The organism is Sphingomonas yantingensis (assembly GCF_014199325.1).
Lineage (GTDB): Bacteria > Pseudomonadota > Alphaproteobacteria > Sphingomonadales > Sphingomonadaceae > Sphingomonas > Sphingomonas yantingensis.
This window is the reverse complement of the sequence record NZ_JACIJJ010000008.1, coordinates 1-57671: the sequence shown is the minus strand read 5'-3', so window position 1 is coordinate 57671 and position 57671 is coordinate 1. Positions and strand designations below refer to the sequence as shown.

Here is a 57671-nt window from a genome sequence, read left to right as displayed (position 1 = left end):
CGCACTCGATGCCTATGCGCAGTTGCTCAACGCCGCCGGCGGGGTCGTCACCGGCGGGCGTTTCGGCGCCGCCGCGTCGCAATTCACCTTCAACGTCGTCGTCGCCAATGCCGGCACGATCAACGGCGATGTCAACGTGCGCGGCGGCGCGAGCGATCCGTTCAACGGCAATCGCTATTTCGCGCTGGCGGGCGGGGTGCTCAACGGCAATCTGACGCTCGGCCGCAACGACACGCTGATCGCCGAGCTGGCGAATGGCGGGCAGGGGGCGTTCGCGGGGATCACCGGCACCGTCACCGCCACCGATTCGCTGCTGCACTACCGCGTGCGCAGCGACGCCAGCGCATCGGTGACCGCGCCCGCGGGCTTCGCGAGCACGGGCTTCGACCTTTACAACGGCGCGGCGCTTGCCCTTTCGGGCATGTCGTGGCGCACGGTGCAGCTGGCCGGGAACGGCCGCGTCGACCTCGACGCTACGATCGCCACGATCGGCGCGCCGGCGCTCCAGCTGACCAACCTGCTCGTCGCCCCGGGTGAGACGGAGACCATCGACGCAGCGCTCGACGTCGTCAGCCGGGGCACGCTGTCGATCGATCAGGCCGACAACCAGCCTTACGGCTATGCCGCCGTCAATCTAGGCGCGGGCAAGTTCACCAATGCGGGCACAATCATCGCGCGCGATCGATCGACCAACATCTACAGCCCGATCAGCGCTATCGCCGGGTCGGCCGACATCGTCAACGACGGCACGATCGAGCTTCAGTCGGCGGTCGGCGTCTCCGGCGCCCGCTCGCTCGTCAACTCCGGCACGATCCGCCAGACTGGCGGCACCACCGCGTCGATCGGCGTGCGAAACGTCGGCAGCCTTGCCAACACCGGCACAATCGAGGTCGCGGGCGCGGCGGTGCAGATCGACTATTCGAGCACCGCGATCGACAATGCGGGCCTGATCGCGAGCACCGGCGGCGCCGCGATCGACCTGTCGCAATATGGATCGAGCTACGGCACGTCGATCCTCAACCGGGCGGGCGGCACGATCCGCGGCGGCGCGGGCGAGGCGATCCGGCTGAGCGGCGGGACCATCGACAATCGCGGCACGATCACCGGATCGGTGAACCTCGGCTACAGCCCATATGGCGGCAGCAGCTTCACGCCGAGCGTCTATTTCGCAAATGGCGGGACGATTTCGGGCGACCTGCGCTTCGGCGCCGGCAGCGACCTGTTGATCGTCCTGAACGACGTGACCGGCATCAGCGGTGCGATCGACGGCGGGGCAGGGGACGACACGCTGGTCCGTGCGCGCGACACCAGCGGGACGATCGCTCTCGGCACGCTGGCGATCACCGGCTTCGAGCGCGAGGGGGTGCGCGCGCTGGGCGCCGATACCGTCGTCACGGTCGCGGCGACCGCCCCGGTCGCGGGCGACCTTGCCCTGTCGGGGGACGGGAGCATCGTCAGCACCGCAACGGTCGAGGGGGCCGTCACGCTCGGCAATAGCGGCTTCTACGTCTTCAACGATCCGGGCGCGGCGCTGTCGCTTGCGGGCTTCACCAACCGCGGCGACTTGCGCGGCGGGGTGAGCGGATCGGTCGGCCGGTTCGTCAACGAAGGGACGATCGCGAAGGCGTCGAATGGCTTCTATTACGGGAATGCGGCGGTCGAACTTTCGCGTCGCGGCGATCTCGACTTCCGCAACCTTGGCACGATTACCGGCAGCACCGACAATGCGGTACTGCTCAACGCCTCGGGCTCGATCGCTGCGACCAACAGCGGCACGATCACGGGCGGCCTGTTCGCGTTCTCGCGGCCTGATACCAGTTATCCGGCGCCGGTCGCCGACCCGGTGACGGCGCGCACGATCTCGATCGTCAATAGCGGCACGGTCGTCGCGGTCGATCCGGCGGTACCCGGCGCGGACGTCCTGATCGACGCGCAGATCGCCGGGATCGACGGTGCCGGCGATGCGATCACCTTTGCCAACAGCGGCACCGTCGCGGGCGGCGTCACGCTCGCCGTCTATCGCGACTTCGGCTTCCCGGTCCCCGCCCCAACGGATACCGCCGCGGGCAGAACGCTCTCGGCGATCAATTCGGGGACGATCACCGGCAATTCGATCGGCCTTGCGGCCTATGTCGCCGGCTCGGCGAACGGCGGCGATACGATCGGCCTGACCAACAGCGGCACGATCACGGCCACCGGCATCGGCGGCACCGGCGTTTCGCTGGTGATCGACCGCGCCGGCCAGACCGCGGGCGCGATCGCGCTCACCAATAGCGGGACGATCCGCGCCAATGCCGGCGGCACGGTTGACCAGTTTGTCGACTATTGGACGGGCCTGACCTTCACGACCACGATCGCCGCGAACGCAGTGGTTGTCAGCGCGCCCACCGGCGCCGCGTCTACGATCACCAACGCCGCGACCGGCACGATCGAGGCGACCGGCGCCCTCTCCACCGCGATCGTCAGCGTTGGCGCGCTCGACCTTGCCAATGCGGGCACGATCCGCGGCGGGCAGGGGACGGTGCTTGAGCCCGGCGACCGGACGATCGGCTATAACGGCACCGACTATCTGGCGGGCGCGGTGCAGGCGCTGGGAGGCGAGGACGACCGTATCGTCAACAGCGGTACGATCATCGGCTCGATCGACCTGGGCGGCGGCGACGACGTGATCGAGAATAGCGGCCGGATCGAGGGCAACGTCTTCCTCGGCGCGGGCGACGACGTGTTCCGCCAGCTGGCCAGCGCGGCGCTGATCGGTACCGTCGACGCCGGGGCGGGCACCGACAGCCTCGTCATCGACGCGACCGGCGGCGGCGCGGTCAACGGCGACCAGTTCGTCAATTTCGACCGCTTCACCCAGGTCGGCAGCGGCAGCGTCGCCTATTCGGGCAATTTCCGGTTCGAGACGGTAGGCGTCAGCGGCGGCACCGTCACGATCGGCGGGGGCCAGACGCTGTCGAGCGCGGGCGGCACCGTCATCACCGGCAGCGAGGCGGACGAGACGGTCGTCAACGACGGCACCGTCGCCGGCAGCATCGACCTGTCGGGCGGCGCGGACCGCGTGGTCAATCGCGGGCGGATCGACGGGTCGGTTCTGCTCGGTACCGGCAACGACGTGTTCATCGACGCGGCGGGCAGCAGCGTCGGCGGGATCGTCGACGGCGGCGCGGGCGACGATAGCTATGCCGTGGTGCTGGCGGGCAATCGCAGCGGTATCGGCGCGCGAACGGGGTTCGAGCGGCTCGACGTGACGGGCGACGGGCGGCTTGCCCTGACCCTCGACCAGCGCTTCGAGGCGGTGACACTGGCGGGCACCGGGCTCGAACTCGTGCTGGCGGGCAACACGATCGGCACGGTCACCGGCTCGGCGCTGGCCGAAAGCGTGAGCGCCGACGGCGACCTCGCCTTCGTCAGCCTCGGCGCGGGCGCCGACACGCTGGCGATGGGCACGAGCATCGCGGCGGGTCGCTATGACGGCGGCAGCGGCACCGACGCGCTGCGCTTCACGGCGACCGGCCCCGTCACGCTGACGGGCTCGGCGACGGGCTTCGAGCAGGTGTCGCTGACGGGCAGCGCGCTGACCGTGGCGGGGACGCTCGGCAGCGAGGGCGCGGCGCTCGGCTTCGGTGCGGGCGACCAGCAACTGGCGGTCGCGACGGGCGGCACGCTGGCGGGCATCGTCGACCTGGGCGACGGCGCGGACCGCTTCCGCCTGGCCGCCGGCGGCACGCTGGTCGGCAGCGTGTCGGGCGGGGCAGGGGACGATCGCGCGACGATCGAGCTGGCGGGCGACCGCACGCTCGGTCCCGTGCTCTCGGGGTTCGAGACGCTGGCGACCGAGGGGCGCGGCCAGCTCACGCTGACCGGCACGCAGGGCTATTCGCTCGTTCTTGCCGACACCGATCTGGCGGTGGGGCAGGGGAGCACGCTGACGGCCGAGCGGGTCCGCTTCGGCACCGGCGACAATCGCCTCGCCGTCTATGGCGGCTTTGCCGGGTCGGTCGATGGCGGCAGCGGCAGCGACGCGATCCTCGTCGCGGGCGGCAGCGCCGCCTTCGTCGACATCGCCAGTGTCGAGCGGTTCGCGATGACTGGCGGCGACGCCACGATCGCGCGCATGGCGGCGCTCGGGACCGTGGACCTGACCGGCGGGCGTCTCACGGGGCTTGCCGGGTCGACGATCACCGCGGCGCAGCTCAACGTCGGCAGCGGCGCGATCCTCGCCTCGGGCGGCACGATCAACGGCAATGTCGCGGTCGCAGGCACGCTCAGCCCCGGCGCGGGCGTCGGCACGATGACCGTCAATGGCAACGTCGCGCTCCAGTCGGGGTCGCGCAGCGTCTTCGAGCTCGGCGCCGACGCCGCCGACCGGCTGCTCGTGAGCGGCGCGGTCACGATCGCGCAGGGGTCGACGCTTCAGGTAGTGCCCGTCGCGACGCTTCGCCCCGGCGCCACCTACGACCTGATCGTCGCGAGCGGCGGGATCACCGGCAGCTTCGGCACCGTCATCAAGCCCGACAGCCTGTTCGGTTTCGTCATCCAGCGCGCCGACCGGATCCAGCTGCTCGGCCAGTTCCTCGGCGATGCGGCCTTCACGCCGCAGGTGTCGGCGAGCATCGCCTATGCCAACACCGCGCTCGTCGCGCAGCCGGCGACGAGCCGTCTGTTCGCGGCGGTGCCCGCGCTTCTCGATGCACAGGGCAATTCGAACCCGGCCGCGTTCGCGCGGCTGACGCCCGAGCCCTATGCGACGGCGAGCCAGATCGGCGTCGACAATGCGCTGACGCTGACCGGCGCGGCCCGCGGACCCGCGTTCGCGACCGACGGGACCGACGTCCATGCCTATACCTTCGCGCAGGTCGTGGGGGGCTGGCATCGCCTCGGCGCCGACCGGGGTGAGGGCGTGTCGGCGGCGCGCGGCCGCGACTATGGCTTCCTCGGCGGGATCGGCGTCGGCAATGCCAGCTGGAACGTCGGTGCGTTCGGCGGCTATCTCAACAACCGACAGGCGATCGAGACGCTGGATGCGGTCACGCGGGCCGAGGGCTTCGTCGCCGGCATCCAGGCGCGGTACGCGGCCGAGGGCGGCTTCGGCATCAACGCGACGATCCTCTACAACGGCAGCAAGGCACGGACTGAGCGCGCGCTGCCCGGTGGGGTCGCGGCGCAGGATCGCTATGACCTGAACAGCTGGGTGAGCGACGTGTCGGTCAGCTATGCGGCGGCGGTGGCCGGCGACTGGGCGCTGCGCCCGCATGCCGGCATCACCTATGTCCGCACCGACCGCGACGGCCTAACCGAAGCGGGCGGCAGTCCCTTCGCGCTGACCGTCGCGCGCGACCGCCATGTCGCGGGCTTCGCCGATGCGGGGCTGTATCTGGGCCGCAGCACCGCCTCGACCGCGGCATTCCGGCCGTTCGTGTCGCTCGGCGCCCGCACCCAGATCGAGGGGCGGCGGGCCGATGCGCTGGCCGGCTATTCGGGGGCAGGGCTGGGCCTGATCGCGCTGGGGGCACAGCGGGCGCCGGTCGTGGGCACGGTCGCCGCCGGTGTCGACTATCGCCTGACCGAAACGCTCGGCGTCTTCGCGACCGCCGCGTCGCAAACGGGCCGCGACGATCACCAGGAAAGCGTGATGGCGGGGGTGAGGCTGCGATTCTGAAACGGGCGCGGGGGCTCCGCACGTCGATCTGCCGGCAGTGAACCGACGCCGGAAGATCTTCCCGCGCAATAGCACCAACACAATCCCTGATTGAACCTACCCTGGGGTACGGTCGTCGAACGAGAGGCAGAAAAGTGGCAAGGATTGAGGGCACCGCTGGGAACGACGTCTTGACCGGGACCGACGGGGAGGACGTCATCTACGGTTTCGCGGGCGACGATACGATCGACGGCGTTCTCGGTGCCGACCAGCTGTATGGCGGTGCGGGGAACGACCTTTTCAGGTTCAGTGCGGTTCAATTTAGCTCGCCCGCCCCAACGGCGGTCGGCCTGATCGACGGCGGTGACGACTTCGACACGATCGATCTTCGAAGCGTCTCGCCGGTCGTTCTGGGGACGATCCAGAATGGCCCGGGGCGCTATGTTGCCGGGATCTATGTCGGCAGCCAGAAATACGAGATCGCGAATGTCGAGCGCGTCTTGCTCGGATCCGGCAACGACTGGGTCAGCTTGCCGTCTAGCATCGTCGGCCTGGAGGTGCGCACCGGCGGGGGAAATGACGACGTGTTTGTCAGCGTCGGCATTGACCTTTTCCTCGATGACGGCGACGACACTGCCTTCCTCTCGGGTTTCACCAACGGATCCTACACGTCAGGTTCGATCGACGGGGGCACAGGCACCGATCTGCTCAAGACGAACATCGGGTTCGTCGTCGAGATGGGCAAAGGCTTCGCGACGAGTTTCGGTGCCCGGTTCACGATCAGCGGCTTCGAGAACCTTGAGATGAACACATACAGCATTCGGGCGGAGGGCCATGGCGACGACCGTGCAAACGTGATGACGGCCGCCGCCTCCACCCGAAACGATGACGTGGGTGTGTTGTTCGACGGAGCGGGCGGCGACGATACGATCACCGGGTCCCGCTTTGCCGACGAGCTATATGGCGGGAGCGGCGACGACCGGATCGATGGCGGTGACGGCGATGATCGGCTGTTTGGCGGTGCTGGTAACGACGTCCTGCAGGGCGGGGCGGGCAACGATGCCATTGATGGCGGTGCCGGCTTCGACCGGGCGGCGTATACCGGGCTCTACCGGACCTATGCCCCGTCGGTCGCCAATGGCACCCTCACGGTACGCGGTGGCGGTTCGGAGGGCACGGATACGCTGACCGGCGTCGAATCCGTGACGTTCAGGGACGGTGTGTTCCAGATCGATCCGGACGCGGCATTCGCGCAGGTGCTGCGCGTCTATGACACGGTGCTGGGGCGTGCCCCTGACCCGGTGGGCCTCGACTATTATGTCGACCGGATGGAAGACGCAAAAGTCCTTCTGGCGGCGGTGGCCAACGAGATTGCGGGATCGAAGGAGTTCCAGGAGGCGACCGGCGGGCTCTCGAACGCGGCGTTCGTCGATTATGTCTATGAGCATGCGCTGCGGCGGGCGCCCGATGCCGGGGGCAAGGCCTATTATACGGAGGCGCTGAACAACGGCATGACGCGGGGTGCGTTCGTCGTCGACCTGTCGGAGTCGGCCGAACACCGCGGCCTGACCGCCAGCCTGGTCGCCAAGGGCTTCTTTAATACCGACGACACCTTCCAGTCGGTCGCGCTTCTGTACGACGGCTTCACCAACCGGCTGCCCGACGCCGGCGGGCTCACCTATTATGCCGAGCGGGTGAAGGCGGGCGTGATGACGCTGGCCCAGGTGACGGCCGAGTTTGCCGGTTCGTCGGAGTTCGCGGCCGCAATCGCCGGCAAGAACAACGGCCAGATCGTCGATTACATCTATCAGAACAGCCTCGATCGCGCCCCGGACGCGGGGGGTAGGGCGTTCTACACCGATCAGCTGGACAAGGGCGCCAGCGCCGCGGCGGTCCTTCAAGACGTCGCGCTTTCCGTCGAACATTATAATCTGTTCTCGGCGCACATCCTGCAGGGCATTGACGTCATCGTGTGACGAGGGACGATCGCGCATGGTTGGGTGCCGCAGCCCGTCGGGGACCCGCACCGGGTCGACCAAATGGTGTCTGGCACTGTCGATCCGGCGGCGATTTCCGGTCGCTTCGGGCTGAGGGGCGGGCGTCGGACAAAGGCTGGCAATTGTCGTCGCACCACCCTAAGGGCGTGCCACCATCTTCCGACGGCGCCGAAACGCCCAGACGACGAAAGAGGATTACGTGACCAAGACTGCCATCGTTACCGGGATCAGCGGTCAGGACGGCGCGTATCTCGCAGAGAATCTGCTGGATCGCGGCTACACCGTCTATGGAACCTATCGTCGGACCAGCTCGGTCAATTTCTGGCGTATCGACGAATTGGGGATCGGCGGGCACCCCCAGCTCAAGCTGGTCGAGTACGACCTCACCGACATGGGGTCGGCCATCCGCCTCATCGAAACCTCCGAAGCGACCGAGATCTACAATCTGGCGGCGCAGAGCTTTGTGGGCGTGTCGTTCGATCAGCCGATCACGACGGGTGCGATCACCGGCCTCGGCGCCGCCTATCTTCTCGAGGCGATCCGCACGGTCAACCGCAACATCCGCTTCTATCAGGCATCGACGTCGGAGATGTTCGGCAAGGTCCAGGCGATCCCCCAGGTCGAGGATACGCCCTTCTATCCCCGCAGCCCCTACGGCGTGGCCAAGCTCTACGCGCACTGGCTGACCGTCAACTACCGCGAGAGCTTCAATATCTTCGGGACGAGCGGCATCCTGTTCAACCACGAGAGCCCGCTGCGCGGCCGCGAGTTCGTGACGCGCAAGATCACCGACACCGTGGCGAAGATCGCGCTCGGAAAGGCCGACGTGCTCGAACTCGGCAACCTCGATGCCAAGCGCGACTGGGGCTATGCGAAGGATTATGTCGAGGGGATGCGCCTGATGCTCCAGCATCACACGCCCGACACCTTCGTGCTCGCCACGAACCGGACCGAGACCGTCCGCCGCTTCGTCGAGCTCGCCTTCGCCGAGGCGGGGATCGAGATCGAGTGGTCGGGCAAGGACGAGAACGAAAGCGGCCGCGATGCCAAGACGGGCAAGACGCTGGTCCGCGTCAACCCGGCCTTCTATCGCCCGGCCGAGGTCGAGCTGTTGATCGGCGATCCGGCCAAGGCGAAGGCCGATCTGGGCTGGGAGCCCAAGGTCCAGCTCGAGGAGCTGGCCGCGCTGATGGTCGCGGCCGACATGCGGCGCAATCAGGCAGGCTGGTCGTTCTGATGCGCGTTGCCCTGACTGGGGCGCGCGGGTTCACGGGGCGTTTCGTCCGCGAGGCGCTGACCGCCGCGGGTGCAACCTGTGTCGCCCTGTCGGCCGACCTAACCGACCGGCAGGCGATCGATGCAGAGGTCGGGGCGACGCCGTTCGACCGTCTGATCCACCTGGCGGCAAAGGCGTTCGTCCACGCCGACGACTGGCGGCCGTTCTACGACGTCAACCAGATCGGGACGTTCAACGTCCTTGAGGCGACGGCGCGGCACCGTCCGGGCGCGCGCTGCATCGTGTCGAGCAGCGCGCAGGTCTATGGCCCCGCGTCCGAAGGGCTGATCGACGAGGATGCGCCAACCCGGCCCGCCAATCACTATGCGGTCAGCAAGCTGGCGATGGAGCATGGCGCCCGCTGCTGGGGCGACCGGCTGTCGATCGTCGCGACGCGCCCGTTCAACTATACCGGCGTCGGTCAGGACGGCGCGTATCTGATCCCCAAGATCGTCGACCATTTTCGGCGCAAGGCCGACACGATTGAACTCGGCAATCTATTCGTGCGCCGCGATTTCGGCGACGTACGCGACGTTGCGTCGGCCTATGCGGGCCTCGCGCTGTCGGCCGATACGCCGCCGCCGGTGCTCAACATCGCGACGGGTGCCGTTCATTCGATCGACGATATCCTTGATCGACTGACCGAAATCGCCGGCCATCGTCCCGCGGTCGAGGTCAATCCGGCCTTTGTCCGCGCCAACGACGTGGCGGTGCTGGGGGGTGACAATCGGTTGCTGCGGGCGGCGTTGCCGGACTGGACGCCCCGCCCGATCGCCGACACCCTCGCCTGGATGTACGCGGCAAAACCATAGAGGCGGCCCGCTTGATGACTGGAACTTCCCCCGGCCGGGACGTGATGGTGCTGCGACGGTCGAACACGCTCGTCTCGGCCGCGCTGCTCGGCGCGCTGTTCTTCCTGCCCGGCACGATCGGATTTCTTTTCGAGGCGGTGTCGTTCACGCCCGGGACCGTCGCCGCATCCATCGCCGCGTTCGTGCTGGCGGGGGTGGGCCTGATCCCGGCGTCGTCGCGCAACGTCCAGTGGTCGATCGGCACGATCGTCCTCGTGGCGGTGATCGTCCTGCTGCACATGCTCTTGGCCAACGCGATCGACAATGATCCGTCGTTCGACGTCCAGCGGGCGTTTCTGTCGCTCGCGCTGATCTCGATCGTGATCCTGGCGGTGCCCGCGGTCGCCGACACGATCGGCGTCGAATCGCGGCTTCGCACGATCGTGTTTTCGCTTTGCATCCTTTTCTTCGTCAGCATCATCTTCTCGCTGCTGCAGATTCAGCCGCCGACCCCGAGCCTGGGCGAGAAACCGATCTTTCCCTATACTGAGCCGTCGTTCCTCGGTTTCTCGGTCGCTGCGGTCCTGATCTTCACCGTAATGCGGATGGGCGTGGTCGCCAGGCTTGCGACCATCATGGTATTCCTCGGGCTCGGCTTCGCGCTTGCCAACCTCACCGTCATCGCGGCTGTCCTGCTCGCCGCGATGGTCGCATTGCCGCTGTCCTGGCTGGGCGGGGGGCTCGCGGTCTTCGTCGTCGCTGCGGCCAGCCTCGACCTCAGCTATTATACCGAGCGGCTCGACTTCGACTGGGCGAACAGCAACAACATCTCGGCTCTGGTCTACGTCCAGGGATGGCAGATGCTGCAAGAATCGCTCGAGCGGACCTATGGCTGGGGCGTCGGTTTCCAGCAGCTGGGCGTCGTTTATACCAATGTCCCGGCCTCGTTCCGCATCAATGCGCTGCTGGGCCGCGATGCCAATCTTCAGGACGGGGGCTTCATCCTGTCGAAGATCGGCAGCGAGTTCGGGATGATCGGCCTTGCGCTCGCCACCGCCCTCGTGATCGCCGCGATGCGCAGCTTCGCCCGGCTCCGCCTGATGTCGCGGCAGGCGGGGCGCGACATGCCGGACGGCGAGCTGTTCGCCCGCGCCTGTGTGATCGGCTATCTGATCGAGCTCTTGGTGCGGGGCACGAATTACCTGACCGGGACCCTGGTGCTGATGCTCGCCGGGCTTCTCTATCTGTATCGACTGCACGCGGCCAGGTCGGGCGGGGAGCGGCCGGCATGAGCACGATCGCGATCAATGCGATGATCGTCGAGGCGGGGCGGCTGTCGGGGATCGGTCACTATGCCCGGCAACTGGCGCTGTGGTTCGGGCGGCTCGGCCGCCAGGGGGGAAGCGACCACCGGGTCATCGTCCTGTGCCGAAGCGGCGCCGCGCACCATTTCGCGGACCTCGACCATGTGGAGGTGATCGAGGTGCCGATGCGCGGCGGCCGGATCGAGCGGGTTCTCCTCGAACAGTTCCGCCTGCCCCAGATCCTGCGTGCCGAGCGTGTCGATGCCGTGCTCAATCCGGCGTTTACCGGGCCTGTGCGCGGTGCCGCGACCGTGGTGACGACGGTACACGATCTATATTTCAAGGTGATCCCGGACCTGATGCCGCGTGCCCAGCGCCTGTTCCTGTCGGCGGCGGTTCCCTATTGCTGCCGTCGCAGCACCCGCATCGTCACCACGTCCGCCTCGACCATGCGCGACCTCGAGCACCATTATCCGGCCCTGGCCGGAAACGTTGTGGTCGTGCCGATGGCAAATCGCCTGCCGTCGCCCGCGGTCCTGCCGCCGGCGCCGGCGCCCGACGGCCGCGCCCCATTCGTCCTGATCGTGGCGGCGCTGACGGGCAACAAGAACCCCGGCCCGTTGGTCGAGGCGGTCGCGCTGGCCCGCCGGCGCTGGCCCGATCTTCGGCTCGTGCATGTCGGCAAGGACCCCGAGAAGCTGCTGGCCGACGCGATCCAGCGCTGCGATGCCGGCGAATGGACCAAGAGCCATAGCGGGGTCAGCGACGCCGATCTCGCCCGGTTCTATGAGACAAGCCTGTGCGTCGCCATCCCCTCGCTCGCCGAGGGTTTCGGACTGCCCCTGCTGGAAGCGCAGGCGGCGGGCGCGCCCGTCATCGCGTCGGACCGTAGCGCGCTGCCCGAAGTGGGTGGCCCGGACGGCGCGCTGTATTTCGATGCGACCGATCCCGTGAGCATCGCGGCGACGATTGAGGCACTGCTCGCCTCGCCCGAGCGGCGGCAGGCGCTGCGGGTGGCGGGGTTCGCTAACCAGCAACGCTTTTCTTGGGAACGCACCGCGCGGGCCATGTTCGGTCTGCTTCTGCACCCTTAGGATCGGGGGAAATGGCTTGAACTTTGCCGGTTTGCAGGCCAGTGGCCGCGCGACACTCCATCCGGACGAATCATCTTGGGGGAATTCATGAAGGCGGTAATTCTGGCCGGCGGCCTCGGCACGCGTCTGAGCGAAGAAACGGCCACTCGCCCCAAGCCGATGGTAGAGATTGGCGGGCGTCCGATCCTTTGGCATATCATGAAGCTCTATTCCGCGCATGGCGTGAACGACTTCCTGATTTGTTGTGGCTACAAGGGCTACGTCATCAAGGAGTATTTCGCGAACTACTTCCTCCACATGTCGGACGTGACGTTCGACATGGAGCGGAACACCATGGATGTGCATCAGCGCAAGGCCGAGCCGTGGCGCGTGACGCTGGTCGATACCGGCGAACTGACGATGACGGGTGGCCGCCTCGGCCATCTTCGCTCTTATCTGCAGAACGAGGAAGCGTTCTGCATGACCTATGGCGACGGGGTTTCCGACGTCGATATCGGCGGGCTGATCGACTTTCACCGTGGCCATGGCGGCGACGCGACCGTCACCGCGGTTCAGCCGTCTGGGCGCTACGGCGCGCTGGTGCTGGGCGCCGAGGATCAGGTCGACGGCTTCGTCGAGAAGCCGCGCGGGGATGGCGGGTGGATTAATGGCGGCTTCTTCGTCCTGTCGCCCAAGTGCCTCGACCTGATCGAGAACGATCAGACCGTCTGGGAGCAGCGCCCGCTGGAGACGCTGGCGTCGAGCGGGCAGTTGCACGCCTTCCGCCATGGCGGCTTCTGGCAGCCGATGGACACGCTGCGCGACAAGATCCATCTCGAACAGCTCTGGTCGGCGGGTGAGGCGCCCTGGAAGGTCTGGTCGTGAACCCCGCGCATTGGCAGGGGCGGCGCGTCGTCGTCACGGGGCACACCGGCTTCAAGGGTAGCTGGCTCGTCACCATGCTCCGGTCCTTCGGTGCGGAGGTCACCGGCTTCGCGTTGGCGCCGCCGACCTCGCCGTCGATGTTCGACGTGCTGGGCATCGAGCGGGATATCGAGCATGTCGTCGGCGACATTCGCGACGCCGCGCACCTCAACGCGGCGATGGCCGCGGCCGCGCCGGACACGGTGTTCCACATGGCGGCGCAGCCGCTGGTCCGGCAATCCTATGTCGACCCCGTCGAGACCTATGCCACCAACGTGATGGGCACGGTCAATGTGCTCGAGGCCGTCCGCGCGACTGCATCGGTCAAGCAGGTCGTGAGCGTCACGACCGACAAATGCTACGAGAACCGCGAATGGCCGTGGCCGTATCGCGAATATGAGGCGCTGGGCGGGTTCGATCCCTATTCGAGCAGCAAGGCCTGCGCCGAGCATGTGACGTCGGCCTATCGCAACTCGTTCCTGCGCGCCCGCGGCGTTCAGGTCGCGTCGGCGCGCGCGGGCAACGTGATCGGCGGCGGCGACTGGGCGAACGACCGCCTCGTCCCGGACTTCTTCCGCGCGGCGGACAAGGGCGAGCCGGTCCATTGCCGTTTCCCGGGGGCCTTACGGCCGTGGCAGCATGTGCTCGAGCCCGTCAGCGGCTATGTCACGCTTGCCGAGGCGCTTGCGACCCGCGGCGAGGATGCGGCCGAAGCATGGAACTTCGGACCGTCCGAAGACGACGCAATGACCGTGAGCTGGATCCTCGACCGGCTGACCGGCTATTACGGTGGCCCGGGCTGGGCCCGGGACGGCAACGAGCACCCGCACGAGGCCGGGCTCCTCAAACTCGACAGCAGCAAGGCGCGCCAGCGCCTGGGCTGGCGGCCGCGCTGGCGGCTCGACCGCGCGCTCGAGCAGACGGTGGCCTGGCACCGCGCATGGCGCGACGGGGCCGACATGCGCCGCACGACGCTTGACCAGATCGACCAGTTCATCGCGGCGCGCGTCTGATCCCGCCATGGCCGACCTCGTTCTGATGCAGACGCCGCTCGCCGGCCTTCTCGAAGTCGAACGGCTGCGCAAGGGGGACCATCGCGGGTTCTTCAGCCGGTTCTTCGATGCCACCGCCTTTGCCGGGGCCGGTTGGCCTGGCGGCGTCGCACAGATGAACCACACGCTCACCCAAGCGCCCGGCACCATTCGCGGCATGCACTTCCAGCATCGCCCGTATGGCGAGTGGAAATATGTGAGCTGCCTGACGGGCGAGGTGTATGACGTGGCCGTCGACCTTCGCCGGGCATCGGCCACCTATGGCCAATGCTTCGGCACCGTCCTTTCGGCACGAAAGGGCAACAGCCTGCTCATTCCCGACGGCTTCGCCCACGGGTTCCAGACGCTCGAGCCCGATTGCGAGCTCATCTATCTTCATTCCGTCGCCTATGCGCCAGACGCGGAGGGCGGGCTCGACGCGCTCGACCCCGACCTGGCCATCGACTGGCCCCTGCCGGTCGCGGCGCGGTCGCCGCGTGACGCCGCCCTTCCTCGCTTGAATCAGCAGACAGGTTATTGAGATGCAGTGCCGCCATTGTCATTCAACGGTCGATATCCCGTTCGTCGACCTCGGGACCTCCCCGCCGTCCAACTCCTATGTAACGCAGGAGAATCTCGACCGGCCCGAGCGCTACTATCCGCTGCGCGTGGCGGTCTGCTCGAACTGTTGGCTGGTCCAGACCGAGGACTTTGCCGACCGTGAAGAGTTCTTTTCGGAGGATTACGCCTATTTCAGCTCGTTCTCGACGAGCTGGCTCGAGCATTCGAAGCGCTATGTCGAGCAGATGCAGGCGCGCTTCGGCCTGGGCGCGGATTCGCTGGTGGTCGAGATCGCCGCCAATGACGGCTATCTGCTGCAATATGTGAAGGCCGCGGGCATCGGCGCGCTCGGCGTCGAGCCCACTCACAGCACCGCCGAGGCGGCGCGCGAGAAGGGGATCGAGGTCGTCGAGGAGTTCTTCGGCGTCGCGCTGGCCGAGCAGCTCGTCGCCGAGGGGCGCAGCGCCGACCTGACCGCGGCGAACAACGTCCTCGCCCACGTGCCTGACATCAACGATTTCGTCGCCGGTTTCGCCCGCCTGCTGAAGCCCGCCGGCGTCGCGACGTTCGAATTCCCGCACCTGCTCGAGCTGGTGGAGAAGGGTCAGTTCGACACCGTCTATCACGAGCATTATTCCTACCTCTCGCTGACCGCGGTGCAGCGCATCTTCGCGGCCAACGGCCTCGACGTGTTCGATGTCGAGACGCTGCCAACGCATGGTGGCAGCCTGCGCGTCTATGCGCAGCGCAGCGACACCAAGGCGCATGCGGCATGCCCCGGCGTCGCCGAGGTCCTGGATCGCGAGACGAAGGCGGGGGTCGCCACCGCGGATTTCTATGCCGGGTTCCAGACGCGCGTCGACCAGCTCAAGGACGCGCTGGTCTCCTTCCTGATCGAGGCCAAGCGCGACGGCAAGCGGGTGGCGGCTTACGGCGCGGCGGCCAAGGGCAACACCTTCCTCAACTTCGCGGGCGTGCGGCGCGACCTCGTTTCCTTCGTCGTCGACCGCAATCCGGCCAAGGCGGGCAAGTTCATGCCCGGCAGCCGGATCCCGATCGTCGGCGAGGACGCGCTGCAAAGCGAGCGGCCCGACCTCATCCTCATCCTGCCCTGGAACCTCAGGGACGAGGTGGTCGCGCAGCTCGACTATGCCCGCGAATGGGGCGCGCAGTTCGTGACCGCGATTCCGGAGCTGCGCGTGCTATGACCCGCATTCAATACACAAAGCCGTCGATTACGGACCTCGAGGTCGAGTTCGCCACCGACGCCGCCCGCAACGGGTGGGGTAGCGCCTGTTATGCCTATATCGAGCGGTTCGAGCGTGAGTTCGCGGCGTTTCTCGGCGTGCCTCACGCGATCGCGACGTCGAGCTGCACGGGCGCGCTCCATCTTGGTCTGGCCGCTGCCGGGATCGGTGCCGGCGACGAGGTCATCGTCGCGGACACCAATTGGATCGCTTCCGTCGCCCCGATCACCTATCTCAATGCAACGCCCGTCTTCGTCGACGTGCTGCCGGACACTTGGTGCATCGATCCGGCGGCGGTGGAAGCCGCGATCACCCCGCGTACGAAGGCGATCATCGCCGTTCACCTCTATGGCAACCTCGCCGATCTGAACGCGCTCAAGGTGATCGCCGATCGGCACGATCTTCTGCTGATCGAGGATGCCGCCGAGGCGTTCGGTTCGATCTATCATGGCCAAAGAGCCGGATCGGTCGCCGATTTCGGCATCTTTTCATTTCATGGCACGAAAACGCTGACGACCGGGGAGGGCGGCCTGTTTGTCACGTCGCGTCCCGATCTCTATCAGAAGGTCCTCACGCTCAACGCGCATGGTCGCGACTCCAGCCAGACCAAGCAGTTCTGGTCCGACGTCATCGGTTACAAGTACAAGATGTCGAACCTTCAGGCGGCGATCGGTTGTGCCCAATTGCAGCGTGCGGACGAACTGATTGCCGGCAAGCGCCGGGTCTTCGAGACGTACAGCCGCCTGCTGGCCGACCTGCCGATCCGGATGAACCCGGAGCCCGAAGGTTGCGTGAACGGCTATTGGATGCCCACCGTCGTTGTCGACGAGGGGGTGGCGTTCGATCGCGACGCGCTGCTGGATGCTTTCAAGGCGAACCAGATTGATGGCCGCGTCTTCTTCTGGCCGGTAAGCATGTTGCCGATGTTCGAGGACAAGCCCGAGAATAAGGTCAGCTATTCGCTCTATCCGCGCGCGGTCAATTTGCCGACCTATCATGATCTGACCGAGGAGGAGATGCAGCGTGTCGCTGCCTTGATCCGGTCGGCTATCGGCTAACGGTGCGCGATTACATCCTTTGGGGGGCGACTGGCCAGGCAAAGGTGCTGGCCGAATTGTATCGCCGGCGCCCGCTGAAACTTGTCGGGGTGATCGATCGAGCAGTGGCGACCGCGCCTTTTGCGGGTATCGCGCTGTGGCGGGACGAGAACGGCCTTGATGAGTGGCTGCGCGACACCGGCTGCTCCCCGCCGGCGGGGCTGGTGGCGATCGGCGGTGGCCATGGCGCCGAACGGCGCCGTTTGCAGCAGGTGCTGGCAGATCGCGGATGCGATATCCTGACCGCCGTTCATGACACCGCATATGTCGCCGACGATGCGACCGTCGGTGCCGGAAGCCAGATCCTTGCCGGCAGTGTCGTGGGCGCCTGTGCGCAGATCGGAGAGGCAGTGATCGTGAATACGGGTACGACCGTCGACCACGACTGCCGCATCGGGTCCGGCGTCCACCTTGCGCCCGGCGTGACGTTGGCGGGAGAGGTCGTCGTGGAAACGGATAGCTTCGTCGGCGCGGGCGCGACCATCCTGCCGCGGGTCCGGATCGGCCGCGGTGCCGTCGTCGGCGCAGGTGCGGTCGTGACACGCGATGTGAACCCGGGGGCGGTGGTCGTCGGCGTCCCGGCGAGGCCGAAGACAGTGATCGTGCCGGCATGACGCTCGCCGCGAGCCTCCACGCGTATGTGGAGCGGCAGATCGCCCAGATCGTTCCGGGGTTCTCGAACCCCATCGTACTGCCCCGACTGGCGGTGGAGCAGGCGTTGGAGCGTATTCAGCGCAACGTATCACGTCAGATCGGTGGGGAGCGCGGCTTTGATCCGTTGGTTTCGGGTCAGTACGCGACGTTCCTTTACTATCTCTCCTACGCGTTGCGCGACGATCGGAAGGCGGCAACGCACGTATTCTTGCTGAACAAGGCATTGAACGGGATCGACCTGTTCTTCGACGTCGTCATGCCCGATCACTTGCTGATCGGACACACCGTCGGAATGGTGTTCGCAAAGGCCGACTACGGCGATTTCTGCGTGTTCCATCAAGGATGCACCGTAGGTCGGATCCTCGACGATCGCCCGGTTCTGGGCGAGGGGGTCGTCGTCTATCCGGGGGCCGCGATCATCGGGCGGTGCCGGATCGGCGAGAACACGGTCGTTTCCGCCGGCGTTCAGGTCATCAACAAGGACACGCCGGGCAACTGCATCGTCTTTGCCGGGCAGGATGGGCGCCTTGTCTTCAAGCACATCACGGAACGGTTCAGTGCGCGCTATTACCACCTTTAAAAGGTTGTTCGGCGCCGCAACCGGACTGCGCGTCAATCTCATCGCCAATTATCTGGGTCAGGGATGGACGGCGGCAGCGAATGTCATCTTCATACCCGCCTATATCCACTATCTCGGGATCGAATCCTTCGGGCTGATCGGGGTGTTCGCCATCATCCTATCGGCGTCCAGCCTGCTCGATGCGGGTCTCACGCCGACACTGAACCGGGAACTGGCGATCTTCCAGGCCGGTGGTCATTCGGTCCGCCACGCGCGCGATCTGGTGCGAACGGCTAACACGCTGTGCGTGATCGTGCTGGTCGCCATAAGTCTGGCCGGCCTCCTGCTGGCTCCCTTGCTCGCACGATATTGGATCGGCGCGCGCGCGCTGTCGAACGCGACCATCGTCCAGTCGTTGTTCCTGATGATCCTCGTCGCCGCCCTCAGGATCGTCGAAGGGGTACAGCGCGGGGCGCTGCTAGGCTTGCAACGGCATGTCCTTCTCAACATGCTGTCGATCTTCACCGTATCGCTGCGCGCCGGCGGCGTCATCGTTCCGCTCGCGTTTGTGTCAGCGACGCCGCAGATGTTCTTTGCATGGCAGGCGGGTGTTTCGGCGTTCTCCGTGCTTGCGTTCGCCTTCTGTGTCCACGCCAGCCTGCCCCGGCAATCGGGCAAAGCACGGTTCGATCCGGCGATCGTGCGATCGCTGCGTGGGTTTGCGGGCGGCGTGCTCGGCGCGACAGCGCTCGCCGTGTTTCTAACGCAGGCTGACAAGATCCTGCTGGTGAAGCTTATACCGCTCGATCAATTCAGCGCCTATGCACTGGCGACCGCCATCGCCGCCGGGCTCTACCAGCTCGTGGCTCCGGTCGCGCAATCCTATTATCCGATGCTGACGAGCCGGATCGCCGGCGATCAGAAACAGTTGGCCGCGACGTATCATCAGGGCTCGCAGATCGTGGCAGCGACGATCGCGCCGCCCGCGGCGATCCTGATCCTGTTTGCGCAGCCGGTGCTGGACATGTGGACCGGAAATCCGGCGCTTGCAACCACCGCCGCGCCGATCCTGTCGTTGCTGGCCTTCGGCACGCTGCTCCATTGTTTCATGTACTTGCCGTACATGCTGCAACTTGCCGCGGGATGGTCGGGGCTTGCCATGCGGATGAACGCCCTCAGCGTTCTGATCGTTTTTCCGACATTGCTGCTCGTGGTGCCCCGTTCCGGGATGATCGGAGCGGCCTTCACATGGGTCGGGCTCAATCTTCTCGCGTTGATGATAACGATCCAGATCATGCATCGCCGCCTGCTTCGAACCGAAATGCGATCCTGGTACCTCCATGACGTGCTGGTTCCCGTCAGCGCGTCTTTTCTGATTGCAGGCCTGTGTCGACTTGCTTTCCCCGCAGCGATGCCGCTTTCAATCCGCGTGATCGCGCTCGCGCTCGCGTGCGTGATCACGCTCGCAGCGGGCGTTCTTGCATCGTCGCTTGCCCGGGGGCGCATCGCCGAGCTGATCGCGCGAAAACGAGCGGCGTGAGCATCGCCATAGGAGAAGCCAATCATGTCGACCGGACCCCGCCTGACGGTGCTCATCCCGACGCGCGATCGCTGTCAGACACTGGGCAGTACGATCCGCTCGTGCCTCGCGCAGGATTACGCCGATCTGCGCATCGTGGTCAGCGACAATTGCAGCGATGACGATACCGCAGCGGTGGTGGCGGGGTTCGACGATCCGCGATTGCGCTACGTCCGCACACCGCGCCGCCTGAGCATGACGGGCAATTTCGAGTTCAGCCTGTCGCTGGTCGAGGATCACGATGCCTATGTCATGCACATTGGCGACGACGACGGACTGATCCTGGACGGCGCGGCGCAGGCCGCAGGCATCATCCGGGAAACCGGCACGAGAGCGGTCAACTCCGCCCATGCGGTCTATCATTGGCCTTCGAGCCTTTACCCGAATTATGCAAATCGACTGATCATGCCGCTGGGCCGTGGCTATCACCATGTTTCGGGTCTTTCGGCAGCCCGCGATGTCATGGCGTTCCGGCGCGGCTATGCCTTCTTGCCGAGCACCTATACCGGTTTCATCGCCAAGTCGGTGATCGATGCGGTCGCCGCGGGCGGCGCTTACTATGCCTCGATCACGCCCGATTCCTATTCAGGTTTCGCAAATGCGGGCATTCTCGAGCGTTACGTGTATGCACGCCGGCCGTTTGCGATCGCGGGCCTTTCAGGTCGTAGCAACGGCGGGTCGAACGTCACGACGGGCGACAGCAGCGAGGCCAACCGCTACCTCGCCGAGAACGATTTGCCGACGCATACGGATGTGGTCTATTGTCCCAAATCCATTCCGCTCGTCGTGGCTGAGGCGTTCCTTCAGGCGCGCGACCGTGTGCCGCGATTGGGCGCGATCGATTTCGACGCCAATCGGCTATGCCGTGTGGCACTTCGCGACGTAGCGCCCGAGAATTACGCGGCGGTGCGCAATGCCGTTGCGCAGATGGTGCAGCAACACGGTCTCAAGCTCAATGTCCCTACTGCGCCGACGCGTGGACAAGCCTTCGCTCGCGGGATCGACCGTACCTTGCTGCGGGTGCGTCGGCTGCGCGAAAGCTACCGGCGTATCGACGCGGCTGCTCAAGGGGTTACGGATGTCGCCGGCGCCGGCCGCCTGGCGAACGAGTTGCTTGGCAAGGCGGGCGCCTGACGCACCGTCAGGCCTGACCGCGGCCCACGACCTCGCGGATCAGCCGGGCATAGCGCTCGCCCACCCGGTCGACGTCATGCTCCTCGGCGACGCTGCGCAGCGCACCCTCGCGCAGCCGCTGCCAGAGCGCATTGTCCTCGGCCAGGCGGCGCATCGCCGCCGCCAGCGCGGCCGGGTCGGCGGGGGGCACGACGAGGCCGGTTTCGTCATGCCGGTTGACGAACGGCACGCCCGAGCGCGGGATGTCCGTCGACACCATCGGCAGTCCGGCGGCCATGCTCTCGACCTGGGCCATGCCGTACATCTCCGCGGCGGTCACCGACGGCATGCAGCCCATGCGCGCCCGGCCGAGCGCGTCGGCCAGCTCGTCGTCCGAGAGGCCGCCGGCCATCATGATCCGGTCGCCCACGCCCTCGGCCGCGATCTTGTCGGCCAGCGCCTGCCGGAGCGGGCCGTTGCCGACGATCAGCGCGCACAGGTCGTCGCCGAACCCGCGGGCGGCCTCGATCAGCATGTCGAAGCCCTTGTAGGGGACGAGGCGGCCGACCGCGACGGCCAGCGACCGGCCCGCCGCGAACGTGTCGAGCCGCCGCGCAAAGTCGCTCTGCCCGGTCGGCGCCGCCATCAGCGAACGGTCGAACGGGTAGGGGATGACCGTGCTCCCGCGCCGCGCGATCGCCGTTGCATAGTGCGAGGCGCCGGTATGGACGGGGGTCGGGCTGATGATCGCCGCCGCCTTGCGGATCATCCAGCGGTCGAGCGGCGCGCTGGCCAGGCGGATCGGCGTCTGCGGGATATCGGCATGCCAGATCAAGATGACCGGCTTGCGCCAGGCGGCCGCGGCCAGCATCGCCAGCGGGTTGGGAAGATGGACCAGCGCGCAGTCATATTCGGCCTCCAGCGCGCGGCCCCGCGTCACATATTCCCACGACAGCCGCTTGTTCCCGATGGCAAGGTCGGAGCGGCAGCGCAGGACGTCATAGTCGCGCGCCGTCTCGGCATAGGGGCCCTTCACCTCGGTGCACAGCACGTCGGCGCGGATCCCGAAGCGCAAGAGCACTTCGCTGATGTTCAGCGTCACCGTCTCGATGCCGCCGGTATCCGGCGCGAAATGCTTGGCGAGTTGCAGGACGCGAAGTTGCTCGGGCATGGATAAATCGCCTCGTCGAAGGGATGCGTGCCCGTCCTCGATCAGCGCGGGCTGGAATGGTGCCGTCCTCCTATGAAGCGACCCTGGGGATTGCAACGTCTGCGCCGATCAAGCGCTAATGCGGTCGCAATCACATCGAGAGGCGACAAGTTGAAACCACGGGGCTGGGACCGACGCGATCTGCTGAGAATGGCCGGGGGGGCGGCGGCGGTATCGCCCGCCATGCTGACCGCGGGCGACGTGGCGACGCAGCTGCGCGCGACCGGGCTGTCCGCGCGCGAGCTGGGCCTGCGCTTCGACGGCCGCGCCGACGAGAGTGCGCCGCTCCAGCGGGCGATCGACGAGGCCGCGCGGCAGAAGCGCCCGCTGATCCTGCCCCCCGGCACCGCGCGGATCGATCGCCCGCTCGACCTCAAGGGACGCCACGTCGCGATCGTCGGCGATCCGGTCGGCAACACCGTGGTGAAGGCGGGCGCGCGCCTCGCCCGGCTGATCGATGCCGAGGACCGGGTGGAGCGGATCGACAGCCCCCTGTTCCTGTTCGGCCTCTCGCTCGACGGCAGCGGCAGCACGCAGACCGGCCTTTGCCTTCGCTACCGGCACCGCACCGTGATCGACACCGTGCGCGTGACCGCGTGCGACACCGGGATCGACGAACGCGACACCTGGCTCGGGCGGCGCGCGAACTGCCAGATCCGCCAGACGCGCATCGGATGGCGGCTCGGCGGCGCCAATCACAGCAGCCAGTGGCAGGGATGCAGCATCACCGACGCGCGGGAGGTCCATCTTGACATCGGGGCGCAGGGCACGGCCGAGGACGGCAACGACGCGCTCCTGTTCCTCGGCTGCGATGTCGAGTTCGGGGCCGGGATCGGCGTCCGCGTCGCGCCCGGCGCGTCGGCGACCTTCGACACCTGTTATCTCGGCGAGGATATCGGCGGCGACGTCCTCGAGAATGCGGGCCGGGTCACGGTGCGCGGCGGCGCGCTCTTCGTCGGGCACGGGCGGGACGGGGCGGGCATCCGCGCCGCGGGCGGCACCGTCACGATCGACGGCACCGCCATCCGAGGGCAGGGGAGCGGCCCGCTCGACCGGCTTGCCGGCGCCGGCGGGAACGGGGCGGGCAGCGTCGTCTTTCGCGACGTCGACATGCAGCTCAAGCTGGGCGGCAATCCGGTGCTGCGCGGCAACGTCCTCGGCACCATGCCGATGCGCGTGTTCGCCCCGACGCTGGGGCGGGCGTGGCAGGCGACGCAGTTCGACTGCCGGGCGGAGGACCGGGCGGTGGGCGACGCGCGGCGCGTGCGCTGTCTCGCCCCCACCGGCGCCAATCCGCTGGTCGGCGTCGCGGGCACGCTCGGCGACGTGCAGGCGAGCCGGACCGGGGCGGCGGCGTATATCGTCATCGTCTACAGCGCGACCGCGCCCGTCGAGCTCAAGGCGACCAGCGGGGCGATGTCGCGCCAGCCCTGGCGCCTGATCGGCACGCTGCCCGCAACGCGGGAGGTCCAGACCTATATAAAGGTCGACGTGCCCGTGAATTACGGCGACTTCAGCCTGATCGAGCTCATCATGCGGGCAAGGGGCGGCGACGAACTGGTCCTGCACCACGCGACGATCGGCGATGCCAGCGTCATCGAACCCGGCCCGCTCGCCAACCTGGCGCGCGCCCGATAGCGCCGGCGGCGCGCGTCAGCGGGCGCCGAACCCGGTCACCATCGTCCGGATCGTGCGCGCGACGATCAGGATGTCGAGCCACGGCGAGAAGCGGCGGATATAGTAGAAATCGAAGTGCAGCTTGTGCAGCACCTCGTCCACGTCGGCGACATGGCCCTGGTTGACCTGGGCCCACCCGGTGATGCCCGGCCGGACGATATGGCGATAGCGATAGAAGGGCAGCTCCGCCTCGTACCAGCGCGACAGCACCGTCGCTTCGGGCCGCGGGCCGATCCAGCTCATCTCGCCCTTCAGCACGTTCAGGATCTGCGGCAGCTCGTCGAGCCTCGAGGTGCGCAGGAAGCGGCCGATCCGGGTGATCCGCTGGTCGTTCGACTGCGTCATCGCGTGCGACCGGTCGTCCCCGGCCGCCGCCGGTGCCACCCGCATCGTCCGGAACTTGTAGCAGGTGAAGGGCTGGCCGCGGAAACCGATGCGCTGCTGGCGGAAGATCGCGGGGCCGGGCGAATCAAGGCGGATCATCACCGCGACGAAGACGAATACCGGCAGCAGGCAAAGCAGCGCGAGGGCCGCGGTGATCCAGTCGAGCAGGTGCTTGAGCGTCATATAGGCCGAAACCGGCGACAGGCTGCCGAAGCTGTTTTCGGACAGGTGTTCGAGCTGCACCTTCCCGGTCAGCGATTCATGCAATTGCTTGCTGTGATAGACCGGCAGCCCGTCGAGCGCATAGTCGGAGAGCCGCCGTTCCCAGTCATCGGACAGGTCGGCACGAAGATCCGCCGCGATCGCGGAAAGATCGGAAGCGTCGTCCATCGGATCGTCCAGCACGCGCCATTTGACATGCGGGACCTCGATCAGCTCGACGGCCGCGCCGACCGGGATGATGCCGATCGTCGGCCCGCTGCGCCGCTGCGCCTTGAAATAGGCGACATAAAACCACGCGACGCACAACAGGAGCGAACTGATGAAGACGAGACGCGAATAATAGAAGCGGCTGAACAGGAACGTGAAGAAGACGATCCCGTAGCCCGTCAGGAACGACGGAAAGATATAGAGGCTGCTCTGAACGCCCGGATAGTTGCTGAGGCTTCGCAGCAGATAGACGCCGATCAGCGACGCGATCAGACTGCCGGTCAGCGTGGCGACCAGCAGGCCGGGGCCGTCACCGACAGGATTGGTGACCAGACGCGCGAGATAAGGGATAAGACAACAGCCGAGAACACCAAGGATATTCCAGCGCAACCGTTGCCAGCTGCCATGTCGACGCAGGATCTGCTCAGCCACTAATTCGCACTCATCATGGCCGCGCAAGCTGTTCCGTCTACCATTCGAGTTAGATCGCCGGCGGTCGCATCAGGGGAAAGTCTGTTGCCAGGCTTTCGAACGGAGCCGCCATTACCGGGTTGCCATCGGGGTGTAAACCGACCACTGCCATGCCCTTTACGGACCGTCCCAAGACAGGGTTTTTGCCAGAATGCCGACGACATCGCGAACCCGAACGGCGGCCATGCTGCCGCTGCCGGCGCTCCTGCTTTGTGCGTTCTTCCTGGCGCTCTGGGTGGCGGGCGGGGCGTCGCGCGCCGATGTCGCCGGGCAGGCGATCGTCCGCGCGGCCGCGTGGCTGGCGCTGGTCGCCGCGCTGTTGCTCGCGGCGCCGCCGCGTATCGGGCGCGCTTGGCCCGTCGGCCTGATGCTCGGCCTGATGCTCGGCCTCGCGCTCGTCCAGCTCGTGCCGCTGCCACCGGTGATCTGGCAGGCGCTGCCCGGCCGCGCCCCCTTTGCCGAAGCGGCGGCGATGCTGGGCGAGGGGCAGCCGTGGCGGCCGCTGGCGATCATGCCCGCCGGCGCGATCAACGCGGCGGGGGCGCTGATCGTCCCCATCGTGACCTTCTACCTGATGATGGCGGTCGGCCGCGCGGGCCGGGAATGGCAGCCCGCGGCGCTGCTGATCCTCGTGGCCGCGTCGGCGCTTGTCGGCCTGATCCAGTTCACCGGCGCCAGCCTCGACAATCCGTTCGTCAACGATACCGCCGGCGACGTGCGGGGTACGTTCGCGAACCGAAACCACTTCGCCACGCTGCTGGCGATCGGGTGCCTCGTCGCTCCGGTCTGGGCGTTCCGTGACGGGCGGCGGCCGGGCTGGCGGGCGGGCGCGGCGCTCGGCCTCGTCGTCCTGTTCGAGCTCGTGATCCTCGGTACCGGCTCGCGCAGCGGGCTCCTCACCGGCGGCGCGGCGATCCTGGTCGGCGTGGCGATCGTGCGTCGCAACCTGATGCGCGAATGGGCCCATGCGCCCAAATGGGCCCTGCCGGCGGTCGTCGGCGGGGTCGCGGCGATTGTCGCCATCGTCGTCCTGGTCAGCGTCATGGCCGGCCGGGCGGCGGCGATCGACCGCGCCTTCGCGGTGGAGGTCGGTGCCGACATGCGCGTGCGCGCGCTGCCGACGATCGTGTCGATGCTCGGCACCTATTTCCCGGTCGGCTCGGGCCTTGGCGGCTTCGATGCGATGTTCCGCGTGCACGAGCCCTATGCGCTTCTGAAGCCGACCTTCTTCAACCATGCGCACAACGACTATCTGGAGGTCGTCCTGGACGCCGGGCTACCGGGGGCGCTGCTGATCGCCGGGTGCCTGGCGTGGTGGGCATGGAAGAGCGTCCGGGCGTGGCGCGGGCCGGACGGGTCGGGTCGGGCGATGGCGCGGACGGGGTCGGCGATCCTCCTCCTGCTCGTCGTGGCGAGCGCGTTCGACTATCCGGTCCGCACGCCGCTGATGATGGCGGTCGCGGTGATCGCCGCGGTCTGGCTGGCCGAGGGTCCGGCGCGGACGGGTTCGTCGCCTTTACCGGCGGCGGACGAGCATCTATAGCGCGCACGTCCTGCTTCTCGGTTTCGAAAGTCCTACCCTGCTTATGCGTCACGTCGGCTTGGTCCTGCTGTCGGCCATTGTCCTGTCCGCCTGTGCGGGGCGGGAGCGGCTCGAATCGACCCCGCGGCTCACGGTCGTCCGTGACGAGGCTACGCTGCCCCCGCCGGACCGCCGTGACCTGACCGCGGCGGACCGTCCCGCCCTGATCGGCCCGCTCGACACCATCCAGGTCGACGTGTTCGGGGTGCCCGAACTCAGCCGCGAGATGCAGGTCGATGCCAGCGGGCGGATCGCGATGCCGCTCGTCGGCACCGTCGATGCGCGCGGCAAGACTGCGACCGAGCTGGCCGATGCGGTGGAGGCTGCTCTGCGCGGCCGCTACGTCCGCAACCCGGACGTGACGGTCAACATCAAGAGCTCGGTGAGCCAGGTGGTGACGATCGACGGGCAGGTCATCGAACCCGGCCTCTATCCGGTCACCAACCAGATGACGCTCCTGCGCGCGATCGCCTCTGCCAAGGGGCTGGCCGAATTCGCGCGCCAGGACGACGTGGTGATCCTGCGGACCGTCGACGGCCGCAAGATGGCGGGCCTCTACAACATAGCCGCGATCCGCAGCGGCGCCTACGACGACCCGCCCATCTACGCCAATGATGTGGTCGTCGTCGGCGACAGTCCGCAGCGCCGCCTGTTCCGCGATTTCGTGTCCCTGGCGCCGCTCCTGGCAGCGCCGCTCATCGCGATCGTCCAGTAAGGTAACGTCACCCTGTGAACATCTTTTCATCCGAGCCGCGTGGTCTGGCGGCGGCGCCTGGTACGGCGCTGGTTGGCCCGATCACCGCGCCCGATCAGGGCGTGCCGATCCTGCGGCAGTATCTGCGTATCGCGATGCGGTGGCGCTACGTCATCATCGGCGCGGTCGTCGGGTGCGTTCTTCTCGGCCTGATCGCGACCCTGCTGATGACGCCGAAATACACGGCGACCTCGACGATTGAGATCTCGCGTGAATCGGACAAGGTGACGAACTTCCAGGGCGTCGATCAGGAAGCGAGCATCGCCGATCAGGAATTCTACCAGACGCAATACGGCCTGCTGCGCTCGCGCTCGCTGTCCGAACGAGTGGCGGTGCAGCTTCGCCTGATCGACGATCCCAAGTTCTTCGACATGTTCGGCGCGGCGAAGGACACGCCGGCGTTCGAGCTGCGCAACGGCCGTTACGCGCCTGCCGGTCGGGCCGAGCGGCAGCGGGTCGCGGGCGAGACGTTGCTGAAGCAGCTCGGCGTCGCTCCGACCCGGCTCTCGCGTCTCGTCGACATCCGCTTTACCAGCCCGGATGCGGCCTTCTCCGCCAAGGTCGCCAATGCCTGGGCGAACAATTTCATCGAGACCAATCTCGAGCGCAAGATCCAGGCGACCAGTTATGGCCGCAACCTGCTCCAGCGGCAGCTGACCGAGTACAAGGACCGACTGGACGAATCGCAGCGCCAGCTCGTCGCCTATGCCTCGCAGCAGCAGATCATCAATCTGCCCGCCCAGAACGGCAATCAGGGACAGACGACGAGCGAGCGGTCGATCGTCGCGGATGACCTCGCCGCGCTTAACGCCGCGCTGGCCCAGGCGACCGCCGACCGCATCCAGGTGCAGGCCCGCTACGAGCAGGCGGGCCGCGCTGGCGCCTCGACCGAGGCGCTGCGCAACGTCGCGATCAACAATCTGCGTCAGCGCCGGGCTGAGCTTGCGGCGGAATATCGCCAGCTGATGGTGCGCTTCGAACCCGGCTATCCGGCCGCGCAGGCGATCCAGTCTCAGATCGACCAGCTCGACCGATCGATCGCGCGCGAGGAAAGCCGCGTCACGGGTTCGCTCGTAGCCGATTTTCGCGAGGCCAAGCAGCGCGAGGATGCGCTGAAGGCCAAGGTCGACCAGCTCAAGTCGAGCTATCTCGACCTTCGTCGCCGCTCGATCCAGTACAACATCTACCAGCAGGAAGTGGACACGAACCGCTCACTCTATGACGGGCTGTTGCAGCGCTTTAAGGAGATCGGCGTTGCGGGCGGCGTCGGCGTCAACAACATCGCCATCGTCGACCCCGCCGACGTGCCGCAAAAGCCGTCGAGCCCGCGGCTCTTGCTAAATCTTGCGATCGCCATTCTTGCCGGGCTCATCCTCGGCACGACTATCGCGCTCGGCCTTGAGCAGATTGACGAGGCGATCGCCGATCCGGCGGAGGTCGAGCGCCGCCTCGGCCTGCCGCTGCTCGGATCGGTGCCCAAGGTCGAGGGTGCGACCCCGAAGGAGGCGCTGCTCGATCGCAAGTCGGACCTGGTCGACGCGTATCTGGCCGTGCAGACGAATCTCGGCTTCACGACCGAGCACGGGGTTCCGCGCTCGTTCGCGGTCACCTCGACCCGGCCGGCTGAGGGCAAGTCGACCACGGCGCTTGCGCTCGCGACCACGCTGGCCCGGGCGCAGCGCCGGGTCATCCTGGTCGATGGCGACATGCGGTCGCCCTCGGTGCATCACCTGGGCGGCGTGGATCACGATCGCGGTCTCAGCAACTTCCTGACCGGGCACGACGATATCGGCTCGCTGACGTTCGAGATGGCCGACCTCGGCTTCACGGCGATGTCGGCCGGCCCGATCCCGCCCAATGCAGCCGAGCTGCTGACCGGCAACCGCCTGTCGATCCTGATCGAGCGGCTGATGGAGCAATATGACCACGTGGTGATCGATTCGCCGCCGGTCATGGGTCTTGCGGATGCGCCGCTGATCGCAGCGCGCGTCGAGGGTGTGATCTATGCGGTCGAATCGCACGGAATCCGCTCGACGCTCGTGAAGACGGCGCTCGGCCGCCTGCTCAGTGCGAATGCGCGGGTCATCGGCGGTGTCCTGACCAAGTTCGAGGCCCGCCGCGCGCATTACGGCTACGGCTACGAATATGGCTATGGCTATGGACGCGAAGCGAAGGGCTGACCCCCGCAAGGGGCAGCCCCGCGGCCCCGCCGGCCGATCGGGGCGGGAATGGGCGGTTCGCGCGGCGCTTGCGGGCGGTGCGCTGGTGCTGGGCTATGTCGGCGTGACCTTCAGCCTGGCCCAGGCGGTCGCCGCGGCCGATCCGGCACGGGCTTATGCGCTTGCCCCCTATGACGGCCAGCTCGCCGCCCGCCTGGCCGAAACCCGGCTCGCTGAAGCGCCCGAGACGGGCGGGTCGCGAACGGCCGTCGCGCTCGCACGCGCGTCGCTGCGCCGCGATCCGCTGTCCGTGCGGGCGGTCCCGGTCCTGGGCATCACCGCCAGTGGCGCCGGCGATACTCGCGGGTCCCAACGCCTGCTCGACTATGCGCAGCGCCTGTCGCGGCGCAACCTCCAGACCCAGCTCTGGGCGATCGAGGCCGCGGTGGCGCGTGGCGACGTGACCGGCGCGCTGACCCAATATGACATCGCGCTGCGATCCTCGCGCACGGCGATCGATCTTCTCTATCCAGTGCTCGCCTCGGCAATCACCGACCGGCCGGTGCGGGCCGCGACCGCCGCGATGCTGGCGAAGCGCCCGCCCTGGGGCGGCTTCTTCATCGACTTCGCCTCTGGCAACGGCGACAGCCCGGCGGCAACCGCACTATTGTTCGAGGATCTACAACGCCGCGGCGTCGCGATCTCGCCCAGTGCGATCGCGACATTAGTCAACCGCCTTGCCGCCGGCGCGTCGATCGAGGCGGCCTGGCGCTTCTACCGCAGCCGGCACCCCGGCGCCGATCCGGCATCGTCGCGTGACGAGCGGCTGCGCGGCGTGCAGACCCCGTCGCTGTTCGACTGGACCGTCGTCAGCGACGCGAACGTCACCGCGACGATCGGAAACGGGACCGAAAACGGCGGCTTCGACTTCTCGGTCCCCGCCGGCACCGGCGGCCGCCTCATCCAGCAGACGCAATTGCTTCCCGCCGGGCGGTACCGGCTTGCCGGCCACTCGCTCTCGATCGCCCAGGCGGAAGGGTCGCTTCCCTATTGGGTGCTGGCCTGCCGCGACGGGCGCGAGCTCGGCCGCGTGACCGTCCCCAATTCGGCGACCGCCGGGGGGCAATTCGCCGGGCAGTTCGTCGTGCCGCCCAACTGCCCCGTCCAGACCCTTACGCTGGTGGCGCGCTCTTCGGACCAGGTCGGCGGCGTGTCGGGCCAGATCGACCGCGTGCGGCTCGGCCCCGCGTCATGATCCGCCGGTACGCCGCGACCGCCGCCGCGGGTGCGCTCCTCGCATCGCTGGCGCTCGCCCCGATCGCGCAGGCGCAGACGCGGCCGGACGATCCGTCCGAGCAGGCCGCCGACGCCGGGCAGCTGCAACCGCATCCGAGCCGGACGGCGGAAACGGGCACCGGCGTGATCGGCCAGCGCCAGACCGCGGCACAGGCGGCGCCGAATCTGGAACCGCTCGGCCGCGTGAACAATCGCGTCGCCAACCGCGTGCAGAACCGCATCCGGAACCGCATCGACCGCTATTACGACCCCCGCGCCAATGCCACCTCGCCGTTCGAGATCGCGGGGGAGCAGGTGCAGCGCGCGTCGTCCCGCCCCCGCTGACCGCGGCGGTGCCGGCGCGCATGAACGCGTGCCCGCGCCGGTCCGCTAGCGACCGATAACGATCGTCCGGCCACCGACGCGCTGCATCGGGCGCAGCCGGAACGCCTCGACCACCAGCTTCCAAACCCCAAGCCCTCCCGTCCGCGATCGGCGGGTGCCGGGCCATGTCTCCGCCATCCGGTGCCGCCGACCGTCCGTCGGGGTATACACCGGTCGGACAGAGCGCCGGAACAGGCCAGATCGTTTAAACAGGGTGGCTTGCAGCGAGATTGAACAGTTCCGCCGGACGGTCTAGAGCCTGATCGAACATAAAGGGGCTCATGATGGCATTGTTCGGCTATGCCCGCGTGTCGAGCGACGACCAGGACCTGCGCATCCAGGAAGCGGCTCTCCGCGCGGCGGGGTGCCAGGCGATCCGGTCGGAGAAGAAGTCGGCGACCGGCCGGGCGGGGCGCAGCGAGCTGCAGACCTTGCTCGACTTCCTGCGCGCGGGCGACACGCTGGTCGTCACGCGAATCGATCGCCTCGCGCGATCGATGAAGGACCTGCAGGACATCGTCCACGAACTGAAGGGCAGGGGCGTCGCGCTCAGGGCCACCGAGCAGCCGATCGACACCGCCACCGCGGCGGGCAAGGCGTTTCTCGACATGCTCGGCGTCTTTGCCGAGTTCGAGACCAACCTGCGCCGCGAACGCCAGGCGGAGGGGATCGCGGCGGCAAAGGCGCGCGGCGTCTACAAGGGCGGCAAGCCGCGCATCGATCCCGAAGCGGTGCGAAAGCTGGCGGGCGAGGGGATGCGACCCGCGCATATCGCGCGCGCGCTGGGGATTTCCCGCGGCACGGTCTATCGCTTCCTGCCGGCATCGCCCGCGCCGTCCGGCGCATTCTGAGCGGCCACCCGGCCGCCTCCGCGGCCGGCGCGAGTGAGCGTGTCGCGTGGGGGCAGGGCCGCCGCGCCCCCGGCGCGTCCACGTCGGATCATCGCAGCCTGTTCGCCCCGACCAGATCGAGAATGGCGCCGGGCGCGGTCGCGGCCGGGTCGAACAGGAACTGCGTACGCATCGGATCGGATTCGCGCAACCACATGTCCGCGAACCCGAGACGCCGGCACGCTTCCGGGGCAAGGCGCGTGGCGCAGCACAGCGACCCGTGCGCGGTCGTGAGCCTGACCAGCGGACGCCGGGTACCGGCGACGCGCAGGCGCAGGTCCGGGGTATCGGTGAAATAGAGCTCGATATTGCCCGGCGCGGTGTCGCGCAGCGTATCGACGAACCGGTCGCCCGCATCGCTCAAGGGGCGGCGGAAATTCTGCTCGGCGATGCTCAGCCCCTCCTCGTCCGCCAGCATGGCGGCGGCGCTGTCCGACGGTTCGGCGCGCTCGGCATAGGCCTCGACCACCGACGCCGGGGCGGGACGGCGCGCGTTCGCGGGCGCGGCGTCGTCGGCACGGTCGAACACCGGCAGCACCCGCGGCAGCGCGGCGGCCATCGCCGCCGCCACCTCGTCCAGCCCGACCCCGTCGCGCTGCGTGCCGATCGGGGTCGCAGCGTTGCAGATCGGCCGGAAGCGGTCGGCGAGCGCGGTTTCCGCGGGGCGCAGCCAGACCTCGCGCGCCCAGGCGCCGCGCTCGCGCCCCTCGGCACCGTCTAGGCGCCCGGCCCAGTCGGCGGCGACGGGCTGGAACAGGCAGGTGATGCGCGAGAGCATCGCGTCCTCGTTCCCCGGCGCGAACACGTCCCAGTGCCGTGCGGCGAACACCGCCTTCTGCGCGGTGCAATGCGCGCCCCTGATGAGCGGATGCCCCGGCAGCGCCGCAAGATCGGTGTCGCGCCCCTGCGGCAGGCAGGCGGCGAGTCCCTCGCTCACCGGATCGCCCGACCGGGTGTCGAGCAGGCGGCGCAGCGACCGCCGGCTGAAGCTCGTCTCGCGCGAGCGCATCGTCTGTCCCACGACATGCAGGACCCAGCGATGCAGGACCGAACAATCGGCGCCCGCCTGCTCGCCGACATGCAGGCCGATGTAGAACTGCGCCCCGTCGAGGAGCAGCGCGTAGAGCCCCGGCCCGCACAGCTCGGCCGGCGCGGCGGCCCGATCGACATCGGCGATCAGATTGGCCCAGGCCGGTTTCCCCGCGGGCGGGTCGACCCTGCGCAGCGTGATCAGTCGGTCAGCGGTATAGAGCGTCATCGAACATCCTCGCCAGTGATGGCGGGGGTGTTGGCCGGGATCCCCGGCAGCGGCTATCCGGGAAATACCCCGCCGGGCGGGGCCGGGGGTCGCGGCATCAGTGCCGTCGCTTTCATGCCCCGAACTCGGGCGAGGGGCCTCGCGCCCCTCCTGACCGATCGCGTTCGGGCGTGACGCACCGCGCGCGAGGGCTCGGCGATCGCGGCGCGTCTCGTGCCGCTCCGGGGCGCCGATTTAGCGCAAAGAAAAAGGGTGGCTTGCCAGGCCACCCTTCGAAGTCGTCGACGAAGATGCGCGTTACGCGATGGTGATGCCACCGACGATGTTGGCGGCGAGCAGCGCCGTATGCTCGCTGGACGTCCCGAATTCGAGCAACAGCGCGCCCTTGCTCAGGCCGTGGTCGAGCTGGTCGATATAGAAGGCGCGGCCGACGCTGTCCGCCGGACGATCCAGCGCGTTCTGGTACAACAGGTCGACTAGCTGACCGTTATTGAGGCCTGCGGTCGCCGCGGTGAACTCCGCCGAGCTGGCGAACAGGTCGGCGACCTGCAGCACCGTGAGCGCACCCGACTTCACTTGCTCGCTGTAGAAGGTCAGCCCCTGCGCATCGGGCAAGCGGTTGGCGAAGGTATCGTAAAGCAGCGCGATCGACTGATAGGTGTCGTCAGTCTGGAAATAGCCCTGTGCCACCGTATCGGCGGTGACCGCACGATGCTCGGCGCTTTCCGAAATGCTGACGATGAAGTCCCCGCGCGAAAGGCCGCCGTCGAGCTGCGCCGTCCAATAGGCCTTGCCCCCGGCGTCGGGCGCACGCCCGAACGCCTGCTGATAGATATAGTCCACCAGCGCGCCGTTCGAGAGCGCCCCGATCGTCGGCGCGGCCTCGGCGCTCGTCAGGAGCGAGTTCGCGATCGAGGTAAGGGTCGCCCCGCGATCCTCGATCTGGTCGACGTAGAAATCGAGGCCGACCTTGTCCGCACCGCGGTTCAGGACCGTGTCGTACAGGCGGATCACCTGGGCGCCCGCGCTGTCCGGGTCGGTGCTGAAGACGCCATCGGCGAACTTGATCTGCTCAACGCCGGTGAGCGTGTCCGTTCCCTCCGCCGCGCCGCCGATCAGAGTCGTGACACCGCCGACCATCGACATGCCGAAGCCGCGGTAGAGGCCGGTGTAGATCGCCTGATCGAACCCGGTCCCGCCGTTCAGCGTGTCGTTGCCCGCGCCGCCGTACAGCGTGTCGTTCCCGTCGCCGCCGTTGAGCGTGTCATTGCCCGCCAGGCCGTACAGGATGTCGTTGCCGCCCGCGCCGCTGAGCACGTCGTTGCCGGTGGCGCCGGTGATCGTCTCGGCCCCTTCGAAGCCGACCAGCGTCAGGTTGCCGATGAAGCCGTCGAAGTTATAGGCCGTGAAGCCGCCGGTATAGCCGTTGCTGATCGTGAAGATGGTCACGAACCCGTTGGCGGTGCCCACGCCGTCGGGGTCGACCTGGAGCAGCAGGTCGGTGCCCGACTGCACAAGCCGCAGATGTTCGCTCGCAAAGGCGTTGCTGTTGGCCGTGTAGCCGGTCAGCCCGCCGTTCAGGTAGCTCGTCATCTCGAACTTGTCGCCGGCATTGCCGACCTCGAAATCGGTGACCCGGTTGTCGCGTGCGGTGCTGGCGACCTCGACGCCGGCACCGCTCAACTGGATGATGTCGGCACCGGTGCCCAGCGTCAGCTGATAGTTGTTGACCCCCGAGACACCGCGCATGCTGATGCTGACGATGTCGTTGCCGCTGCCGGCGTCGACAGTGGCGCTGGCGACGCCGGTCAGAATGATGCGGTCGTTGCCCGAGCCGGCATTGACCCTGACGATGTCGGCGTTGCGATCGGTCGAGGTCGTTCCGACGCTTAGGTACGTCGCGGTCGATAGGCCGTCGGCGACCGCAGAGGGTGCCGCGGTCAACGCGCCGCTGCGCAGCTCGATGATATCGTTGCCGCTACCACCGTCGAGGTTGACGATCGTCGCGACCGCACCCGAGGCGCGCGTCACCAGCAGGCTGTCGTCACCGCCATAGCCGTACAGCGAGTCCGTCTGGCTGAACGCGGTCGCCCCGGCCCCGACGCCAGCGTCGGTGATGAGGTTGAACCCGTCGTTTCCGCGCAGCGTGTCGCCGAAGCTCGAGCCGGTCAGATACTCGATGCCGATGAGCGTATCGATGCCGTCGCCGCCGGTATCCTGCGCCACGCCCTGGATGCGAAGGTCGACGTTCACCGCCGCGGTCGAATTGACGTAGGTGGCGGTGTCGAGGCCCTCGCCGCCGATCAGCGTGTCGTTGCCCAGGCCGCCCGACAGCGTGTCGTTGCCGAACCAGCCATCGAGCACGTCATCGCCCTCGTTGCCGACGAGCGTATCGAGGGTGCCGCCGCCGCGCACGACGTCGTTGCCCGTGCCGCCGCGGAAGATCACGCGCTCGACGCTGGTGAACGAGCCGATGTTTACACCTTCGAGCATGATCGCGCTGTTGCCGGCGATGTTGCCGAGGTCGAACGAAACGCCGCCCGCCCTGCCGGTGTAATAGGCATAGGCCGTGTCGGTCCCGTCGCCGCCGTCGAAAATGTCGTTGCCGCCGTCGTTGGTATAGACCGCGGTCAGCGACGCACCGGGCGCGCTGGCAAGGCCACCGACAAGCGTGTCGTCACCATCGCCGCCGCGCAGGATGTCGTTGCCGAGACCGCCAACCAGGATGTCGTTGCCGGTGCCGCCGTCCAGCGTGTCGTTGCCGTCGGCGCTTCCTGCCACGCTGCTGAACGTGTCGTTATAGTCGCCGATCAGCACGTCGTTGCCCGCGCCGCCGATGAGCGTGTCGTTCATGCCGCCGCCGATCAGGCGATCCGCCGCCGAGCCGCCGGTCAGCCGGTTGTCGGTCGTGTTGCCACCGGTCAGCGTATTGGTCAGCGTCGTCGACCCGGTGACGTTCTCGATCCCGATCAGCGTGTCGCCCGCGGCCGCTAGGATGGTCTGCCGCTCGGTGTTGAGGTTGACCGTCACGAACGCCGTCGCGTTGGAATAATCGACCGTATCCGACCCCGCGCCGCCGTTATAGGTGTCCGCGCCGCCGCCATCGAAGAAGATGTTGTCGCCCGCGTCGCCGGTGACGGTGTCGTTGCCCGAACCGGTGCGGACATTCTCGAACCCGATGATCGTGTTGTTGCCGACGCCGGTGTTCTGCGCCGTCGTGACGCTGAGGTCGATGGTGATGCCGGCTGCGCCGCTGAACGCGACGGTGTCGATCCCCGCGCCGCCGTTCAGCGTGTCGTCGCCCAGCCCGCCTTCGATCACGTTGGCGCCGTCGTCGCCGGTCAGCACGTCGTTGCCGCTGCCGCCGGTCAGGTTCTCGATCCCGCGCAGCGCCGCGATCTGGCCCGCCGCGACCGCGGCGATGCCGTCATTCGCGCCGCGCAGCGTGGCGGTCACGCTTTCGGCATAGCCGGCAAAGGATGCCGTGTCCGATCCCGCGCCGCCGTCGAGCAGGTCGACGCGCCCGCCCACATTGCCGCCGGTCAGCAGCGTGTCGTTGCCCGCGCCGCCCGTGATCGTGTTGTCGCCCGCATCGCCGGTCAGCGTGTCGTTGAATGCCGAGCCCAGGAGGTTCTCGAACCCGGTAAACGTGTCGGTGCCCGTCACGCCGGTGTTCTGCGCCGTCCCCTGAAGCGCGAGGCTGACGGTCACGCCCGCGGATGCGCCCGCATAGGAGGCGGTGTCGTTGCCCGAGCCGCCGTTCAGCGTGTCGTTGCCCAGCCCGCCTTCGATGACGTTGGCGTCAGCGTTGCCGATCAGCGTGTCGTTGAGCGCGGAGCCGATTAGGTTCTCGATCCCCGACAGCGTGTCGGTGCCCGCGGCGACGGTGTTCTGCGCCGCCCCCTGGATGTTCAGGTCGACGGTGACGCCGGTGGTCGAGCCGCCGCTGAAAGCATTGGTGAACGCCGCGGTGTCGTTGCCGCTGCCGCCGTTCAGCACGTCGTTGCCGAGCGTGCCGGCGATATAGTCGTTACCCTCGCCGCCATCGGCGACCAGGCTGCTGTTGTTGGTCGCGGTGGTGGTGGTGGTGATGACCGCCGCGTTGGCGAGCGAGATGTTGAGCTGATAGGTCTGCCCGGCGTTCAGCGGCTGTGCCGTCGCCGCCCCGTTCCACAGGCCGACGCGGATGTAATAGGTGCCGGCGGTCTGGAAGGTATAGGTCAGATACGCATCGTCGTGCCCGGGATAGGACGGATCGCCCGTGCCCGTGTCGTTCGACGCAAGCACCGTACCGGCCGCGTTGACCAGCTCGATGAAGCTGTCGTCGAGCGAGCCGGGGCCATCGATGTCGAAGATCGCCTGCGAACCCGGCACCGTCACGTCGATCCGGTAATATTCGAGCGAGCCGCCCGCCGCGGTCGCGTTGATCGTCGCGTGCGGGAGCGAGGTCGCGTTCGTGATGTCCGGATTGGCATCGACGTCAAAGGCGCCCGCGGTCGCGACGGCGGTGGCGATGCTGCCGTTGTTCGTCGACTGCGGCTTGGTGATGTCCGGCTGCGAGGGGGCCGACACGGTGGTGGTGGTGGTGAAGCCGCCGCCGATCAGCCGGTCGTCGCCGGCGCCGCCCGACAGCGTGTCGGCACCGCTCGCGCCGCCCGACAGCGTGTTGTTCTGGCTGTTGCCGGTGATCGTGTCGTTGCCGACCGTGCCCTGGATGTTCTCGATGCTGCGCAGCGTGTCGTTTTCGCCGTCATGGCTGACGATCACGTCCGCACCCGTGTCGTTCAGCGTCACGTTGACGCCGGTCGTGTGGGTGAAGATGACCGTGTCGCTGCCGCTGCCACCGTCGAGGACGTTGTTGGCGGTGTTGCCGATCAACACGTCGTTGCCCGAGCCGCCCTTCGCATTCTCGATCAGCGAGCGCGTGTCGTTGTTGTAGAGCAGCGACATCGCGATGTTGCCGGGCGCCAGCGTGGTATATCCCTGGTATGCGGTGCTGTCGGCAAGCTGCGCCTGATCGACGGTCGAGAACTGGCCCGGACGCAGGTCGACCGTGACGCCGTTCGCATAGTTGCTGGCATCGATGGTGTCGTTGCCGCCGCCGTCCCAGATCGTGAGGAAGATCTTGTTGCCCGTCGGCGCGCCCTGACCGACGCCGTTGATGAACATCTCGCCGGTCGTCTGGCTGAACGTGTAGACGCTGTCGGTCGCGTTGGTGGTGTAGTTCGCACCGTACATGTACTGCAGCGCGGCGAGGTCATACTGCATGTACGTCTGGGGCTGGTTGATCTTCTCGCCCGCAAACCCACCCGTGCCCGGTGCCGGGGTATAGGTCATCAGCGACCATGCCTGGCCGTCATTGTCCGGCGTCAGCGACTGGGTCCCGAACCGCGGGGCCGTGCCGAAGTAGAAGGACAGGTCGCTGTTGGTATAATCCTGGTGCCCGTGCTTCAGCCCCATCGTGTGGCCGATCTCGTGCATCATGGTGGCATAGCCCCACGTGCCCTTCGTCGCGATGTCGTAATAAGGCTGGCTCGTCCGCCCGAACCAGATGTCGCCCGCCGCGCTCTGCTTCTCCGAAGGGAAGCCGCCATAGGCCGACGCCACGTCGTTGTCGGCCGTCTGCGAGATGCGGATATTCGCGTGGGTCGTGTCGGTTTCGGTGATCTCGGTGAACTTGAGGTTCGTCGCGGCCGAGATCTGCGCGAACGACGCGCGCGCCGCCTGCTGCTGCAGCGAGCCAAGCGTCAGGTGATAATTGTCGACGCCGGCCGAGAGCGGCGTGCTGCCGTTGTAGTTCGAGCCCGAGGTCGGGAAGCTGTAGGTCAGCTCCAGCGTGCCCCACTTCGACCCGATCAGCGTGGCGTCGATGTTGCGGTTGCCCGTGAAGGAGCGCGTGCCGTCCGGGTTGGTGATGAGGTTGAGGAGCACGCCGAGCGGGTTACCCTGCGGGTTCGCATCGGTGATCGCTTCGGTCGAGTCGGCCGCGACGCTATCCTTGGCCTTGCCGTGCAGCGCCTCCTCGCGCAGCCCCTTGCAGATCACGCAGTCACAGCCCTGTACGACGGTCTCGTGCGTGACTTCCGCCAGCGGATCCCAAGTGACGCCGCCGCTGTTGGTCGAGTCGTTGCCGGTTTCGAACGTGCTCATCTATCGGTCCCCTCCACGCACGATCGTAAGGTTTTCCGGCCAAGAGGCCTGCTAAAGCCTTCGGATTCTTACCAATCGTGGCAATGAAATGATTTATTCATTCTCCCGTAATGCCGGTCAAGTAGCGATTGTGGCACTTGTTACGATTATTTGGCGACGTCGGTTCCGCGGGTTGATATGACGGTCGGCAACGGCCCCGCATGGGCCGATGGAGAGCGCGATGCGGTCGTTCCTGCCCCCCCTGTCCGTCATGCTCGCGGCATGCGCGCCCACTCCGCAGACAGCCACGACGCAAGGTGGCGACCCGTCCGGTCCGGCGGAAGGCGCGGGGAACGGGCGGGAGGCCACTCGGGCACAGATCGGGCCGATCGCCGAGCCGGTGTCCGCCGTTGCACATCCTGCCCCCGAGCGGTTGACCGGCACCAATCATGCCGATGGCGGCGGCACCAACGCATTCACGCAGGGGCGCCGGATCGTATCGACGGCCTTTGTCAGGCTGGGTCCCGGCGGGCAGTTGCTGGTGACGCTGCGCGACCGCGGGGAGGTGGCGATGCGGGGCGCGGTAATGGAAGAGAAGCAGGTCTGCGGCACCGGACCGGGCGCGGCGGGCGCGCGCCGGTGCCTTCCTTACGCCGATGTCGTGGCGGCCCGCCCGGTGGATGCGCCGGTCGGCCTGCAGCCCGTCCCCGCCGACGGCGTCGCCGCGCGCGAGAGGGCCCCGGCGCGCCCGCGCGGGGGCCGGTGACGCCGGCGGCCGGCGCGGCGCCGCGCTGACCGGCGCGATCCCCGATTCCCGCCGCGCCCGAGGCCCGCGCTATTCGCGCAGCGCCTCTTCGCTCAGCCGGGTGAACGGCGTCAGGATATAGGCCATCACCGATCGCTTGTCGCCGATCAGATTGACGTCGGCGGTCATGCCCGGACCGATCGTCAGCCGCCGTCCTTCCGGATCGCGGAAGTTCTCGGCATCCGCGCGGACGCGGACGATATAGTGGCTCTCGCCGGTCCGCTCCTCGACGGTCGCATCGGGACTGATGGTGACGACGCGGCCGTCCATTCCGCCATAGACGCCGGATTCGTACGCGGTGATGTTGACGCGCGCACGCTGGCCGACGCGCACCGCGGCGATGTCCTTGGGGGCGACCAGCGCCTCGACGGTCAGCGCGTCGGCACTCGGCACCACCTCAACGATCGGCTGTCCCGCGCCGACGCTTGCGCCGATCGTCGAGACCAGCACGCGGTTGACGCGGCCGTCGACGGGGGCGGCGACGGTCGAGCGGCCGAGCCGGGCGACGAGCGCGGGCATCGCCTGACGCCGCGCGCCGAGCTCGCCCTGCGCGGCGGCGAGTTCGGTCCCCGCCTGCGCGCGCCAGGCGCCGCGGACCTGCGCCATGCTCGCGCGGGCCTCCGCGACGCTCGCCTGCGCGCGGGCGATCGCGGCAAGCGCCTGCGCCGCGTCGGTGGTCGCGACCGCGGCCGCGTTCTCGTACTGGATCAGCGTCATGCGCGGCTCGATCCCGCGCTCGACCAGGGGGCGCATCACCTCGAGCTGGCGACGCGCGCCGTCGCGGGCGGAGAGGCGCGACTGATAGGCCGCCTGCGCCTCTGCCACCGCGCGGTTCGCCTGCGCCTCGCGCGCGGCGGCGGCGGCGCTCAGGCTGGCAAGGTCGCTCATCCGCGCGGCGTGGAGCGAGCGCTCGATCGCGATCTGCTCGGCGATGTCGGGGCTCGTCGCGGGGGGATAGGTCGGCTCGCGCCCGGCGATCTCCGCCTCCAGTCGGGCGATCTTGGCCGCCAGCGCCCCGACGGTCGCCTGCGAGCTGCCGAGCTCGGCCCCCGCCTGCGTCCGGTCGAGCCGGACGAGCGGTTGCCCGCGGCGGACCATGTCGCCCGCCCGCACGAGGATCTGCGACACGATCCCGCCCTCGAGGTTGCTGAGCACCTGCAGCCGGCTTGACGGAACGACGCGGCCGGGCGCGTGGACGGTCCGGTCGAGCTTCACCACGCTGGCCCAGACGACGAAGATGACGAAGAACCCGACGATCAGCCACAGCAGCAGGTTGGACACCGCCTTCGGCCTGATCCGGTCGGTCAGGTCCTCGAGGTGCGTGTGGCGGGCGTGCTGCGGTTCGGACACGGTTTCGGTCATGCTGTCACTCATGCCACGGCACGCGGGCGCTGGAGGGCCTGGAGCACCTGGTCGCGCGGACCGTCCTGGACGACGCGGCCGCCCTCGATGACGACGATCCGCTCAACGAGGCGCAGGAGCGCGGGGCGGTGGGTGATGAGGACGAAGGTGCGGCCCTGCAACTCCTTCTCCAGCCGGGCGATCAACTGCGCCTCGCTCCCCTGGTCCATCGAGCTGGTCGGCTCGTCGAACACCACCACCTGCGGGCGGCCGGCGAGCGCGCGCGCGAGGCTGATCGACTGGCGCTGCCCGCCCGACAGTCCCTCGCCGCGGTCGGCGAGGCGCAGGTCGTAGCCGTTAGCGAGCTGCCCCATGAAGGCGTGCGTCCCCGACAGTTCGGCGACCCGCAGCATCTCCGCATCGTCGATGTGCGGCCGCTCGAGCACGATATTCTCGCGCACCGTGCCCGACAGCAGCACCGGCTCCTGCAGCGCGGTGCCGATCAGCCCGCGCATCGCCTGCGGGTCGTATTGGCGGATGTCGGTGCCGTCGATCATGACCAGCCCTTCCTGCGGCGGATAAAGCCCCAGGATCAGGCGCGCGATCGTCGATTTGCCCGACCCGATCCGCCCGAGGAGCGCGACCCGCTGGCCCGCGGGGATGACGAGGTTGAGGCCGGCGAGCGTCTTCTCGGCCGCGCCGGGATAGCGGAACTCGACGCCCTTCAGTTCGATGCGGCCCTCGAACTTCACCGGGTTGAGCGCGCCGGCGCCGGGCTCTTCCGATCCGGTCTCCATCATCGCGTTGATCTGCTTGTACGCGGCGCGCGTCGCCGACAGCCGCGTCAGCAGCGTCGCGATGGTCGCGAGCGGCTGCACCGCCCGGCCCGACAGGATCGAGCAGGCGACCAGCGCGCCCGTGGTCAATTGGTGGTCCGCGATCAGATAGACGCCGGCCACCACGGTCCCGGCATAGGCGAGCGTATTGGCCGATACCGACACGGTCGTCGCGATCGTCGAGACGAGGCGCTGGCGCACCGAGCTGTCCGAATGCTGTTCGTTCGCCGTCTTCCAGCGCCGGCCGAGGAGCCGCGCCGCGCCGCTGGTCTTGACCATCTCGAGCGCGCCGACGGTTTCCACCAGGACGCTCTGCTTGGTCAGCCCCTGGCTCATCGACTTGGCCGACAGCCGGTCGAGCGCGGGGCGCGTCAGCCAGCCCGCGCCGATCACGATCGGGATCGCGGCGAGCGGCACCCAGACGAGCGGCCCGCCCAGCAGCGCGATGAACACCAGCGTCACGACGATGAACGGCACGTCGACCAGCGCAGTCATCGTGGCGGAGGCGAAGAAGTCGCGCAGCGTCTCCAGCTCGCGCATCATGCCCGTCAGCGCGCCGGTCGAGCCCTTCTTCTGGTCCAGTCGGATCGCGACCAGTCGGCGGAACACGCGCCCGCCGATGTCGTGGTCGATGTCCGCGCCCGCCAGATCGGTGAAATAGGCGCGCAGGATCCGCAGTAGGAAGTCGAAGATGACGAGGATCACCAGCCCGATCGACAGCGCGATCAGCGAGGAGAAGGCATTGTTGGGAACAACGCGGTCATAGACGGTCATCGTGAACAGCGAGGTCACGAGCCCGAAGACGTTGATCATCGCCGCGGCGATCGCGACCTTGAGGTACGTGCCCTTGTTGCGCAGCATCGGTTCGACCAGCCACGGCGCGAAACGCGTGCGCGGGTGCTCGACCGCATGGGTGTCGGTATCGGTCATCGGGGTTCCAGCGCGGCGGGTTGGATATCAAGCGCGGAGAGCAGCCGCCCGGTGCGGGCAAGCAGCGCATAGCGCGCGGTGTCGAGCTCGATCGTGGTCTGGATGAAGCGTGCGGCGACGCCGAAATAATTGTTGTCCGCCGCCAAGAGGTCGAACAGCGTGCCGCGCGACACGCGGAACCGTTCGGCCAGCACGTCGCGCGAGCGCCGGCTCGCGAGGTAATTTTCCCGGATCGCTTCCTGCGCGTCGCTCAACGCGGCGACGTCGGCGAGCGCGATCTCGGCATCGCGGCGCACCTCGATCAGCGTGCGGCGCAACCGCGCCTCGGCCCCGCCGGCACGCGCCCGTGCCTGTCCGATCCGCTGGTCGATGCCGCCGCCGATCCGCATGCTGAGCGTCAGGCTGCCGCGGACGTCGTAATCGCGGGCGGTCTCGATGATCCCGTACCGCCCGGCATCGATCCCGGCGGAAAGCTGCGGCAGGCGGTCGCCCTGCAACGCCCGCACATCGGCGCGCGCCGCCTGGACGCCTTGCCGCGCCGCGCGGACCAGCGGCAGCCGGTCGGTCTCGCCCGGCAGCGTCGCGGCGGTGATGCCGCCCAGTGCCGGTACCGGCGCGCGCGCCAGATCGGCGGGCGCGGGCTCGCCGACGACGGCTGCATATTGCGCCTCCGCGCTGGCCAGCTGGCGGCGGAAATCGGCAAGCTGCGCCGCGGAGGAAGCGATGTAGCTGTCGACCTGCGCGATATCGCCGGTCGCCGCGGCACCCTGGCTGATCCGCGCCTCGACGCCGCGGCGGATCTCGCGCTGGCTGTTGCCGAACGCCTCGCTCAGCCGCACCAGCGTGCGGTAGCCATAGACGTTGTACCATGCCGACACCGCCTGGAGCGCAAGGCGGGTCGCGGTGTCCTCGACACTCGCCTGCGCGCCCGTGAGCCGCGCCTGCGCCGCGCGGATGCGGGCACCGGATGCGCCGAAATCGACGACCGGCTGCTGCACGCGCAGCAGCCCGTCGGTCCGCGCGCTCGGACGCGACCGCTCCAGCACGTTGCCCGGATCGTTGGAAAAGGCGCGATCGATCACCTGGAAGGTCGAGATCGACAGGTCGGCGGTCGGCAGGGTGCGCGCGCGCGCCTCGCTGCGCACCTCGCGCGCTTCCTCGACCTGCGCGCTTGCCTCGTCGAGCGAGGGGTTGCGCGTCACCGCCGCCTGAATCGCGCGCGCGAAGGTGTCGGTCGCGGTCTGGGTCCGCGCGAGTCGCAGGATCGGGTCGGCGTCGGCGTCGATGCGGAGCGGATCGCCGCTCGGCACCGGGAGCCCCCCCGCCTGCGCCTGGCGCGGCAGCGCCGTCTCGCCCGGCCCGGGCGGCAGCGTACCGCGCGGCGTGGCGGGCGCGAACGGCGCGATGCCCGGCCCGATCTGGAGCGGCCTCGGCGCCGGTGCGGGCGACAGCGGCGAGCCGGACGGCACGGGCGCGGGCACTGGCGCGGCCTGAACCGGGGGGCCGGGCGGCAGCGGGCGCGGCGTCGCCCCCTGTTGCGGGTCGGCGATCAGCGACCCTTGCGGTTGGCCGGGCGGAACCGAGGACGGGAGCGGGGCAGCAGGCGTCTGGGCAAGCGCGGGTGCCAGCGGCACGAGGAGCGCGGCGGACAGGCCGGCGCGGAAGCCCGGACGATGCGAATCGCGCCGCATCGTGCCCATCGGCATTTCCCGTTCCCGCGGCGCTACCCCCGCATTGCCGACGCCCCACAACACTCTCACGGCGTACTACCCCAATCCTCTACCGCTGCCGCCATTTTCATCGACGCGGCGACCGTCGGGAACCATTTCTTCGATAACGGGTTCTTCGCGCCGTCTTCACCCAAAATCCACCATAATGACAATCGTTACCGGTTTACGCGCAAGAATCTGTGCGCGGCGGTGCCGACGGGCAGGGGAGGCGCGGCGGACCTGTTGCGGTCAGGGGCAGATGGGGCCTTGTCGCCGCCCCCGCCGTGGGAAGGCAGGGGCGGCGAGGGCGGATCAGAGCGCGATTTCCTCGGCCTCGCTGGTCGAGGCGGCGGCCGGAGCCTTTACCTTCATCGCCGAAAAGAGCTTCGGCATGCTGGTCGCGATCCCAGCCAACCCCTTGCCCTGCAAGCCCAAGAGGCTGGCGGCGAGCTTGAACTGGCCGATCCGCGTCAGCATCGACGGGTTGCTGCCCACCCCCTGGATCATCGCCGGCGCCTGTCCCACGAGTTCGGTATTGCGGTAGATGCCGAGCGCGAGATTGCCGAGCGCCGCGGCCATCCGCTTCTTCTGCTCGGCATTCCCCGCGGCATAGGCGGCCGACAGGTCGGCGGCGCGGTCGTCGGCGCCGGTCCCCTCGGGCAGCCGCGTCGGGGTGAGCGCGGCGCGCACGCCCTGTCCGGCCAACTTCTGGTCGCCCTGCATCAGCGTGAAGCCGACGGTCAGGTCGAAGCCCGCCGGCGTCGGCGCGACGGCGATGACCGGCACGAAACAGGCGTCGGGCGCGGGCGGGCGGGCGGGCACGTAGCGGTCCCATCCGGCGACCTCGGTCTCCAGCCTGGCCAGCCTTTCGGGCATGCGCCCGTCGATCTGCGCCAGCAGCGCGCGACGGTGAAGGGGCTGGAGCAGGAGATCTCGGACGCGAAATGGCTGATCGCCGAGGTCGCGCACGCGCTCGGCGATCGGGGCTTTACGACGTCGGTGAAGCTGGAAGCGGCCTGAAAAGGCAGCACGAGATCAGTTAAGAGTTACGCCCGACGCCTTCACTCGAGCTTCGATCTCCAGAAGCGTGGATCGGTGGGCGTCCGCGGTTCGCTCCACGAGATCAGCATAGCGACTTGCGATGCTCGTCCAATTCGATCGGGCGGACGAATTGGACGCGCCTTCCAGCTCGCGGATCAGGAACGCCCCTGCCTCGTTCCCATAGGTGCGCAGAAGCGCTTCGACGCAGTCCGCGATTTCCCCTTCGCTCATTGGCTCGCCGGAGAAGGGATCGTCCATCATCATTCAGCGATTGTACCTCAAGCCTCGGGTGACGACGATCGGTATTTAGGCGAGCGCAGTGCGAAGCAGGTCCAGAGCGGTTGAAGTTAGCTCCATGTACCGCCTGCGCCGATCGTAAGGATCATCAGTCACGGTGATCAGCCCGTGGTCCTCAAGCCTCTTGATGTGTCGCAACGCTGTGGTTGAGGGGCATGCCGATGCGATACAGGACGAGCTGACGCCTACCCGTCGATCGTGCGCCTGCATCACGAGCAGATCGAGCATGATGTCCCACGCCGGCTCGCCGAAAAGGTCGAAGCTCTCGAACACTTTATCCCGGCGCCTGCGTGTTAGATACAGCTGCTCCGCCCTTCGAGCCGCCTCCGTCATACCCACGGGGATAGTGTGAACATCTTGAATGTTCGGCAGCTTTTTGACCTCGAGACTGATGGAACGCAGCCGATCGGCAATTTGCTGAATCTCGGAATCCACGAAAGGCATCGAACGCCCCTTATCGAAAGACAGTCCAGTCCCGCTCTGGTCGTTTTCGGGTGCGCCACCAATGGCGCAACGTTCCGACCAGTAGCGTGAACAGGACCGGATAGGCTGACGCTGCATGCGCCACCTTGAAGACCTGTTGTTCGTGCACGGGCGCCAGCCAGACCCCGATCTGCAATTCCGCGCCGACGATCAGAAATGCCGCGATCAGCATCGGCCAATAGCGTTCGGCATGCAGCGCAATGATCGTGATGGCGATGGCAAGCGCGCAATCGAGCACTAGGATACGGATATCGCGCGTCACCAACTGTCCTGCCGTCAGCACGAAGGCGAGATCCGCCACCGCCGTAAACAACAGAATCAGAGCCACCCACCGCTCGGGACCACCGCCGCGCCAAATGGCGAGCAACGAAATGATCCCGAGCGCAGCAAAGAAGAAGGTGGGGCTCACGCGATCCCGTGTCGGGTTATGCGACAGCGCGTAGATGCGTCTCGATCGACGCCGCCGGCGCATCGCGCTCAGCATTCGTCGTCGGTATCGTATCGCCCCACGCGTGCGGGATCAGCTCGCGCCGCTCGGCAATCTCGAGTGCCTTGGCGTGGGCACGGGCAAGGTGAAAACGCCCGCGCAGATGCAGGTTCATCGCTTCGGCGATGTCGGCATAGACTGCCTGGCTCTCCCCGAACTTCAAACCCTCGACAGCCTGCGCTGAGGCCATCAATTGCGTGTAGCTGGCCAGCGCCGCATCGCAGCCCGCCTCGGCACCGTCGAGCTTTGTGATGAACTCCAGCACGTCCCGTTTGATCATCGATTTTCCCCTGTCAGGGGTGACCTCACCGCGTTGTAATACGCGATTGAATACACCGCCCATTGTGCTCCCAGGGAAAGACCGCCGGTGAGGAGGAGCGTCAATCCAAGGATGACCGTCAGACGAAGCAGCATGGTCAGCCACTCCATCCCTCGCCCCGCCGGTGCTTCGACCGCTGGTTGCTGGGGTTCGGGTACAGGTGAAGAAGAATTTCCCTCAACCGGGTTTGATTCCCCGGGGGATGCATTTTCGAACAATTCTTGATACTTGGCGACCGCATGGCGGCGATAGATCACACCGAGGCCGGTCTTGGCTCCGTCGACATAGCCGTCGACCGTCTTGATCGAGAGCCCCAAATCGTACGCGATTTCCTTGTTGGTTTTGCCCTTGCTGGCCAGGCGCATGCAGTCGTGTTGACGCGCGGTGAGCTTGGGCAGCGTATGGGAAGGGGATCCGGTCACGAAGCGACGTTGAGCGCGGCACCAACGCTGTCGAAGCCGCGCGGGCGCGTGTCGGATTGATCCCGACCCAACCGTTCACTGATCACTCGTTGCGCCCTTCTTCGATGCAATTCGGATCGGAGTAGCATCCTTAAGGGTCAGCTAAACGTTCAGTTCCGAGTAAGAAAGGTCCAATCTGACGCAATCATATTCTGCGCAGACGCGGCGGCCCGCGACGTGTGGGACGTTGGGACCGCATTCGAACGGCAGGGCGTCGCGAAGACGCTGGCAACCGCCCTGCGCGAGATCATCGCCGAAGCTGACCGCCGGATCGGTGTGGTTCAAGCAGCGCGCCGCGACCGCTTCACGACTCGCACCAACCACGCCGCCGCCCGCGTCCGGGGCGCCTGAGGGAGCGAAGGCGGCTTGGTCTGCTGTGACGAAGCAGCGGGGGTACGGCGCTCAACCGCCACAGTTTGATCACAGGTCGGCCGTCGTTATCACGATCAAGCCCCGAACCAGCAAGTGCGCCACCATGTGCGCCCGATTTTCCGAACCCAGCTTCAGGCTGACGTTGTTGCAATGCTGATCGACCGTTCGAGCCGATATGCCGAGACAGTGCCCGATCTCCGCGGCTGAAAGGCCCTTGATGACGAGGCGGCAAACCTCTTCCTCTCTCGAGGTAAGCCTGACGTTGGGATAGAAATTCACCTTCATTTTCCTGGATCTGTTCAAGACCCAAGAGCCCCCCAAGCCTCGCGTCGGCGGGCATATCCGTAATTTTCACTAGTGGTTTCGACGAATGCGCGGAGAAGCTACGGTCGGTATCCATCCGATCGCCATAAGCGGAGCGATCAGGATGCATTCCACCCACCCCGTCAGCGATGCCATGCTGGACCGCCTCTGGCGTGAAGCCGATAACTGCTCGGACTTCATCGACGTCATGCTCCATGACCCCGGCGGTCGCTATGGCGTGGATGCACGCGACATCCTGATCGAGCTTCTCGGTGCGCTGATCGCGCTTACCGGTTCCGAAGACGACGCGATCGCCTGGCTGTTCAATTCGCGCGGCTACGCCGAAATCGTCGGGGACGATGCATACCTGAACCTTTCCGAAGGCGACTTCTGGGCATTGGTGACGCTGAGGGACTGGCTGAAAGTGATCGAGGCGCACCAGGCCGCCTGCCCCGATTTCATCGAAGCCGTCTTTCGGAAGAAGGCCGTCGACGCGGGTCTCCCGGCGTGACGGCAGGCGATGCCGGTCTGGTGCTGCTGCTCGGCGGCGCTGCTCTGTTGATGGCCGGCGAAATCCGCAAGCGACGGCGCGTCCGGATAGCTGGTGTCGCGGCCTGTCTGGCCGGATGCGCGCTTACGATCGTCAGTTTGTTCGCGTAGGGATGAGGCGTCGGGGATTGCGGCACTTCGCTGTTCGCCAAGAAGACGCTCACGACCAAATCCTAAGCTCTCGACTACCCCCTTCTCCCCCGGCCGTCGACGAACCGCTTCCTTATCGTTTCAGCGCACCCTGCGCTGCCGCCTTCCGGAAGCCGATCACGTCGGCAGGAGGACCTGGCGCCGCCCCGCGCCACCATAGGCGAAGCCGTCTTCACCTCGATTCAGCATATGGTTTGCGTGCAATTTGCTATGCAAAACGGTGGGGGGCACGTTTTGCGGAAAGTCGTGTAATCGCGCCTCAAATAGGCGTGAGTGCTGACCCTGCCCTGCAAATTCTCGCTAAATCTGGGACCCCCAGATTTACGGTATTGCGCCCAAGTTTTTCGCTATGTCAAAATGACCATTCTGACATAGCGCAAAATCGCGATCTCGGCGTCTGTCAGAGCGATTTTGCATAGTGCGGAACGCCGCACGTCAAAGGGACGATGACCCTGTCAAAACGGTGGGGGGCAGGGTCGGACGCCGTCCATCATCGTTGGCAAAGCCAGGGGCGTCCGTGGCCATGACAGCAGTGCGACAGAACGGCTGCTGCAAGCATGATGATTGAACGCGGCCAAGCCGCCGCGGATTGGCCGCGTCGCTAGCAACGGACGCGAACGACAACCGCGAGCAACACCTCGAATCGAACTAGCGATAATGTCCGCTATCGCTAGTGCGGTTGCCTTGAGCGGCACTTGCGGGCATCGTCGCGGCCGATGAGCGCGCTGATTCCGATCCTTGCCGAGATGCCGGTTTCGGTCGACCCGATGGTCGTCGATGCCGCGCGCCGAGCGATGAGCGAGAATAGCTGGCGGGCGCTTCGGGCCGATGCGCGGATCTTCGGCGCGTGGTGCGGCGCGCGCGGGTTCGTCGCGGTGCCGGCACTGCCAGCCACCGTCGCGGGGTTCCTGCGCGAGCAGGCGGCGGCGGGGAAGAAGGCGGCGACGCTGGCGCGCTACACCGCGTCGATCGCGCGGCTCCACGCGCTTGCCGATCAGCCCGATCCGACGCGCACCGAACTCGTCCGCCTCGAACTGAAGGCACAGCGCCGCGCGCTCGGCGTGCGGCAGCGTCAGGCGCGCGGCCTGCGCTTTCGCGGCGAGGTCGCCGATCCGCTCGCCGCCGCCGGGCCGGTGGGCGTGTGCGTCGAGGCGATGCTGGCCGCCGCGGGCGAGGATGCGGCGGGCACGCGCAACCGCGCGCTTCTGTCGCTCGCCTTCGACACGGGGCTGCGCCGGTCGGAGATCGTCGCGATCGGGTGGGGCCATGTCGAGCGCGGCCATGGCGGCGGCGGGCGGCTGTTCGTGCCGCGGTCGAAGGCGGATCAGGAAGGGGCGGGCGCCTATGCCTATCTCTCGGCGCGCACGATGGCGGCGCTGGCGGACTGGCGCGCGCTCTGCGGCGGGGCGCGAGAGGGGCCGGTGTTCCGCCGCCTGCACCGCGCCCGCGATCAGGCGGGAACCTCGATCTGGACGGTGGGGACGCGCCTGACCGCGCAGTCGGTGACGCTCGTCTATCGCGCGATGCTCGACGCCGCGCACGATCAGGGGCTGCTCGGCATGATCGACGCGGCCGACTACGACGCGTGGCGGCGCGCGCTCACTGCGCATTCGACGCGGGTGGGGCTGACGCAGGACCTGTTCGCGAGCGGTCAGGACCTGGCCGGGATCATGCAGGCGCTGCGCTGGAAAAGCCCCGCGCAACCCGCCCGCTACGCGCAGGCGCTGGCGGTCGAGGCGAATGCCGCGGCGAAGGTGGTCGGCAAGCTCTAGCCCCTCACCCCCGCGCCAGCGCGATCAGCGCGGCGAGGCCGTTGGCGCCGGTCTTGGCGAGCACGGCGGCGCGGTGGTCCTCGACGGTTTTGGTCGACAGGCCGAGGCGGTCGGCGACGACCTTGTTCGGATGCCCCTCTGCAAGCAGGTCGAGCACCTGCCGCTCGCGCGGGGTCAGCTTCGCCGTGCGGTCGCGCGCGGCGCGGCGGCGGATGCTCCAGGCAACGCCCTCGGTCACCGCGGCGATCAGGCGCGCTTCATCGATCGGCTTTTCGAGATAGTCGAGCCCGCCATAGCGGCGCACCGAATCGACCGCATTGGCGGTGGTCGGCCACGCGGTCATGAAGATGATCGCCGCCGCCGGATCGACCGCGCGGATGCGGTCGGCAAAGGCGAAGCCGTCGATGTCGCCCATCATCACGTCGGTGACGATGCAATGCGCGGGCGCGTCGGCATAGACGGGCAGGAGGATCGCGGGGTCGAGGAACGGCTCGGCGGCAAAGCCCTGGCGCCGGAGCAGCCGCGCGACGCTGGCGCCCAGGTCGCGGTCGTCGTCGACGACATAGATGACGGGTGCGTCGCTCATGCCTCGGCTCCGATCAGCGGAAGCGTGACGACCGCACGCACGTCGGCCCCGTCGCGCACGATCGTCAGGCGGCCGCCATGCGCCTCGACGATGGCCCGCGCGACGAGGGTGCCGACGCCCATCCCGGCATGGGCGGGCGCATTCGCGGCGCAGCGATTGGTGACGAGGATGATCGCCTTGCCCGCCTCGGCGTTCGCCGACAACGCGATCTCGCCGTCCGGACCGCAGGCCTGCACCGCGTTGCGGATGAGGTTGACCACCGCCTGTGCCAGCTCGACCTCCTGCGCCATCACCGCCAGCGCCGGATCGGGCGCGGTGACGGCGAGGCGGGCACCCGCAGCCTGTACCTCGGAGGCGGCAAGCGCGCCGACGCTTTCGATCAGGTTCGCGAGCGGCAGCGCCGACGGCTCGTCCACCGCGCGCCCGCCATAGCGGCGAAGCCGGCGGACGAGGTCGGAGAGGTGCGCCGCCTTGCGGTCGATCAGCGCCGCGGTCGCCGCGGTCTCGGGATCCGCGCTGACGGTCAGTTCGTGGAGATGCTTCGCCTCGATCGCCAGCGTCGAGAGCGGCTGCGAGATTTCATGGATGACCGCGACCGACATCGCACGCAGCGTCTTCAGCCGGTCGGCCTGAAAGAGCAAGCGATCGCGCCGCGCCAGGTCGGCGCGCGCCCGCCGCTGCGCATCGTGAAAGCTGCCCGCTAGATAGCCGGCGACGACCACGCTGGCGAGGCCGAGGTGAAATTGCAGCCGTGCGGGCGTGTCCATCGCCCCCGCCGTCTGCGGCAACAGCATCGCGCACACGGCGAGGAGCGCGAACCAGGCGGGCACCCGCCCGAAGCGCAGGCCGATCCACGCGACCGAAATCAGGCTCGGCGCGGATTGCGAGCCGAGGCCGAGCCAGCCCAGCGTCTCCCCCGCCACCGCGCCCAACACCAGCGCGGCGATGCTTTCGGCGACCGGCCCCGGGCGCGGGCGCGGCAGGGGCCCATGCGCGCGGCCCGACAGGCGATCGGCGACCCACAGCACCGGCGGCGCGATCAGCAGCGCGCCGAGTACGTCGCCCACGGTAAAGGCGGCAATCGACAGCCCGATCTCGCGCGCGGTGACGACGCCGGTCAGGTCGCCGCGCAGCATCGCCTGCGGCACGGTGAACAGCGCGGCGATCAGCGGCGCGGCGACGCTCGCCACCGCGAACGGCATCGGCGCGGCAAGCGCGGCGATGCCGCGGGTCTTGTCCTGCGGCATCAGCCGGCGGACCAGCCAGACCGTCCCGCCATAGGCAAGCACCGGCCGCACCACGCCCAGCCACCCGATCAGCGCGTCGGACCCGGTCATCGGCACCGCGCCCGTCGCGAAATCGACCGCAAGCTCGATCGCGCACAGGGGCAGCGTCCAGACCGCCCCCATCCGCCAGAGCAGTGCGAGGCGTAGCCCCGCCGCGGGGAACCACAGCGAGTAATAGCCCGCCCCGCCCCACGCACTCGCCGCCCCATGCGTCAGCGCAAAGCCGAGCGCATAGAGCGCCAGCACCCCCGCGGCGCGAACGGCCGGGCGGTCGGTCGGAACGTCGAGCCGATCGGCGACGAGCGAGGCGCTATGGATGTTCACGCTTGCGGCTTTGCCGCGTCCTGCCGTGCCCACCAACCCGGAGAATACCCGGATGGGGCGACGGCCCCGACAGCCGCATCAGACCGGGAGTTCGTCGCGATGGAATGTTCCCCCACCCGCCCTCCCCTGCCCGCCCCGGCACATCCCGGGTTTTCCCCGGGGAAACATCAGCGGCGCTGCCGCTCGGCGAGGGCGTCGACCAGGCTGCGGCGTTCGTGGACGATCGCGAAGATCGTCACGACGCCCTCGCCGACGCTCCTCTCGTCCACGTCGTAGAGCAGTCGCCAGGCGCCGACGGGCATCTGGCGAATCGTCTCGTCGAGGTCGGCGAGCGGGGCGGGCACGCTGCCGCGGGCCGGGAACGCCTCGAGCGTGTCGATTCGGGTCGCAACCTCGCCTAGAAAGCGGTCGGCGGCATCGACGCCGGCATTGAGGACGAGCCAGCGGCGGACCTGCTCCAGATCGGCCTCGGCGGCGCCGGTGACATCGACGCGGTAGCGGATCACTGGCCGGCGCGGGTACGCTCGCGAAGTGCGGCGATGGCGTCACGCGCGGGCCGGACGCGGCCCTCGCGCGCATCCTCGCGCCCGATCGCGGCGAGCTTCAGGAGCGCCAGCGTCTCCTGCGCTTCCTCATAGCTGGCGATATCGATCACCACCGCCTTGGCCTCGCCATTCTGGGTGATGACGTAGGGCGTGCGATCCTCGGCAACGTTGCGCAATACCTCGGCGGCGTGCGCCTTGAACCAGCTCACCGGCCGCACACGTTCCAACATGCCCATATTCGGACCCTCCATCAGACCCGAATATGGGTCAGACGACACCAGATCGCAAGCATTGCTTGCGGTGTTGAAGCTTTTGGCGCAGGTTCCTCGCGCATTACCTTCAATCGGCAGGCGGGCTTACGCAATGGATGCAATCACAAGCCAGATCGGCGATCTTGCCGATGCGGGCGAGCGGATGATCGAGCGGCTACGGCGCAAGGCGTTCCTGCCCGAAAGCCGCAAGGGCCTCAACGTCCGGTTCGGGATCGCGGAGGCGGCGCAATTGCTCGGCTGCTCGACCAATCGCATCCGCATGGCCGAGGAGGACGGCCGCCTGCCCCCTGCCCCCGCGGGCGAGAACGGGCGGCGACTCGGCTACACAGTCGAGGATTTGCTCAACATGCGCGAGGTACTGGGCGCCTCCCCTGCCCGCGCGCCCCTCGACGTGCCGGCGATCATCGCGGTCCAGAACTTCAAGGGCGGGGTCGGCAAGTCGACGGTGACGACGCACCTTGCCCATTATTTCGCGGTGCAGGGGTACCGCGTGCTGGTGGTCGATTGCGACAGCCAGGCGACGACGACGACGCTGTTCGGCTTCAACCCGCATTTCAACATCACGCGCGAGGAAACGCTCTACCCCTATCTGTCGATCGACCCGACGCAGGCGGACCTCCTTTATGCCGTCAAGCGGACGCCGTGGCCGAACGTCGACCTCATCCCCTCGAACCTCGAGCTGTTCGACGTCGAATATGAGCTGGCGGCGGCGGGGTCGGAGGGGCAGTCGGTGCTGGCGACCCGGTTCCGCAAGCTGAAACAGGGGCTGGCCGACCTTGCGCGCAATTACGACGTGGTGCTGCTCGACCCGCCACCCGCGCTCGGCACGATCAGTCTTGCCGTCATGCAGGCGGCGAATGCGCTGCTCGTGCCGCTGGCGGCGACGACGCCCGATTTCTGCTCGACCGTCCAGTTCCTGTCGATGATGGACCAGGTGCTGCAACAACTGGGCGAGGCGGGAATCGCGGTCGATTACAGCTTCGTCCGGCTGATCTGTTCGAAGTTCGACAGCAACGATCCTAGCCACGCGATGGTGCGCGCGATCATGGAACAGAGCTTCGGCGCGGCGCTGCTGCCCGTCCCGATCCTCGAATCGGCCGAGATCAGCCACGCGGCGATGCGGATGATGACGGTCTATGAGCTCGAAAAGCCGATCGGCACGCCCAAGACGCACAAGCGATGCCGCGAGAATCTGGACGAGGCGATGGGCCAGCTCGAACAGCTCGTCCGTCAGGGCTGGGGCCGGGTCGCGCCGGCGGCGGCAGAGGACGTGCTCAATGCCGCGGCCTGATTCCCTGTCCTACAGGCCCGTGTTCTTTCTATGTTCCGCGCCGGAGATGTCCCGTGGCACGTAAGCAATCCGATTATCTCGCCGCCCTGCTGGCCGACGAGCCCGTCGTCCCGGACGCGGTGGCGACGCCCCCTGCCCCCGAACCCATGCGGGTGCGCGGCGGCTCGCTCCTCGCGCGCGAATCGGCGCTGGCGCGGGTCGCGTCGGGCGAGGTGCGGCAGGTGACGCAGCTGCTGCTCGATCCGGCGCGGGTGCGGATCTGGCCGGGCAATGCGCGATCCTATGCGCACCTGACCGAGGCGGGGTGCCGCGAGCTCATCGATTCGATCATCGCCGAGGGCGGGCAGAAGGTCCCCGCGGTCGTCCGCCGGATCGAGGGCGATCCCGACCACGAGTTCGAGGTGATCGCCGGCACCCGCCGCCACTGGTCGATCAGCTGGCTGCGCGCGCACAGCTATCCCGAGATGCAGTTCGTGGCGCAGGTCGCGGTGCTCGACGACGAGGCCGCCTTCCGCCTCGCCGACCTCGAGAACCGCGCGCGCCAGGACGTGTCCGACCTCGAGCGCGCGCGCAACTATGCCGCCGCGCTCAAGAGCCATTACGGCAACCACCTGACGCGGATGGCCGAGCGGCTGAAGCTGTCGAAGGGCTGGCTGTCGAAGATGATCAAGGTCGCGGGGATCCCCGACGGCGTCATCGCCGCCTTCGCCTCCCCCGCCGAGGTGCAGCTGAAGCCCGGCTATGCGCTCGCTCAGGCGCTGGACGACAAGGAGGCGGCGCGCGCGATCCTCGCAGCCGCGCGAACGATCGAGAAAGAACAGGCGGCGCGGCGCGAGGCGGGGCAGCCCCCCTACCCCGCCGCCGCCGTTCTGCGCCGGCTGATGGATGCGCCGAATGCCGATAGCGACGACGGCCCGGCCCCGTTCGTCTGGACGACGCCGCATGGGCGGCCGGCGCTCAGCGTTCAGTCGGTCAACCGGCAGGGGGTGACGATCCGGCTGCATGCCGGGTCGGGCGCGGATGTGAACGACCTCGCCAATGCGCTGCGCGCCGCGCTGGCGCAGCTTGAGGCCGAGGGGCGGGGGCTGATCCGGTGAAGACGCGCGCCGTGTTTCCCCGGGGAAACGGCCCTGCCCTGCCCCGCCTGTTTCCCCGGGGAAACAGCGCATGAGCCGCGCCGAACGCCAGCGGATATCCGAACAGTTCGACCTGTTCCTTCCCTATCTCGCCGACCTGCCGCTGCGCGACCAGCGCGAGATGATGGAGCGGCCGTTCTTCAGCCTTGCCAAGACCAAGCGCGTGAAGCCGATCGATTACCGCAGCCCCGACGGCAAGCTGTGGGTGCACGTGTCGGGCAATCCCGATTACGGCATGGCGACGATCTGGGACGCGGATATCCTCATCTATTGCGCGAGCGTGCTGGCCGACATGGCGCGCCGCGGCATCAACGACGTGCCGCGCAAGCTGCACCTGATGCCCTATGACCTTTTGCGCGCGATCGGGCGGCCGACGACGGGGCGCGCGTATGAGCTGCTCGGCCAGGCGCTCGACCGGCTCGTCTCGACCACGGTCAAGACCAACATCCGCGCCGAAAACCGGCGCGAGGCGACGTTCAGCTGGCTCGATGGCTGGACGCAGCTGGTCGACGAAAAGACCGAGCGGTCGCGCGGCATGACGATCGAATTGTCGAACTGGTTCTGGGAAGGCGTGCTGATGCAGGGCGGCGTGCTCAGCATCGACCGCGCCTATTTCGACCTGACCGGCGGGCGCGAGCGCTGGCTCTACCGCGTGGCGCGCAAGCATGCCGGCGGCGCGGGCGAGGCGGGCTTCGCCATCTCGATGCCGACGCTGTTCGAGAAGTCAGGGGCCGAGGGGCAATATCGCCGCTTCAAGTTCGAGATCGCCAAGATCGCCGAGCGCGACGAGCTGCCCGGCTATGCGCTGTCGATCGAGACGCCCGCGGGCAAGCGCGAGCCGAGCCTCAGGATGCGCCGCCGCGCCGATGCCGAGCGGCCGGTGCGGTCGGTGACGGACGCGACGACCGCGAAGGCGCCCCCTGCCCC

General features: G+C 67.8%; 46 protein-coding genes (1 of these 46 running past the window's edge). 28 read left to right on the top strand and 18 right to left on the bottom strand.

Annotation, left to right across the window (positions count from 1 at the left end):
• From FHR19_RS17405 to FHR19_RS17335, 15 genes are all read left to right on the top strand, one after another.
• Positions 1–5662, top strand: the 3' portion of a protein-coding gene (locus FHR19_RS17405; RefSeq protein WP_343053328.1) for an autotransporter outer membrane beta-barrel domain-containing protein. It extends 1682 nt beyond the left edge of the window; only the last 5662 of its 7344 coding nucleotides appear in the window; its start codon lies off the left edge, out of view; its stop codon occupies positions 5660–5662.
• Positions 5663–5796: 134 nt separating this feature from the next.
• Positions 5797–7617, top strand: coding sequence for a DUF4214 domain-containing protein (locus tag FHR19_RS17930; protein WP_343053327.1), 1821 nt, complete (start codon positions 5797–5799; stop codon positions 7615–7617).
• A 220-nt stretch (positions 7618–7837) separates the two neighbouring features.
• Positions 7838–8875 (top strand): GDP-mannose 4,6-dehydratase, encoded by a 1038-nt coding sequence (gmd, locus tag FHR19_RS17395; protein WP_184031204.1) that lies wholly within the window; start codon positions 7838–7840, stop codon positions 8873–8875.
• Positions 8875–9726, top strand: coding sequence for a GDP-mannose 4,6-dehydratase (locus FHR19_RS17390; protein WP_184031202.1), 852 nt, complete (start codon positions 8875–8877; stop codon positions 9724–9726). Before gmd ends, FHR19_RS17390 begins: the two co-directional genes overlap by 1 nt.
• A gap of 14 nt (positions 9727–9740) precedes the next feature.
• Positions 9741–10997: a hypothetical protein gene (locus FHR19_RS17385; RefSeq protein ID WP_184031200.1), complete on the top strand. Its 1257-nt coding sequence runs from the start codon at positions 9741–9743 to the stop codon at positions 10995–10997.
• Entirely contained in the window at positions 10994–12103 is a 1110-nt protein-coding gene (locus FHR19_RS17380) for a glycosyltransferase family 4 protein (RefSeq protein ID WP_184031197.1), read from the top strand. Before FHR19_RS17385 ends, FHR19_RS17380 begins: the two co-directional genes overlap by 4 nt.
• A gap of 87 nt (positions 12104–12190) precedes the next feature.
• Positions 12191–12967: a glucose-1-phosphate cytidylyltransferase gene (rfbF, locus tag FHR19_RS17375; protein ID WP_184031194.1), complete on the top strand. Its 777-nt coding sequence runs from the start codon at positions 12191–12193 to the stop codon at positions 12965–12967.
• On the top strand, positions 12964–14019 hold the full coding sequence (gene rfbG, locus FHR19_RS17370) for a CDP-glucose 4,6-dehydratase (RefSeq protein WP_343053326.1): 1056 nt from the start codon (positions 12964–12966) through the stop codon (positions 14017–14019). Before rfbF ends, rfbG begins: the two co-directional genes overlap by 4 nt.
• Before the next feature lie 7 nt (positions 14020–14026).
• Complete coding sequence (locus FHR19_RS17365; protein WP_184031191.1) at positions 14027–14578, top strand: dTDP-4-dehydrorhamnose 3,5-epimerase family protein; 552 nt, start codon at positions 14027–14029, stop codon at positions 14576–14578.
• 1 nt (position 14579) lies between these two features.
• Entirely contained in the window at positions 14580–15806 is a 1227-nt protein-coding gene (locus tag FHR19_RS17360) for a class I SAM-dependent methyltransferase (RefSeq protein ID WP_184031188.1), read from the top strand.
• Positions 15803–16903 (top strand): DegT/DnrJ/EryC1/StrS family aminotransferase, encoded by a 1101-nt coding sequence (locus tag FHR19_RS17355; RefSeq protein WP_184031185.1) that lies wholly within the window; start codon positions 15803–15805, stop codon positions 16901–16903. Before FHR19_RS17360 ends, FHR19_RS17355 begins: the two co-directional genes overlap by 4 nt.
• Before the next feature lie 2 nt (positions 16904–16905).
• Positions 16906–17556, top strand: a complete 651-nt coding sequence (locus FHR19_RS17350; protein ID WP_184031183.1) for a NeuD/PglB/VioB family sugar acetyltransferase — start codon at positions 16906–16908, stop codon at positions 17554–17556.
• Positions 17553–18176, top strand: a complete 624-nt coding sequence (locus tag FHR19_RS17345) for an LbetaH domain-containing protein (protein ID WP_184031180.1) — start codon at positions 17553–17555, stop codon at positions 18174–18176. The genes FHR19_RS17350 and FHR19_RS17345 overlap by 4 nt, the downstream gene beginning before the upstream one ends.
• Entirely contained in the window at positions 18154–19695 is a 1542-nt protein-coding gene (locus FHR19_RS17340; RefSeq protein ID WP_184031178.1) for an oligosaccharide flippase family protein, read from the top strand. The genes FHR19_RS17345 and FHR19_RS17340 overlap by 23 nt, the downstream gene beginning before the upstream one ends.
• Positions 19696–19743: 48 nt before the next feature.
• A complete protein-coding gene (locus tag FHR19_RS17335) occupies positions 19744–20868 on the top strand; it encodes a glycosyltransferase (protein WP_184031176.1) in 1125 nt (374 codons plus the stop codon).
• Positions 20869–20875: 7 nt separating this feature from the next.
• On the opposite strand, the gene FHR19_RS17330 is transcribed toward FHR19_RS17335, so the two are convergent.
• Positions 20876–22018, bottom strand: a complete 1143-nt coding sequence (locus tag FHR19_RS17330) for a glycosyltransferase (protein WP_184031174.1) — start codon at positions 22016–22018, stop codon at positions 20876–20878.
• A gap of 189 nt (positions 22019–22207) precedes the next feature.
• Between FHR19_RS17330 and FHR19_RS17325 the strand changes: the two genes are divergently transcribed.
• Entirely contained in the window at positions 22208–23695 is a 1488-nt protein-coding gene (locus FHR19_RS17325; protein ID WP_184031172.1) for a glycosyl hydrolase family 28-related protein, read from the top strand.
• Positions 23696–23710: 15 nt separating this feature from the next.
• On the opposite strand, the gene FHR19_RS18015 is transcribed toward FHR19_RS17325, so the two are convergent.
• Positions 23711–24979: a sugar transferase gene (locus FHR19_RS18015; RefSeq protein WP_221228617.1), complete on the bottom strand. Its 1269-nt coding sequence runs from the start codon at positions 24977–24979 to the stop codon at positions 23711–23713.
• Between the two features lie 223 nt (positions 24980–25202).
• Here FHR19_RS18015 and FHR19_RS17315 point away from each other — a divergent pair, with 223 nt between their 5' ends.
• The 6 genes from FHR19_RS17315 to FHR19_RS17290 all read left to right on the top strand — a co-directional run bounded on the left by FHR19_RS17315 (position 25203) and on the right by FHR19_RS17290 (position 32023).
• A complete protein-coding gene (locus FHR19_RS17315) occupies positions 25203–26561 on the top strand; it encodes an O-antigen ligase family protein (protein ID WP_184031170.1) in 1359 nt (452 codons plus the stop codon).
• A 43-nt stretch (positions 26562–26604) separates the two neighbouring features.
• Positions 26605–27315: a polysaccharide biosynthesis/export family protein gene (locus FHR19_RS17310; RefSeq protein ID WP_184031168.1), complete on the top strand. Its 711-nt coding sequence runs from the start codon at positions 26605–26607 to the stop codon at positions 27313–27315.
• 14 nt (positions 27316–27329) lie between these two features.
• A complete protein-coding gene (locus FHR19_RS17305) occupies positions 27330–29534 on the top strand; it encodes a GumC family protein (RefSeq protein ID WP_343053325.1) in 2205 nt (734 codons plus the stop codon).
• Positions 29512–30768 carry a hypothetical protein gene (locus FHR19_RS17300; protein WP_184031167.1) on the top strand — a complete coding sequence of 419 codons (1257 nt, stop codon included), beginning with the start codon at positions 29512–29514 and terminating at the stop codon, positions 30766–30768. Before FHR19_RS17305 ends, FHR19_RS17300 begins: the two co-directional genes overlap by 23 nt.
• Entirely contained in the window at positions 30765–31133 is a 369-nt protein-coding gene (locus tag FHR19_RS17295) for a hypothetical protein (RefSeq protein ID WP_184031166.1), read from the top strand. Before FHR19_RS17300 ends, FHR19_RS17295 begins: the two co-directional genes overlap by 4 nt.
• Positions 31134–31456: 323 nt before the next feature.
• Positions 31457–32023: a recombinase family protein gene (locus FHR19_RS17290; RefSeq protein WP_184031165.1), complete on the top strand. Its 567-nt coding sequence runs from the start codon at positions 31457–31459 to the stop codon at positions 32021–32023.
• 88 nt (positions 32024–32111) lie between these two features.
• Here FHR19_RS17290 and FHR19_RS17285 read toward each other — a convergent pair whose 3' ends face one another.
• A complete protein-coding gene (locus FHR19_RS17285) occupies positions 32112–33320 on the bottom strand; it encodes a hypothetical protein (RefSeq protein ID WP_184031164.1) in 1209 nt (402 codons plus the stop codon).
• Positions 33321–33617: 297 nt separating this feature from the next.
• Complete coding sequence (locus tag FHR19_RS17280; RefSeq protein ID WP_184031163.1) at positions 33618–39470, bottom strand: DUF4214 domain-containing protein; 5853 nt, start codon at positions 39468–39470, stop codon at positions 33618–33620.
• Between the two features lie 379 nt (positions 39471–39849).
• On the opposite strand from FHR19_RS17280, the gene FHR19_RS17275 reads away from it, so the two are divergent.
• Positions 39850–40215 carry a hypothetical protein gene (locus tag FHR19_RS17275; protein WP_184031162.1) on the top strand — a complete coding sequence of 122 codons (366 nt, stop codon included), beginning with the start codon at positions 39850–39852 and terminating at the stop codon, positions 40213–40215.
• Positions 40216–40284: 69 nt separating this feature from the next.
• Here FHR19_RS17275 and FHR19_RS17270 read toward each other — a convergent pair whose 3' ends face one another.
• The 10 genes from FHR19_RS17270 to FHR19_RS17220 all read right to left on the bottom strand — a co-directional run bounded on the left by FHR19_RS17270 (position 40285) and on the right by FHR19_RS17220 (position 48809).
• Entirely contained in the window at positions 40285–41616 is a 1332-nt protein-coding gene (locus FHR19_RS17270) for an HlyD family type I secretion periplasmic adaptor subunit (RefSeq protein ID WP_184031161.1), read from the bottom strand.
• Between the two features lie 8 nt (positions 41617–41624).
• The gene (locus FHR19_RS17265; RefSeq protein ID WP_184031160.1) at positions 41625–43361 is read right to left on the bottom strand and encodes a type I secretion system permease/ATPase; all 1737 of its coding nucleotides are present in this window, start codon (positions 43359–43361) and stop codon (positions 41625–41627) included.
• Positions 43358–45067, bottom strand: coding sequence for a TolC family protein (locus FHR19_RS17260; protein WP_184031158.1), 1710 nt, complete (start codon positions 45065–45067; stop codon positions 43358–43360). The genes FHR19_RS17265 and FHR19_RS17260 overlap by 4 nt, the downstream gene beginning before the upstream one ends.
• 315 nt (positions 45068–45382) lie before the next feature.
• Positions 45383–45946, bottom strand: coding sequence for a hypothetical protein (locus FHR19_RS17255; RefSeq protein ID WP_184031156.1), 564 nt, complete (start codon positions 45944–45946; stop codon positions 45383–45385).
• 159 nt (positions 45947–46105) lie between these two features.
• Positions 46106–46372, bottom strand: a complete 267-nt coding sequence (locus FHR19_RS17250) for a hypothetical protein (protein ID WP_184031154.1) — start codon at positions 46370–46372, stop codon at positions 46106–46108.
• Between the two features lie 45 nt (positions 46373–46417).
• Positions 46418–46843, bottom strand: coding sequence for a helix-turn-helix domain-containing protein (locus FHR19_RS17245; protein WP_184031152.1), 426 nt, complete (start codon positions 46841–46843; stop codon positions 46418–46420).
• Positions 46844–46862: 19 nt separating this feature from the next.
• Positions 46863–47375, bottom strand: a complete 513-nt coding sequence (locus FHR19_RS17240) for a hypothetical protein (RefSeq protein WP_184031150.1) — start codon at positions 47373–47375, stop codon at positions 46863–46865.
• On the bottom strand, positions 47317–47643 hold the full coding sequence (locus tag FHR19_RS17235; protein WP_184031148.1) for a hypothetical protein: 327 nt from the start codon (positions 47641–47643) through the stop codon (positions 47317–47319). Before FHR19_RS17235 ends, FHR19_RS17240 begins: the two co-directional genes overlap by 59 nt.
• Positions 47644–47654: 11 nt before the next feature.
• Positions 47655–48119, bottom strand: a complete 465-nt coding sequence (locus FHR19_RS17230) for a LuxR C-terminal-related transcriptional regulator (protein WP_184031145.1) — start codon at positions 48117–48119, stop codon at positions 47655–47657.
• 459 nt (positions 48120–48578) lie between these two features.
• A complete protein-coding gene (locus FHR19_RS17220) occupies positions 48579–48809 on the bottom strand; it encodes a LuxR C-terminal-related transcriptional regulator (protein WP_343053324.1) in 231 nt (76 codons plus the stop codon).
• Between the two features lie 148 nt (positions 48810–48957).
• On the opposite strand from FHR19_RS17220, the gene FHR19_RS17215 reads away from it, so the two are divergent.
• Both FHR19_RS17215 and FHR19_RS17210 read left to right on the top strand, forming a co-directional pair.
• A complete protein-coding gene (locus FHR19_RS17215) occupies positions 48958–49344 on the top strand; it encodes a hypothetical protein (RefSeq protein WP_184031138.1) in 387 nt (128 codons plus the stop codon).
• Between the two features lie 904 nt (positions 49345–50248).
• On the top strand, positions 50249–51304 hold the full coding sequence (locus FHR19_RS17210; protein WP_184031134.1) for a tyrosine-type recombinase/integrase: 1056 nt from the start codon (positions 50249–50251) through the stop codon (positions 51302–51304).
• A 4-nt stretch (positions 51305–51308) separates the two neighbouring features.
• Here FHR19_RS17210 and FHR19_RS17205 read toward each other — a convergent pair whose 3' ends face one another.
• From FHR19_RS17205 to FHR19_RS17190, 4 genes are all read right to left on the bottom strand, one after another.
• A complete protein-coding gene (locus FHR19_RS17205; protein WP_184031132.1) occupies positions 51309–51890 on the bottom strand; it encodes a response regulator transcription factor in 582 nt (193 codons plus the stop codon).
• A complete protein-coding gene (locus FHR19_RS17200) occupies positions 51887–53500 on the bottom strand; it encodes a sensor histidine kinase (RefSeq protein WP_184031130.1) in 1614 nt (537 codons plus the stop codon). The genes FHR19_RS17205 and FHR19_RS17200 overlap by 4 nt, the downstream gene beginning before the upstream one ends.
• A 167-nt stretch (positions 53501–53667) precedes the next feature.
• Positions 53668–54006 (bottom strand): type II toxin-antitoxin system RelE/ParE family toxin, encoded by a 339-nt coding sequence (locus FHR19_RS17195; protein ID WP_184031128.1) that lies wholly within the window; start codon positions 54004–54006, stop codon positions 53668–53670.
• Positions 54003–54281, bottom strand: coding sequence for a type II toxin-antitoxin system Phd/YefM family antitoxin (locus FHR19_RS17190; protein ID WP_184031126.1), 279 nt, complete (start codon positions 54279–54281; stop codon positions 54003–54005). Before FHR19_RS17190 ends, FHR19_RS17195 begins: the two co-directional genes overlap by 4 nt.
• A 127-nt stretch (positions 54282–54408) precedes the next feature.
• Between FHR19_RS17190 and FHR19_RS17185 the strand changes: the two genes are divergently transcribed.
• The 3 genes from FHR19_RS17185 to FHR19_RS17175 all read left to right on the top strand — a co-directional run.
• The gene (locus FHR19_RS17185; protein WP_184031123.1) at positions 54409–55608 is read left to right on the top strand and encodes an AAA family ATPase; all 1200 of its coding nucleotides are present in this window, start codon (positions 54409–54411) and stop codon (positions 55606–55608) included.
• Positions 55609–55661: 53 nt separating this feature from the next.
• Complete coding sequence (locus FHR19_RS17180; RefSeq protein WP_184031120.1) at positions 55662–56705, top strand: ParB/RepB/Spo0J family partition protein; 1044 nt, start codon at positions 55662–55664, stop codon at positions 56703–56705.
• A gap of 70 nt (positions 56706–56775) precedes the next feature.
• Positions 56776–57671: replication initiator protein A (locus tag FHR19_RS17175; protein ID WP_184031118.1), on the top strand; the 896-nt coding region annotated here is incomplete at its 3' end.

Excerpts from the sequence above, each read along its gene's own strand:
- FHR19_RS17385 (WP_184031200.1), top strand. The coding sequence starts at position 9,741 with ATGACTGGAACTTCCCCCGGCCGGGACGTGATGGTGCTGCGACGGTCG.
- FHR19_RS17360 (WP_184031188.1), top strand. The coding sequence starts at position 14,580 with ATGCAGTGCCGCCATTGTCATTCAACGGTCGATATCCCGTTCGTCGAC.
- FHR19_RS17300 (WP_184031167.1), top strand. The coding sequence starts at position 29,512 with ATGGACGCGAAGCGAAGGGCTGACCCCCGCAAGGGGCAGCCCCGCGGC.
- FHR19_RS17390 (WP_184031202.1), top strand. The coding sequence starts at position 8,875 with ATGCGCGTTGCCCTGACTGGGGCGCGCGGGTTCACGGGGCGTTTCGTC.
- FHR19_RS17270 (WP_184031161.1), bottom strand. The coding sequence starts at position 41,616 with ATGACCGAAACCGTGTCCGAACCGCAGCACGCCCGCCACACGCACCTC.
- FHR19_RS17210 (WP_184031134.1), top strand. The coding sequence starts at position 50,249 with ATGAGCGCGCTGATTCCGATCCTTGCCGAGATGCCGGTTTCGGTCGAC.
- rfbF (WP_184031194.1), top strand. The coding sequence starts at position 12,191 with ATGAAGGCGGTAATTCTGGCCGGCGGCCTCGGCACGCGTCTGAGCGAA.
- FHR19_RS17260 (WP_184031158.1), bottom strand. The coding sequence starts at position 45,067 with ATGCCGATGGGCACGATGCGGCGCGATTCGCATCGTCCGGGCTTCCGC.
- FHR19_RS17280 (WP_184031163.1), bottom strand. The coding sequence starts at position 39,470 with ATGAGCACGTTCGAAACCGGCAACGACTCGACCAACAGCGGCGGCGTC.
- FHR19_RS17330 (WP_184031174.1), bottom strand. The coding sequence starts at position 22,018 with ATGCCCGAGCAACTTCGCGTCCTGCAACTCGCCAAGCATTTCGCGCCG.
- FHR19_RS17315 (WP_184031170.1), top strand. The coding sequence starts at position 25,203 with ATGCTGCCGCTGCCGGCGCTCCTGCTTTGTGCGTTCTTCCTGGCGCTC.
- FHR19_RS17250 (WP_184031154.1), bottom strand. The coding sequence starts at position 46,372 with ATGATGGACGATCCCTTCTCCGGCGAGCCAATGAGCGAAGGGGAAATC.
- FHR19_RS17365 (WP_184031191.1), top strand. The coding sequence starts at position 14,027 with ATGGCCGACCTCGTTCTGATGCAGACGCCGCTCGCCGGCCTTCTCGAA.
- FHR19_RS17290 (WP_184031165.1), top strand. The coding sequence starts at position 31,457 with ATGGCATTGTTCGGCTATGCCCGCGTGTCGAGCGACGACCAGGACCTG.
- FHR19_RS17380 (WP_184031197.1), top strand. The coding sequence starts at position 10,994 with ATGAGCACGATCGCGATCAATGCGATGATCGTCGAGGCGGGGCGGCTG.
- FHR19_RS17255 (WP_184031156.1), bottom strand. The coding sequence starts at position 45,946 with ATGCCCGAAAGGCTGGCCAGGCTGGAGACCGAGGTCGCCGGATGGGAC.
- FHR19_RS17310 (WP_184031168.1), top strand. The coding sequence starts at position 26,605 with ATGCGTCACGTCGGCTTGGTCCTGCTGTCGGCCATTGTCCTGTCCGCC.
- FHR19_RS17325 (WP_184031172.1), top strand. The coding sequence starts at position 22,208 with ATGGCCGGGGGGGCGGCGGCGGTATCGCCCGCCATGCTGACCGCGGGC.
- FHR19_RS17295 (WP_184031166.1), top strand. The coding sequence starts at position 30,765 with ATGATCCGCCGGTACGCCGCGACCGCCGCCGCGGGTGCGCTCCTCGCA.
- FHR19_RS17205 (WP_184031132.1), bottom strand. The coding sequence starts at position 51,890 with ATGAGCGACGCACCCGTCATCTATGTCGTCGACGACGACCGCGACCTG.
- FHR19_RS17355 (WP_184031185.1), top strand. The coding sequence starts at position 15,803 with ATGACCCGCATTCAATACACAAAGCCGTCGATTACGGACCTCGAGGTC.
- FHR19_RS17265 (WP_184031160.1), bottom strand. The coding sequence starts at position 43,361 with ATGACCGATACCGACACCCATGCGGTCGAGCACCCGCGCACGCGTTTC.
- FHR19_RS17285 (WP_184031164.1), bottom strand. The coding sequence starts at position 33,320 with ATGACGCTCTATACCGCTGACCGACTGATCACGCTGCGCAGGGTCGAC.
- FHR19_RS17215 (WP_184031138.1), top strand. The coding sequence starts at position 48,958 with ATGCATTCCACCCACCCCGTCAGCGATGCCATGCTGGACCGCCTCTGG.
- FHR19_RS17185 (WP_184031123.1), top strand. The coding sequence starts at position 54,409 with ATGGATGCAATCACAAGCCAGATCGGCGATCTTGCCGATGCGGGCGAG.
- FHR19_RS17345 (WP_184031180.1), top strand. The coding sequence starts at position 17,553 with ATGACGCTCGCCGCGAGCCTCCACGCGTATGTGGAGCGGCAGATCGCC.
- FHR19_RS17240 (WP_184031150.1), bottom strand. The coding sequence starts at position 47,375 with ATGCTGAGCGCGATGCGCCGGCGGCGTCGATCGAGACGCATCTACGCG.
- FHR19_RS17190 (WP_184031126.1), bottom strand. The coding sequence starts at position 54,281 with ATGGGCATGTTGGAACGTGTGCGGCCGGTGAGCTGGTTCAAGGCGCAC.